The organism is Kiritimatiellia bacterium (assembly GCA_018001225.1).
GTDB lineage: Bacteria > Verrucomicrobiota > Kiritimatiellia > CAIQIC01 > JAGNIJ01 > JAGNIJ01.
Genome location: JAGNIJ010000040.1, coordinates 1 through 43,824, shown reverse-complemented (window position 1 = coordinate 43,824; position 43,824 = coordinate 1). Strand labels below are relative to the sequence as shown.

Here is a 43,824-nt window from a genome sequence, read left to right as displayed (position 1 = left end):
GGCAACCCATATCCCCGGTCCGTCCTGACGCAAGGTACTCCGCGTCGTACAGCCCGTCCGGCCGCAGGTCGACGCCCAGCGCATCGCGCCGCCCCCGCCGCCCCCGGCGCCGCCCCCGAACCGCGAGGACATGATCGCCACCACGCGGATCGAGCTTCCCCCCGAGTACCTCTCGCCCGAGCGGAAGAGCCGCATCATCACCATCAAGCGCCCTGGCCATTGAGCAAGCCTCCCGGCCGTTTAGTTCTTGGCGAGGCGGCGCGCTTTTGGGAGATTCTGACCCGCCGGAGTCGCATGCCTTCATGAAGGCGCTGACAAAGATCGGGGCATTTGCCGTGGCCAAGGCGCGCTCGGCGGTCACGGTGACCGCCGCGGTTTGGGGCATTCTCCGCGTGGCCTGCAAGCCCGGCACCTGGCCCCGCACTTCCCGTAATGTCCTGGCCCGGCAGGTTCTCTTCACCGGCTTCGAGGCCACCCGGTTCGTATCCCTCCTGGCCGTCGCCGTCGGGCTCTCGATCGTCGTCCAGGCCCAGGTCTGGCTGGCCAAGGTCGGCCAGACGGCGTTCCTCGGTCCGGTCCTGGTGATGGTCGTGATCCGCGAGGTGGGTCCGCTGCTGGTCAACTTCGTCATCATCGGCCGCAGCGGCACGGCCATCGCGACGGAACTGGGCAACATGAAGATCGCGGGCGAGGTGTACCTGCTGGACGGGCAGGGGCTCGACCCGTTCACCTACCTCGTCGTGCCCCGCGCCGTGGGCGCCGCGATCTCGATCTTCTGCCTCACCGTCGTCTTCATCCTGGTGTCGTTCGTCAGCGGCTACGTCAGCGGCTGGGTGCTCCAGGCCAATCCCGGGCCGGTGGACCTCTTCGTGAACAGCGTGTTCCGGGCCATCCGGCCCGCCGACGCAGGGAACCTCTTCATCAAGACCATCCTCCCCGGCCTGACGACCGGCGCGATCTGCTGCATCGAGGGCTTGAGCGTACACACGGCGGTCACGGAGGTGCCCCAGGCCGCCACGCGGGCCGTGGTGCGCTCGACGATAGCCTTGTTCATCGTCTCGGCCCTGGTGTCGGTGGTGACCTACTTGTGAGCGGGGAATGGAAGACCGGATCATACTGCAGTTCGAATCAGTCCGCGTGAAATCGGGCGCGGAGTACGAGGACGGCCTGGAGGACGTGACGTTCTCCCTGCGGCCGGGCGAGCGCCTTCTCGTCCTTCTCGAACCCCTGGCGCACCGCGGCGTGTTCGGCGATCTGGCCCTGGGTCTGGCCGAACCCGACGAGGGGCGGGTGCTGTTTGAAGGTCACGATTGGTCCCGCGTCGGCCCGGACCGCGCCGTCGCCGCCCGGGCCCGGATCGGACGCATCTACGAGCGGCCTCTTTGGGTGAGCAACCTGGACGTGGACGAAAACATCACGCTGGTCCAGCGCCACTTCACGCCCCGGCCGGAGGCGGAGATTGACGCGGAGGCCTTGGCGCTGGCTCGCTCCTTCGGCCTCCAGGACATCCCCCGCGCGCGGCCGGCCCGGGTCCCGTCGCGCGACCTGCGGGTGGCGGACTGGATCCGGGCCCTGGTGGGCCGGCGGGACCTGCTCGTGCTGGAGCGCCCGCTGCGCGACGCGCCTCCGGACAAGGCGGCCGCGCTGGTTCGCGCGGTGCGCGCGGCTTCCGACCGCGGCGCGGCGGTAATCTGGTTGCAGGACGCCGGCGACCGGAATATCGTGAAGGAGTTCGAGCCGGCGCGGGTGGTCGAGATGGCCGGCGAACGGTGGGCGCCGGTGGAAAGGACGTAAGCATGGCCAAGCCCTTCAAGTTCCGCTACGTCAACGAGATCACGGGCGGGTTCGTCCTCCTGACGCTCGTCCTCGTGATCGCCGGCATCATCCTGGCCGGCAATGCCCAGCGGTGGTTCGAGGAGGTCCATACCCTGACCCTGACGTTCCCGCCGGAGGGGTCGTTCGATCTCCAGAAGGGAGCCGAGGTCCGCATCCTGGGCGCCCTGGTCGGCGCCGTGGAGTCCATCAGCGTGGACGAAGCCGGCGGCATGACCGGCGAGATCACCATCCGCGGCAATTTCATCCGGTTCGTTCGCACGGATTCCAAGGCGATCGCCAAGAAGAAATTCGGCGTCGCCGGCGACGCGTTCGTGGAGATCACCAAGGGTTCCGCCGCGCCGCTGGAGGACGGCGGCGTGCTGGCCTGCGAGAAGGACACGGAATTGATGGCCATGGTCCAGGACGTGGTCCAGCAGATTCGCGAGAACACCGTGCCCGCTATCCAGGCGATGCAGAAGGCCGTGGAGGAATACACCAAGGTCGCCGAGGAACTGCACCGACCGGATGGCAACCTGCAGCAGTTGCTCGCCCATCTCAACGCGATTACCGAGGGCTTGGTCAAGGGGGAGGGCACCGCCGGCCAGCTCCTGCGCGATCCGGCCCTGGCCAACGAGTTACGCCAGATCACGGGCAAGATCGACGCCACGCTTCAGCAGGTTCAGCAGATCCTGGAGAATTTCGAGCAGGTCAGCGAAACGATCCGCGACGAGAGCGGCGACGTGCCGGGCCTGGTGCTCCAGGGCCGCGAAACCCTGCGCGAATCCGAGGTCCTGATCGAGGGCCTCCAGCGGCACTGGCTCCTGCGCAAGTATATGGAGGCCGACGAGCCGACGGCGCGGGTGCCCGTCTCCGGCGTGCTCGGCGTGGAGGTGTCGCCATGAGGCGCTCGGTTCTGTGGCTGGCCGCGGGCCTGCTGGCCGCCGGCTGTTCCTCCCCGCCGAAGCCCGCCCGCCCGGTCGATCCCGACCTGCAGCGCTACGCGTCCTCGGCGCAGGTGTCCTTCCGGCACGGCGCGTACGGGCAGGCCGAGCAATTGTACCGCCGCGCGCTGGACAGGGCCCGCGCGGCCGACGACGCCCGCGAGATCGGCAACAACGCCTACAACCTTGCCGCCTGCCTCGTCGCGCTGGGCCGCGACGAGGCGGCCCGGCCGCTGCTGCGCGAGGCGCGCGCGGAGTTGGAACGCGCCCGGCAGAATACCGCCGAAGTCATCCTCCTCGAGGCCGGCGCCGCGCGGAACCTCGGACAGGGGGAGGAGGCCGCGGCCCTGGTCGAGGAGTCCCGGGCGCGGCTGGATCGCGACCGGAACGGCGCGCTCTGGATCCAGGCCGCCCTGCTCGAAGCCCAGCTCGCCGCGGACGGGAACGATGCCCCGCGCGCGTTCCGCGTGTTGGCTTCGATCGAGAAGGACTTGGAACGGAAGGGCGATGCCTTGCTGAACGGCCGGGCCGCCGGCCTGCAGGCCCGGATTACGTGGATGACGGGACAACCCGCCGTGGCCGCCTCGTGGCTCGACAGGGAAGCGGCGGGTTATCGGAAGGCCGGACGCCCGCCGCACGAAATCGCCGCGGTGCTTCGCCGTGCGGGCGAGGCCTGGGGCCAGGCCGGCCAGCCCGCGGAATCGGCGGATCGGTACTACCGGGCCGCCCGCAGCCTGTTCGGGCAGGGGGATACCGTGGCGGCCCTGAAGTGCATCGAGCCGGCCCTGGCGGCGGCGGAAAAGGCCGGCCGGCCCGACCTGGCGGCCCGTATTGCGGATTTATTCCTGGAAATACGCCGGAAAACCGGCGCCATCGAGCCGGAAGAAACTAAATAAACCCGGGCCACACAACGTCTAATGATTGGAAGCTTACAAGGGAGAATGCCATGAACATGCGAGCGATGATCGGGATCGCGGCCCTGCTGGCCCTGGCGCCGGCGGCGTGGGCCGGGACCGAGATGAGCGTGCAGATCAAGGCCGGACAAATCCGCGCCACGCCGTCGTACCTGGGGCAGGTGCTGGCCACGGTGAATTACGGGGCCCGCGTGGACGTGCTCCAGCAGCGCGGCGACTGGATGGAGGTCCAGGCGGCCGGCGCCCCGAAAGGCTGGATGCACTCGTCCGCGCTGACGAAGAAGAAGATCGTGCTGGCGTCCGGCAGCGAGGATGTCCAGACCCGGACCTCGGGCGAGGAACTGGCGCTGGCCGGCAAGGGCTTCAACAAGGAGGTCGAGGCGGAGTTCAAGCAGCAGAACCCCGAAGTCGATTTCAGCTGGGTGAACTGGATGGAGAAGACCCGGTACTCGATGGAGGAACTCACGGCGTTTCTCCGCGCGGGCGGCGTGAAGAGTTCGACGGGAGGTGAGCGATGAAGCAGCTCTTCCTGCTGATCCTGGCGGCGGCGGCGATCGGCCTGGCTGGCTGCAAAACCCTCGAGGTCGCCGGCGAACTCGGCGCCGCGGTGGGCGTGGCCACGGGAACCATGACCACCAACGAGGCGGCCTCGCTCACGCGGACCACGGCCGCCGTGGCCAAGACCTTCGAGGACATCACCCCCGAGCAGGAGTACTACATCGGCCGCGCCGTGGCCGCGACGATCCTGACGAAGTACGAACCGTACTCCAACGACGCCGCGCACCGCTACCTGAACCTGCTGGGCCAGAGCCTGGCCCTGGCCTCGACCAGACCCGAGACCTTCGGCGGGTACCACTTCATGATCCTCGATAGCGACGAGATCAACGCCTTCGCGGCGCCCGGCGGGCTGATCCTGGTCACGCGGGGCATGTTGCGCTGCTGCCGGACCGAGGACGCGCTGGCTTCCGTGCTGGCCCACGAGATCGGGCACGTGCAGAACCAGCACGGGCTCAAGGCGATCAAGCAGGGCCGCTTGACGTCCGCCCTCACCATCCTCGCCGTGGAAAGCGCCAAGACCTTCGGCAGCGAGGACCTGGCGGAACTGACCACCGCCTTCGAGGGCAGCATCACCGACATCACGGGCACCCTGATGAACAGCGGCTACGCCCGCGGCCAGGAGCGCGACGCGGACAAGGGCGCCGTGAAGATCCTGGAGCAGGTCGGCTACGATCCGCAGGCCCTCGTCGACATGCTCGAGCAGATGGAGAGGAAGTTGAAGCCCGGCGGGCTGGACTTCGCCAAGACCCACCCGGACCCGGAAGACCGCGTCCGCGACATACGGGGGTGGATCGGCTCCGCGCCGGAACGGACCGAGCCGGCCGCGCGCCAGGCCCGGTTTGAGCGGGCGATGCAGGGTATCTAGCGAATGTCCAACAGGAGACGGATCGCATCAGGGGTCATCCCGAACGAAGTGAGGGAACTCCGGCCTTTTCATAACGCTGGAGATCCCTCGCTCCGCTCGGGATGACCAACGTTCACTGAACAGCAACCCGACGTAGTCATCATGCGGAAGAAGCTTCTTTATGGCCTCCTGGTCGGCCTGGCCGCCGCGCTGGCGGCCATTGGCCTCTGGCGCTGGGGCAAGCTCGATCCGCTGGAGAACATCGCGTGGCGCTGGCGCGTGCTCTGGCTCAAGCAGCCGAGCCCGGAAACGCCGCGGATCAAGGTCATCCTGCTCGACCAGGCCAGCCTGGACTGGGGCAAGAAGGAGATGGGGCTCTCCTGGCCGTGGCCCCGCGAGCTGTACTCCGCGCTGCTGGATTTCTGCGGCCGGGCCGGAGCCCGGGCCGTGGCCTTCGACGTGATCTTCACCGAGCCGTCGTTTTACGGCGTGAGCGACGACGAAACGTTCGGGGCCGCCATCGGCCGGACGCGCGCCTATGTTGCCGCGCTGTACATCGGCGGCGAGACGGCGGGTGACGCCGCCGAATGGCCGGAAGGGGCGCCGCCGCCGTGGCCGGAATTCCAGGGCTTGAAAGACTGGCGGGCCGGGCGGCGCGCCTTTACGGGGCGGGTGGTCCGCGCCGCTTTTCCCGTGCCGGAGTTGATCCAACCCGGGGTGGCCTGGGGCAACGTGTCCGACCAGCCGGACCCGGACGGCGTGTTCCGGCGGGCCGCGCTCTTCCGGGTGTTCGACGGGAGGGCCGTTCCGTCGCTGGGCCTGGCCGCGTGGCTGGCCGACCAGAAGGCGGCCGGGACCGAAGTGGCCGTGCGACTGGAGCCGGGCTGGTTGAAGGTGGGCGACCGGCGCATCCCCATCGACCGGCGCGGCCGTGCGACGCTGCGTTACATCGGGCGATCCGGCACGCATCCCTCGTTCAGCGCGGCCTCGATCATCCAGTCGGAACTTCGCCTGCGCGAGGGCGGCGAGCCCGTCGTGAAGCCGGAAGAGTTCCGGGATGCCTATGTCTTTTTCGGCTTCAGCGCCCCCGCTCTGCTCGACCTGCGGCCCACGCCGATCAGCCGCGTCTATCCCGGCGTGGAGATTCACACGACGATGCTGGACAACTTGCTCGCCGCGCAGTTCGTGCGCGACGCCCGGCCCGGCGTGGTGTGGCTGGCCACGCTCCTGCTGGCCCTGTTGAGCGGCATCGCCGTGACCCTCGGCCGGAAGGCATGGCAGAACGTCGCGGCCTTTGTGGTTTTCCTGCCCCTCCCGCCGCTCGCGGGGCTGGCGACGTACCGGGTGGGGATTTGGTGGCCGGTGGCCGTGGGCGAGGTCGCCGTGCTGCTCGCCGTGGTCGGCGCCGTCGTGGTGAACTACGCCACCGAGGGCCGGCAGAAGGCGTTCATCAAGTCCGCCTTCAAGTTCTACCTGGGCGAGACGGTGATCGACCAGCTCCTCGCCGACCCGTCGCGGCTGTCGCTCGGCGGCGAGAAGCGCGAGCTGACGATCTTCTTCTCCGACATCGAGAAATTCTCCTCCTTCTCCGAGCGGCTCGACCCGACCCAGCTCATCGGCCTGCTCAACGAGTACCTGTCGGAGATGGGCGAGATCATCAAGGAGGAGGGCGGGTACCTCGACAAGTTTATCGGCGACGCGATCGTCGCGTTCTGGAACGCGCCGGTGGCGCAGCCCGACCACGCCGCGCGCGCCTGCCGGGCCGCGCTCCGGTGCCAGCGGCGGCTGGCGGAGCGCCGCGCGGAGTGGCAGGAGAAGTACGGCGCCGTGGTCAAGATGCGCATCGGCATCCATACCGGCGACGTGACGGTCGGCAACATGGGCTCCCGCGACCGGTTCAACTACACCGTCCTCGGCGACGCCGCCAACCTGGCCTCGCGGCTCGAGGGCGCGAACAAGGCGTTCGGCACCTACTTCATGGTCTCCGAGTCCACCTGGGAAAAAACCGCGGGCGCGTTCGCGGGGCGTCCGTTGGCGCGCTTGACCGTGGTCGGCCGCAAGCAGCCCGTGGCTGTCTTTGAGCCCACCGGCCTGCCCGGCGAGACACGGCCGGAATGGCACGCCGACTTCGGGCGCGCGCTGCGCCTCTTTTTCGAAGGAAAATTCGCGGAGGCCCTTCCCCTGTTTGAACGACAGGCGGAGGACCCCGCCTCGCAAGCGTACGCCGGGCGCTGCCGCCTGTACCAGGCGGCCCCGCCGGCCGACTGGGCCGGCGTGTGGAACCTGACGGAGAAGGGGTGACATGAAAATCACGATCGGGGGAGCCCGGGGAACCAGCAGCGCCGCCCAGCCGGGATTCATGCGATACGGCGGCGAGACGACGTGCATCCTGGTGCAAGGGCAGGCGGGGGAAACGCTTTTCCTGGACGCCGGGACCGGGATCCGGCCGCTGGGAGCGCGCTTCGCGGAGCATCCGCCCGCCGAGGTGATGGTGTTGCTCACGCACTTCCACCTCGACCACGTGGTCGGCTGGCCTTCGTTTCCGCTTCTCTACGTCAAGGGCGTGACCCTGCGCGTGGCGGCGCCCGATGCCGGCGGGCAGAGGGCGGAACAGATCCTGTCCCAGCTCATGAAGCAGCCGTTCTGGCCGATCCAGATGGAGCGGGTGCAGGCCGGCCTTCGCTTCGAGCCGATTCCCGAACAGTTCGGCGGGCTGCAACTCCGGTCCTGCCCGGTGCATCACCCCGGCGGCTGCGTGGCGTACCGACTGGACGAACCGTCGACGGGCGCCTCGCTCGTTTTTGCGACGGATATCGAATGGGATCTTTCCAGCCCGGATGAAAAACGGATGTTTCTCGATTTGTGCCGCCAACCCGGGCCCTGTCGGCTGCTGCTCTTCGACGGGCACTACAGCCGCGCGACGTATCCGGCCTTCAAGGGCTGGGGACACAGTACGTGGGAGGACGCCGTCGAGGTGGCCCGTGACGTGCAGGCGGGGCAACTCCTGGTGATTCACCACGCGCCGGACGGCCGGGATGAGCAGTTGGACCGCATCCAGCGCCGGCTCCTGGTGGCGTATCCGGGGGCGGGCCTGGCCCAGGACGGCATGGAGGTGGAATTGTGAATCACGCCCTGCTGCCGGCCTTCCTGGAAGGAGTCGTCCTGCTGGGCCTGTACCTGCTGGCCGTGGTCCTGACGAGCGGGTGGCGCCGGCGCGCCGGCGCGGGGGAACAGGACGAGACGCCTTCCTGGCGGATCCTCCTGCTCCGGCCGCTCATCGTGCTCGTGGCCACGCATGTGCTCCTGTGGCTGCTGAAGCGGAATGGCGAGGCCTTGGCCTGGTTGCAGGGCCACCCGAAACATGTGTCCGCCTGGCTGACGTTCTGGGTCGTGGTGCTGGTCCTCGGCGCGATCGAGCTGATCGTTCTGCACGCGGGCCGCCTGGCCGGCCGGGCGTTTCGCGTGCCGCGGCTCATGCGCAACATCATCCGTGGCCTGGCCCTCCTGCTGGCCGCCTTTGCCGTGCTGAAGTACCAGCTCGGCGTCAACATCTCTCCGCTCCTGGCCTCCACGGCGCTAGTGACGGCGGTGGTCGGCTTCGCCCTGCAGGGCGTGCTGGGCAACCTCCTGGGCGGCATGTCCCTGCATGTGGTCGGATCCGTCCTGCCCGGTGACTGGGTCGCGATCGGCGATACGGAAGGAGAGGTCATCGAGACCAACTGGCGCGAGACCCGTTTGCGCACGGTGGCCGGCCATATCATGGTCATCCCCAACGGGGTCGTCGCCTCCTCTGTCATCCACAACATGACCCGGCCCACGCCGCTCCGGCGGCACGCGGTCAACGTGGGGGCTAGCTACTCGGATGCACCCGGCGAGGTGATCGAGGCGCTGCTGGAATCCGCGCGGGCGATCCCGGAGGTCCTGCGCGAACCGGCGCCGTCGGCCTATCTCGTCGAGTACAAGGATTTCGGCATCAACTACCGGCTGCGTTTCTGGACAAACCAGTTCTACGACCGCACCGCCGTCGAGGGTGACGTGATGCGGATGATCTGGTACCGCTTTAAGCGCCGCGGCATTGAGATCCCGTTCCCGATGAGCGACAAGCTGCTCAACGATTTCATGGCCGTCGTCTATCGCCAGCGCCGCATGCCGCCCGAGAGCGAGGATGTCCGCGACACCGCGCGGGACCTGCTGCGCAGCGATTTCATCGGCAAGCTGCTCGTGGATGAAAAAGGCCAGGCCTTATTGTCGGAAACGGACCTGGCCGGGATTTCGCCCTCGATCCGCCGTGTCCGATTCACGGCCGGCGAAACCATTTTCCGGCAGGGCGATCCCGGGGAATCGTGCTACGTGCTAGTGCGCGGAACCGTCCGTGGCCGGGTGGAGTACAGCGACCTGCGGCAGGCGAACGAGTTTGACCTGGGCCCCGGCTCGCTGTTCGGGGAGATGAGCCTCGTCACGGGTCTCCCGCGCACGGCGACGCTGGTCTCGCCCGGCGAGACGGAGATGCTGCTGATTTCGCGCGAGGCGTTCACGCGGCTGCTGGCCGTGCGCCCGGAAGTGCCGGAGGCGCTGGCCCGGATCGTGGCGCATCGCGCGGAGGCCAACCTCGCGGCGCTGGAGCAGCTGAAATCCCTGGGCCCGGCGAACGTGGCGGAGACCCTCAAGAAGGAAACCATCCTGCGCCGGTTCCTACGCCTGCTGGGCGTCAGCGGCTGATCGAGGCTGGCACTTCAGCGCAAGGTCATGACCAGGATGGCCGTCATGGCCAGGAACACCCCGAGGTACCCGTACAGGGACAGCACCTCGCCGAGGAACAGCCAGCCCAGCAGGTTGCTGATCACGATGGACACGGCCCCCAGCAGCGCCATGCTCTTGCCGAGCGGCACGTGGGCGAAGAGATAGAGCTGGCCGACCATGGCGACCTGGCGGATGACCAGGTAGGCCAGGAACCAGCCGCTCCAGAACGCCGCGACCCTGAAGCCGTAGCGCGCCATGTACGCGCGCCCCATGAAGTCGCTGATGGAGTAGAGGAATTGCGTGCCGAGGAGAATAGCCAGGATCCGGGTCATGGTCGCGGGCCGCGGCGTCAGGCGTTCTCGTTGCCCCGCTTGATGTGGAGTTCGGCGTGCTTGCTGGTCACGAAGCTCTTGGGCGGCACGCTCTCCATCAGGAACACGTTGGCCCCGATCGTCGAGCCCCGGCCGATGACCGTGTCGCCGCCGAGGATCGTCGCGTGCGCGTAGATCACCACGTCGTCCTCTACCGTCGGATGCCGCTTCACGTGCTTGACCGGCTGGCCCTGCGCGTCGAGCGAGAAGCTGCGCGCCCCCAGCGTGACGCCCTGGTACAGCTTGACGTGGTGGCCGATGTGGGTCGTTTCGCCGATGACCACGCCGGTCGCGTGGTCGATGAAGAAACCGTGCCCGATCTCCGCGCCGGGATGGATGTCCACGCCCGTCTGCGAGTGCGTCCACTCGCTCATCACGCGCGGTACGATGGGCACGTGGAGCTTGTAGAACTCGTGCGCCAGGCGGTGCGAGGCGATCGCCAGCAGTCCGGGGTACGCCAATTGGACCTCGGCATAGGTCAGCGCCGCCGGGTCGCCGTCGTACGCGGCCCGGATGTCTTCCACCAGCAGTTTCCGGATCTCGCCCAACCGCTCGACGAAGGACTGCATCACGCGGCCGGATTCCTCGTGGGGGTCCACGGGCTTCGGGGCGCCCTCCATGCGGGCGGCCTGGCCCATCCAGCGGAAGGGGATGGCCCTCTCCACCTCGGGCCGCAGCAGGCGCCAGGCCTCGCCGAGGCGGCGGACGAGGAACAGGCCCAGTTCCTCCGCCTGGATTTCCGCCTGGGACATGCGCCCGGGCAGCATGACGTCGACGAGGATGCGAAGGCCCTCCTCGATGTTGGTCGTGTTGGGATAGGAGCCCAGCAGGCTGTCCGCGCGGTCCTCGGGCCCGCCCGAGTACAGCGAGAGCAGGCCGGTCGCCGCCCGGCACAGGCAGTATTCCGAGGCTGTTCCCGTGCACTCGTGCGACGCTGGATGCTTCATGCCCTTTTCTCCCTTGCTCATCGCGGGCAACCTACCCGACGCCCTCCCGCGAATCAAGAACGGTTCCGTGGGTGGAAAAGCGGATTTGACCGGCCCCGGGCCGCGTGCTAGCGTCTCGGCTTGGCTTGCTGAACAACTGCATGAAGGCAAATCACGCAGCCTGGTAGCGTCCCGACCTCCGAGAGTCGGGACTTGGGGTGCAGGCGGGATGTTTGGCGGAGAATGTTGAATAGAGCGAGGAGTCGGGGCGTAGCGCAGCCTGGTAGCGCGTTTGCTTGGGGTGCAAAAGGTCAGGGGTTCAAATCCCCTCGCCCCGACCAGTTTTACTGGGGAAAATCGGCGATTTTAACGAATCGCCGATTTTTTTCTGTCCAGACTTGTGCGAAAACTTGTGCTAGTTGAGCTTGCTTCTCCCCCCTCGTTTGCGCTATATGTTCACCTGTGTTCATGAGTGTCCCATGAGGGGGTAAGGATTCATGTCGGTCCAGGTCAGACGACTTCCGAACGGCGAATTGGCCAGCAAGTACTGGTATGCCAGCTTCATGGTGAGAGGCCGGCGCCGGATCATTTCCACGAAAGTGGAGGTCATGGGGAAGCCGCGGAGTCGCGCTTTTGTCCTTTCCAAGGGCCGCGCCCAGACGGTGGAAAAACAATTGCGCGCGGAAGCGCAGGAGAAGGCCGGCGCCGAGAAAATGATCGAGCGGCTCGTGGAGATCAAGACGGACGAGCGCTACAGTTCCATGCCGCTTTCCGGTCTGGCGGAAGCTTGGGCTACGCTGCCCCGCAAGCGCAAACCAAGTGATCTATTCGTCCGCTACGGCCGCGGCCTCTTGAATAGCTTTGTCACTTTTCTTCACGGCCGCTATCCATCGGACAAGGAAATGACCGATGTATCTGCGGCTCATGTCCAGGCTTTCATGGATTCGGAAGAGAAGCGCGGCGTCTCGGCGCGTACCTGGAATAGGGCGAAAGGATTGCTGCGGTCTGTCTTTTTCCATTTGGAACCTGGCGCCGAGGCATACCGAAAGTACCTGGCGAAGACACCCGACAAGGTCGAGGACATCGTCCACCGCCAGCCCTTCACCCCGGAAGAAATCGCGGCGATCCTCGAGGCGGCCAAGGACGATGATCTCATGCGCCCCCTGATCGTGACCGCCCTGTGCACGGCCATGCGCCGCGGGGACTGCGCCTTGCTCAAGTGGTCCAGCGTGGATCTCAAGGGCGGGTTCCTGACCGTGAAGACCTCCAAGACCGGCGACACGGTCGAGATCCCAATCATGCCCTTGTTGCGGGATGAACTGTCGCGCCTGGACCAAGGCAAGGGCAAGGGTGGGGGTGAGTACGTCTTCCCTGAAGCGGCCCGGCTCTACAAGGACAGGCCGGACGTTCTGAATTCCCGCCTGAAGCGCCTCCTGATGGCCGCGGGGTTCATCGAGGAAGACCCGGACGATGAGGACGATGACGAGGACGAGAAGAAAAAGCCCCTTCCTTCTCTCCCTCCCGAGGAACTACGCGAGAATGGGATCAAGGCCATCGAGTCCACGGCCATGCCGGCGGCCAAGCGCGAGCGGTTCAAGGCCGTGTTCCTGGCCTACACGGCCGGCAAGACCGTTACCCAAGTCGCCGCCGAGACCGGCATCAGCAGTGGCGCGGTATCGATCTGCCTGAACAAGATCGAATCGCTGCTTCAGGCCGCCGTGGTCCGCCGGAAGGGCCCCCCGGTGCCGGCGGTCGTGCGTGGCACCCTCTACAGTAACGGCAGCGGCCAGCGCATGAAGCGGGGCAGCCTCCGCGGCTGGCATTCGTTCCGCACCACGTTCATTACCCTGGCCCTGACCGCCGGCCTGCCCATGGAGCTGGTCCGGCGCGTGACCGGCCACACCACGGTGGATGTCGTCTTGAAGCACTACTTCCGGCCGGGCCGGGAGGACTTCAAGCGGGCGCTGCAGGCTGCCATGCCCAGATTGCTGACCAATGGCGAGAAAACGCCTAGGGAGCAATTGATCGATATCCTGTCGAACACATCGGCCCGGGCATGGGCTCAAGATTCCAAACGTGCCTTGGAACTGGCCAAGCTGGTGTCTGGCTAAACAGGGCTCCATTTCCGGCCGTGGAAATAACTCATGACGCTATTTCCGTATAGCTATTCCAGTGGCAATACGGGGAAAATGGTTTGGCGGCCAGAAATGACAAGGGATTTTGGATGGATTCGATACGTTTCCCTGTAAAATGTATTGGTCCCGTCCCTGGTAAATTGTAAATAGACACCATGTCTCTTCATCCAGAGTTCCCTGTTTCGCCGTATGAACCTCTTGTTCCGGGTCAACGTTGGTTCCCGGCCGATGAGGCGTTGCGCAGCACAGCCTATGAGAAGCTGCTACCCCCCCTTGTGGCCAAAGTCCGTAACGAGGTTTTTACGTGGCGCAACGACGGCTACCCAGGAGCGGCGCCTACATCCGTGGCTCTGCTTCGTTGGTGGTTTGAAACGAATCACCTGCTTGAAGCCGCCGATGGGTCGCTTACCTCTTTCCGCTATTACTTCGCCCAACGCGAGGCCGTTGAAACCGTCATTTGGCTCCATGACGTTCGCCATGTCCGCGATAAGTTCGATCTGCTCCGGTTCGACGCATCGGGCGCTGTGTCGTCCGGGATGTTCGATGAAGAATGGCCTCGTTACGTATTGAAAATGGCCACGGGCGCCGGTAAAACCAAGGTGCTGTCGCTGCTTCTCGCCTGGAGCTATTTCCATAAGCTCTACGAACCGGATTCCGCACTTTCGCGCAACTTCCTTGTCATCGCCCCGAATATCATTGTCCTTGATCGCTTGCGCGCCGATTTCGATGGGCTGCGTATCTTTTTCAATGACCCTGTGCTGCCCGCCAATGGCCATGAGGGCCGCAACTGGCGCGATGATTTTCAGGTTACTCTGCACATTCAAGACGACGTGCGCGTAGTCCGCCATTCGGGGAATATCTTCCTGACCAATATTCACCGCGTCTTTCTCGGCGACATCGGCGAGCCTTCGATCGAAGACGAAGACCTGCGTGATTACTTTCTCATGCCTTTCGGCCCCAAGCCGGCAGGCAAGACAACCGATAGCAAGACCGACCTGGGCGAAATTGTCCGCGATATCGAGGAACTGGCTGTATTCAACGACGAGGCGCACCACATTCACAACCCGAAGATGGCCTGGTTTAAGTCCATTCAGGATATCCATCATCGGATGCTGCAAAAGGACAAGCGCCTGGCGCTTCAACTCGACGTGACGGCCACGCCCCGTCACGATAACGGCGCGATATTCGTTCAAACCGTTTCGGACTACCCCTTGGTCGAGGCGATCCATCAGAACGTCGTTAAACATCCCGTCCTGCCGGACGCCGCCAGCCGGGCCAAGCTCCATGAGCACAAAAGCGCCATCTTCACGGAGAAATACGCCGACTATTTGGCCCTCGGCATCGAGGAGTGGAAGAAGAGTTACGCCGAGCATGAGCCTCTGGGAAAGAAGGCCGTGCTCTTCGTGATGGTGGATGACACCCGCAACTGCGACGAGGTCGGCGCCTATCTTGAGAAAATATGCCCGGAATTACAGGGCGCGGTGTTGGTCATTCACACGAAAAACAACGGAGAGATCTCGGAATCCGCATCCGGCAAGAACAAGGAGGAGCTCGAAATCCTTCGCGCCGCCGCCAATTCCATTGACACATGGGGAAGCCCCTATAAGGCCATTGTCTCGGTTCTCATGCTCAAGGAAGGTTGGGACGTGCGGAACGTCACCACCGTGGTCGGCCTGCGCGCTTTCAGCGCGGCGAGCGATATCCTCCCCGAACAGACTATCGGCCGCGGGCTGCGCCGTATGTATTTCGGCACCGACACCCGGGAAACCGTCTCGGTCATGGGTACCCCTGCTTTCATGGAATTCGTCGAGTCCATACAAACCGAAGGCGTTACCTTCGAACACCGCCCGATGGGGGACGGCCCCGGCCCTCGGGATTCCTTGATTGTCGAGGTGGATCTCCAGAACCCCGAGAAGGATATCGCCGCGCTGGATATCCCTCTGCCGAAGCTCACGCGGCGTTATCACCGCGATTTCAAAGACCTCGACGCACTCGATCCGGCTTCTTTCGGTAATAAAAGGGTGCCCCTCAAGCCTTTTACGCCAGAGGAGACGCGCGAGATCGTTTTCAAGCGCATGCTCGATTCCGAAATAGACCACACCATCCTGCTCGATGGGTCCGGCCCAGCCGACTATCGCTCCGTGGTCGGGTTCTTTGCCCGCCAACTCCTTAAAGATCTCCGCCTGGTCGGTGGGTATGATGTGCTCTACGGCAAAGTGAAGGTCTTCATGCGTGAGCATCTGTTCAGCCCCTCACCCGTAAACCTCGAAGACCCTGTCGTGCTTCGCAATTTGTCCGAGCCGGATGCCGGCAAGATTCTGTACGACACCTTCAAGACCGCCATCAATGCCCTCACCATTCAACAGAGCGGCGCTACGCGCATCGAGGACCGGATTCGCCTGCGCGACATGCGTCCGTTTCGTACCGAACCCCGCGGGTTCCTTGTCCCCAGGAAGTCCCTGTTCACCCGTATCGTCGGGGAACCGCACGCCGGCGGATTGGAGCTGAAGTTCGCCGGCTTTCTCGAAGCCGCGCCCGACGTGGCCGCTTTTGCCAAGAACTACCTGGCGGTCGGCTTCAAGCTCGACTACGTGAAGGCTGACGGCGACCTTTCGACTTATACCCCCGACTTCATTGTCCGCACCACCGATGGCGTCGTGTGGATTGTCGAAACCAAGGGCCGCGAGGAGCTCGACCTGCCGCAGAAAATGGCCCGGCTGAAGCAATGGTGCGCCGATGCCACGGCGGCAGAGGAAAACGGCCGGCGCTACGACTTTGTTTTTGTGGACGAGGCGGGCTTCGAGCAACACCAGCCGACGACTTTTGCGGCCCTCTCGGCGAGCTTCACCGATTACAAGGAGAATGAGGCATGAGCGATGCCGTCCAGAAGCCCGAAACTCGTATTGCCTTGTTCCAGCGGAAAGAAGTTCGACGTACCATTCATAACAACGAATGGTGGTTCGTTATCGCGGATATCGTTGCCGCGTTGACCGATTCGGTTGACCCGCAAGGCTATATCAAGGACATGCGCCGCCGCGATCCGGAACTGGCCAAAGGGTGGGGGCAAATTGCCACCCCCCTTGCCATTGCCACTCCCGGCGGGCCCCAGAGTCTTAACTGTGCCAACACCGAAGGGCTTTTCCGCCTCATCCAGTCCATCCCCAGTCCCAAGGCCGAGCCGTTCAAACGCTGGCTGGCCAGGGTCGGCTACGAACGCATCCAGGAAATAGAGGACCCGGAGCTGGCCACCAAGCGCACCCGCGCCCTGTACAAGGCCAAGGGGTACTCCGACGACTGGATCGAGAAGCGGATGCGCTCCATCGCCATCCGCGATGAACTGACCGATGAATGGAAAAAACGCGGCGTGAAAGAACGGGTCGAGTACGCCATCCTCACCGCCGAAATCTCCCAGGCCACCTTCGGCATGACCCCCAGCCAATACGCCGAGTTCAAACGCCTCAAACGCGAGAACCTGCGGGATCACATGACCGATCTCGAACTCATTTTCTCCATGCTGGGCGAAGCCGCCAGCACGGAAATCACCCGTACCCGCGATGCCCAGGGCTTCCCGGAAAGCCAACACGCCGCCCGCGCGGGCGGCACGGTTGCCGGTAATGCCCGCCGCGAGTTGGAGAAGAAGAGCGGTCGCCCGGTGATCACCCGCGAGAACTACCTGTCGCTGACGCAGTCGGCGAAGAGGATCAAGCCGGTGGCCGCGGCTAAGAAACCCCGCAAGAAGGCGTGAGTCATGCCGCGTTACGAATCAGAAAAATACGAGCTCTCCGACGCGGAGAAACGCGACCTGATCAAGCTGATCGAGGCCGGCAAGCCCCTGCCGGAGAAATACCGGTTCCTGCTCTTCGAGGACAAGCGCGAGGTCGAACTCGTCTGGAACGGCAAGTCCCGCGAGGTCTGCACCACCATTCTCCCGTTTCAGACCCTCGAACACATTGACGAGCCGCGCAAGGAAGAGCGTGACGACGAGGAGCTCGGTCTTGACACCGGCGGACGGCAGCTCAAAGGCTGGACCAACAAGCTCATCTGGGGCGACAACAAGCTGATCCTCTCCTCGCTCAAGAGCGGCGCGCTCCGCCGCCAGATCGAGGACGCCGGCGGCCTCAAGCTCATCTACATTGACCCGCCCTTCGACGTGGGCGCCGACTTCTCCATGGACATCGAGATCGGCGGCGAAACGTTCCACAAGGAACCCAACCTCCTCGAACAAATCGCCTATCGCGACACCTGGGGCCGCGGCGCCGACTCTTTCATCGCCATGATCTACGAACGCCTCATCCTCATGCGCGATTTGATGCACAGCGAGGGCAGCATCTTTGTCCATTGTGATTGGCGGGTAACTGGGTTTATCCGCATGGCAATGGATGAAGTCTTTGGAAAAGATAACATCCGCAACGAAATCATCTGGGCGTTCACCGGGCCGGGCTCGCCTGGAATGCAGCAATTCAATCGCAAACACAACACCATCTACTGGTTCACTCGCTCGAAGGACAAATGGATCTTCAAGGACGAAGAAATCAGAGTTGAGCACTCCGAGAAGACTTCCGATAACTTCAAAGGCGGATTGGAAGGTTCAGGATTTCGTGGCGACTCCTACGCATTGCCCGAAGGCAAGATCCCAGAATCGTGGTGGGAAATGGCAATCGCCCAGAGATTCCCGGTGGATGGAATCAGGCGAGTTGGTTATCCGACAGAAAAGCCTTGGGCATTGCTCGACCGCATCGTGAGAGCGTGCAGCGGCGAAGATGATTTGGTGGCGGACTTTTTCTGTGGCGGAGGAATCACCGCCGCTGTGGCCGAAAAGCTCGGGCGCAAATGGATCGCGACGGATCTCGGCAAGTTCGGTATCCACACAACCCGCAAGCGGCTGATCCAGGTCCAGCGCGAGTTGAAGGCAGCGGGCAAACCATTCCGGGCGTTCGAAGTGTTGAATCTCGGCCGGTATGAGCGGCAGGCGTATCTGAATGTCTCCACGCGCCTGACCGGCAAGAAGAAAGAGCAGGCGCTGGCAAAGAAGGAAAAGGAGTTCCGCGAACTGATCCTGAAAGCCTATCGTGCCGAGCCGTTGCCGGAAGCGGGCTTCTTCCACGGCAAACTGGCCGGGCGGCTGGTGGTTGTCGGCCCGATCAATCTGCCGGTGGGCCGCCTGTTCGTCGAGGAAGTCGTCACCGAATGCCGCAAGCGCGGGGCGTCGCGGGTGGATGTGCTCGCGTTCGAATTCGAGATGGGCCTGTTCCCGGCCTCGCTGGACGAGGCGAAGCAGAAGGGCATAGACCTTGTCCCGAAAGCTATCCCGCCGGAAGTATTCGACAAGCGGGCAGTCGAAAAAGGCCAGGTTCGCTTCCACGATGTGAGCTACATCGAGGCCACGCCCCGGTACGACTCAAAGAACAAACTGCGCCTCGCGGTTGAGCTTACGGATTTCTCGGTCTATTACACGCAGGGGCTCGTGGCCGCCATCGCCGCCGATCTGAAGGAAGGCAAAAGCGAGGTCGTCTGTGAGCAGGGCCGGCTCATCAAGGTCAGCAAAGATAAACAGGGCGTCGTCACGCGCGAGAACCTGACCAAGCATTGGACCGATTGGGTGGACTATTGGGCCGTGGATTTCGACTACCAGAGCCGGAAAGAGGTCATCAAGGTGGCGAAGAATCTCGGCGTGGAGGGCGCCCTGCCCGGCACGGCGGACACAGGCGAGTTTCTCGAATTCGAAGAGCGCTGGACGGGCGCGTACATCTTCGAGAACGAGTGGCAAAGCTTCCGCACGCGCAAAGATCGCAACCTGGAGCTGACCACCGCCGCCCACACCTACGAGAAACCCGGCCGCTACACCATCGCGGTCAAAGTCATTGATATTTTCGGCAATGACACCATGACCCTCATACCGGTAAATGTCGGGTAAGTTTGGCCTGTTCTGCCATGTCGCAACATCCTTACAGGCAGGCTGTAACATTTTCTCCTTGGGCCAGGTTTACACCCTTCTCATCTTAGCGTATTGTCACTCCCCAGCTTTGGCCTCCGCCTTGTGCCTTTTGGAAAACTTTTTTACCAATGGGGTGAACTGTGCCCACGAAAAAACGCTGTTTTTCGACCGTTCCGGCGCTTCGGCGCCTGAATCCAGAGCTTCTTTGCCATGTTTTGGGGAAGTTTCCTGATTATTTGACCGCCCGGAAACTGTCCCTGCCGCGCCATCCGGCCGAGGATCCCATGCCGTATGACGCCATACGAGATGTCTGCATGGAGGGCGACATCCCGCACGAGCTGGATGACGTGCTCTTCCATGTGAGCATGCTCGGCAATACGACCGGCTGGGATAAGATTCAAAGTGAAGCCGCTTTCCAAGGGTTGCGGCTGAATTTCCGTCCTGACGGCCTGACCTGCGCCGATCTGGCCATGAAGGCATGGCTTCACGACTGGCCTCGCAACAAGAGCCTTTTGGAACAAAGCTATGCCCGGGCCAAGATTCATGGCCGCTCTTCATACTATTACTACCCGCCCACGAGAAATGTCCTGGGGAAATACAAGAAACCCACGGACAAGCAACTGGCTGCCTTCCGGGATCGCCTGTCCGAGTACTTTGCATCCCAAGGGTTGGGGAAGGGGACCAACGTGGTCATGTACGACTATGAGAAGGAGATCTGGTTCCTCGTGCGTTATCCCGGCCAGGTGGAGCGCCATCCGTCCATTGATGACGAGGGCCAGCAGACCAGCCATGTATTCAAGCCGGAGGAATACGACGCCATTGTCTATCATAAGCAATACGGGGATCTGCGGCTGAACACCAACCGCAAGAAAGACCACTCCCACTACCGGGTTGTTTTCGCCGAGTTGTTGCTGTCCTCATCCAATGTATTCGATTCTCGCGCCAAGATTGTCCAGTTGGACCCCCTGCTTGGAGAGTGCCTGCATCTGTTCAATTGCGAGGACGTGGAGGGCCTGGCGGAAATCGTGCCCGTGGAGATTTGCTTCTCGTCACTGGCCCACCCCGGCGTCGAGCATATCTGGCGGGCCGAGAAAGACTGTGACCTGTTGCAGTATCACCGTGACAAGAAGCGGCTATTGACGGACACAAAAGCGCATTCGGTGCGTTACGCGAAGTTCCGTTATCGCGTGAAGGACCATACGCGGAAGGAGACGGTCACCGTTCACGCCGGAAATACCATGAGCTATGCGCGGGATGGGGACTCTGCTGTTTTGGAGGAGTGGTTGCGCCGGCGGGGATTCATCAAGGATAGTTTGGGAGTTCTGCGCGATGAATGAAGATATCCCCGAGCTTCTTTCCACGTACGGCGAGGTAAAACTCTGTCTGGTGGATTGGCAAGTCGCCCTTGGGGAACACTTCAAGAAGCTGAAACCATTCCTGGTCAAGTGCATCGGCGAGATCACGCATTCATACCCGGCCCCGGAAACCCGGATTCGCCTGGACGTGGACCGTCGCGGCGATCGGTTCCTGGCCTACGCAACGGATGAAGTCGATTATGACGTGGAGGATATTCTTCTCACCTTGAAAGATGTCCAGCTGTGGCGTCTTGATACTGTTAAAATTACCGCGGCATTTGGCGGTTCTTCTCCCTCCGTTTCATCTAGCCCTCAGCCTGCACCTTCGGCCCCAGTCACTCATGCCCGATATGCAGTTCATCGTGGTCTGAACATGTGGCGGGTCATCTTCGATGGGGTGGATGTCCCTGGTATCGGGAAGAACCGCGGCATGTTCTACGTCGCGTATTTATTGCGCCAGGCCGGTGCTCCGCCGATTCATGCCTTGGAGCTTGAGGCCAAGAGTCTTGTCTTTCTTCGTCGTGAGTGCGGCTTGTCCGAAGTCGTTGACCAACACAGCTCCGAGCCCGTCCCCCTTGATTCAGACGCGGTCATCCAGGAACTGAATCTCGGCAAAGACGACAGGGAAATTGAAATACGCCTCGATATCGAAGAACGGCGCGCTTTCGCGACCATTGAATCGTCTGATTCTCCCCGCGAGAAGAAGCTTGCCTGGGAAAAGGTCAATGATATCCGTGATTTCCGTCGGCTTCATTTCCGGGTCGGGTCAAATCCTGCTGATAAGGCGGCCAAGCGCGTGCGCGCGGCCATAGATCGCCTTTGTGAGGATCTCCGCCAGTATCGGGATGGCAGCCAACGGGCAACTCAAGCGGCGCACGGCTTTGCGGCCCACATTGAACGGCACATACGTGCGCCTTCTGCCGCCTTATGGCCGAAGGGAGGGCGTTCACGCCGTGGCCACCAAGCCGGCCATTTCCAGTGCTTCCCCGCCGACGGAATAGCCTGGTCCATTTCATAGTCTCGCCTTTTCGCGAATTCCCGCTGCGGTTCCAACCGTAGCGGGATTTTTTTTGCGAACACACGATTTGTGCTCGCGAGCACACGTTTTGTGACGCCATGCCGGGAAACGGAGCATTGCACATGGCGCCAGGCAACAACAGGGGTTCGCACGGACAAACAGGGCTGCATTCCATCAATCCTAATGACCGCCTACTGAAGTTCTTACAGGCCCCGCCTGATATTCAGGCCAAGATCGACCGCATCCTTTCAGGCGCCGACACCGAACCGGACAACGGGCCGTTGTTCTGCAGCAAGCTCAAGGCCGCCAAGCTTCTCGGCGTTTGCAGGAACACAGTTTACCGCCTGGTTGCGGAAGGCCGGATCACCCAGGTCGAGATACTCCCGGGCTTTCTGCTTATTCGCCGCGCTGACCTGTTTGCTCTGGCCGGGAGGAATTCATGAACCTTCGCATCGACACCCGCGAGCAGCGCCCCCTCGACTTCACCGGCCTGATCGAGCCGGTCCGGATCGTGCAGGGCACGGTGCCGGTCTTCGACTACGCCTGGGCCGGGGACGAGACGCTGTTCGCCGTGGAACGGAAGTCCCTGGCCGATTTCATCGAATCCGTGGTAATCCGGGACCGTTTCCGCCGCGAGCTCGAAAAGATCAAGCGGGCCCGGGCCGCGGGCATGAGTCGCATCTATTACGTGGTCGAGGCCACCTTCCACGACATCATCCGCTTCGATTACAGCCGCTTCACCAGCGGCCGGGTCCATTGCGAGTTGGTCTTCAAGCGCTGGCGCGAGCTGGACTATTTCCACGACGTGCATGTCGTCTGGGCCGGTGACGAAGCCGGTGCCGCCCACGCCATTTTCCTGATTCTGAAGTCCCGCCTCGAAGATCTGAAACAACAACACACAGGAGAACCAGCCCATGAGTGACCACGCCAAGCATTCACCCAGCAGCCTCAAGAACAAGGCCATCTGCCCGCACTGGCAGCCGACCGGCGAGACCAGCGCCGCGGCGGAGGAGGGGACCGCCCTGCATCGTGCCTGCGAGACCGGCGACTTGTCCGGCTTGGGCGAGGAACAGGTCCAGTGTGTCCAGCTCTGCCTCGACTATGTGCGGCCCCTGATCGAGGGCGGGATCAGCGTCCACCGCGAGCAGCGCCTGGACGTGGCTGGCCTGACCTTCGGCACCGCTGATTTGATCGTCATGACCGGCGACAACCACGCCCATGTCGTGGACTTCAAGTTCGGCCGCGTCAAGGTGGACGACGCCGAACAGAACCTACAGGGGTTCGCTTATGCCCTGGGCGCCATGACCGAGTGCGGCGTGGAGCACGTCACGGTCCACTTCCTGCAGCCGCGCTGCGATGTCGTGTCCGTGGCCCGGTTCAGCCGCCAGGCGGACGGCCAGCGCCTCTACGACGCGATCCACACGGTCATTTTGAACGCCGAGAACCCGGCGGCCCCGTTCCGACCCGAGCCGGACAACTGCCGCTTCTGCGGGGCGCACATCGAGTGCCCGGCGCTCCGGGAGAAGGCCCTGACCGTCTACAAGGGCTACGCCGAGGACGCGCTGCCGATCCCGAGCGAGTTCCACCCGTCCAGCATCACCGACCCGCGCCAGATGGCCGTCGCGCTGCGGCTGGCCCCGGTCCTGGAGAAGTGGGCCGAAAGCGTCCGGATGCACGCGATGCAGATGGTGAAGGGTGGCGCGGAGATCCCCGGCTACGAGCTGCGGTTCCGTACCGGCAAGCGCACGGTGCGCGACGTGGTCGAGGCTTGGACCGCGATCGAGGGCCGGCTTGGCATCAGCCAACTCGACTATTTGCAGGCCTGCACGATCAGCCTGCCCCAACTCGAAAAGATCGTGGCGGAACACCAAGAGAAAGGAGGCGGCGCGGCAGCGAAACGCAAGCTCACGCAGTTGTTGCAGGAGGCCGGGGTCGTGGTCCCCGGCGAGGAAGTCGAATACCTGGCAAAAGCCAAATAGGAGAAAGCAGATGGCAACGATGACATTCAGTAAGCCGGCCCCCGCCCAGGAGCAGGGCGCCGAAGTCAGTGACAAGCAGGTCCCGGCGGTCGTGGCGCGTGAAGACACCGCCGCGGTGGCCGTGGCCGCCCCGCCCGTCGCGGGCGACGTCAGCGGCGAGCTGCACCGGTCCATGATCATGGTCCCGCGTCTGAACGTGGTCCAGGCCGTGGGCGGCCTCTCGGAGCAGTTCGACGCCGGGACGGTGGTGTTCAATGGCGAGATCGTCCTGGCGAAGCCGGGCGAGCCGATGGAGATCGTGGTGGCGCATATCCACGTCTGCATCGAGGAGGACCTGGAATTCGGCAGTGAGGCGATGCCCCGGCGGTGGGAGTCGCGCGAGCAGGCCCTCAAGGAAGGCATGACGTTGGACTGGGGGCCGGGCGACGAGCGCCCGAGCGCCCGGTACATCGCCGAGGGGCTGGCGTTCGTCCGCGAGCCCGCGAACGACGAGTCCGGGCAGTTCATCTACCCCTGCGAGGGCGTCAACTACGCCCTGGCGATGTGGAAGATGGCCGGCGCGGCGTTCACCAGCGCCGGGAAGATCCTCATCAGCGCCCGGAAGTTCGCGCTGCGTGAGGGGCTCCACACCGGCAAGTTCACCCTGACCACCGTCCGCGAGAAGCGCGGCACGAACATGGTCTGGGTCCCGAAGCTCCGCCAGGCCGGGAAGACCGGGGAGGCGTTTCGGGCCTTCGTCGAGGACGTGCTCAAAGGATAGCGACTCTCCCCCCGCTGTGCTGGCCCTGGCTGACGCCAGCGAACGGATCAGCCCAATAAACGCCGTGGCGGGGGCGATCGCGCAAGAAGAACGGGTATGCAGACCAAGGCCGTCATTCTGGGCATGGGCGCCCCGAACCGTTGTCGAGACGGGCGGGCCACAATGTGCGCCATTGCCTTGAGCCGGGAGTACGGCCTTATCCGCATCTACCCGTTGAGGGTAGGGGACCCCGACGTCCGGGTCTGGTCGGTCTGCGAACTGGAAGCCGAGCCCACCAGCAAGGACACCCGCAAGGAAAGCTGGCGCCTTCTCAACATCCATCCGGTGGGAGTCATTGAGCGGCGGGAGCACCGGGCGGACATCCTCTCGCGCTGTCTGCTTCAGCCCGCCGGCGACGATCCCATCGATTTCCAGAATCGCTTCAACCTTTCCATTGCCGTGGTCGAGGGCTCTCTCGAAGCGGCCATCATGACCCGCGGCGAGGGCCAGGAGCCGCCCCAATGCGGAGAGGCGGATTCATGGATCCACTGTCAGAAGGAAAGCCCCTTGAAGCCCATGCTCCGCTGGCGGTCGGCGGCCGGGGCCTGCCACGAGAGCCACATCGTTTCGCGCGAGGCGTATGAGTACCTGCGGAAGTTCCCGCTGGATGCTTCGCGGTTGTTTACCAACTACCAGGTCTTCAATCCCGAGTACCGGCACTGGCTCGTGCTGGGGAACATGAAGAACCGCCGCAACGTGTGGGTCGTCGTTCACATCCACCGCATGAAGCGGCCCGTCCGGCCCGAAGCGGGCCATGAGTTCGCCGCCCTTCAGGGCGATGGCTGGCCGTACTGGAACCACTTCATCGCCGCCGCCAAGACCGCCGAAGAGCCCCAGCAGGTGTTCCCGTTTCTTTGCAAAGTCGCCACCGCATGAAAGGAAATCCACCATGAAGAAGCACCGATTCAACGTGTTCCCCGAGGCCAAGGAAGAGGATCTGGCCCGCCTGACCGAGGACATCCGGCAGAACGGCTACGACACCCAGCAACCGGTTGTGCTCTACCAGGGCGACATCCTGGACGGCTGGAACCGGCACCTCGCCTGTAAGCAGCTTGGCGTCAAATACCCGACGAGGGAATTCCGGGGCACCGACACGGAGGCAATCCTGTTGGTCCTGCGGTCCAACAAGCGCCGGAACCTGTATTCCTCGCAGTGGGCCTGCATCGCGGCCGAGGCGGAGGACCTGCTCAAGGCCATCTCTGCCCAAGTGGCGCAGGAAAAGGCGAAACGGAACCGCGAAGCGGCCATCGCTCAACACTCGGGTGCGCCAGGCAAAAAATTGCCTGACCCAAAGAAACCCGACGACGCCAAGGCCGCCACCAAAGCCGCCGAGGCTTTCCACACTAACCGCACCTACGTCAACCAGGCGGTCAAAATGCGGGCCGCCGCCCCGGATGTCTTCGAGAAGGTCAAGGCCGGCAAGCTGACCATGCAGGACGCCCGCCGCGAGGTGGCCCGCCGGCCCGATACGGATTGGCGGGACGATGAACGCGAGCGCCAGAAAGCGGTGCAGGCGGGCAAGACGGTTCTGGCCAATGCCCAGGCCGACAAGAACCTGATCCTGTGGGCCGAGCGCTCCGAGCTGGCCTTTCCGATCGACCGCACCAGCCGGTACGGCAATCCCTTCGTCCTGGACGAGGACGGGGACCGGGATGCCGTCTGCGACAGCTTCGAAAAGCACTACCTGCCGCACAAGCCCTCGCTGTTGAAGCGGATCGAGGAACTCCGCGGCAAGGTGCTGGTCTGCCACTGCTACCCGAAACGCTGCCACGGCGAGGCCCTCGTGAACCTTCTGAAGCAGAGGAGGGGAGCATGAAGACCTACTCGCTCGATTTCGAAACGTTCTACGACCGCGACTACAGCGTCGAGACGATGGGCGTCTGGCACTACTGCGCCGATCCGCGCTTCGAGGCGTACCTGGTCTCCATCGTGGGTGACGATGGCACCCGCTATGTTGGCCCGCCGGCCGAGGCCCCGTGGGATCGGATCGACGGCGCCCGCTGGGTGTCGCACCACGCCAATTTCGATTCGCTCGTGTTCCTGCGGCTCCTTCGCGACGGCAAGATCGATAGCGGGGGGCCTGCCTCCTGGCACTGCACGGCCGATCTCGCCGCCTTCCTGGGCTGCGCCCGCAACCTCAAGGACGCCTCGGCGGCGCTCCTGGGGCAGCAGGTCAGCAAAGAGGTCCGCGCGTTCATGAAGGGCAAGCACTGGGCGGACGTGGAACACAGCGGCCCGGTCGCCCAAAAGGTGAAGGAGTACGCTCTGAACGACGCCTGGCTCTGCCTGGAGCTTTGGACCCACTTCAGCCCGCAATGGCCGGCCGCCGAGCAGCAGCTGTCCTTTTTGACCGGCATGTGGGGCTTCCACGGCGTCACCGTGGACCGCGACCGGTTGCAGCAGTCTATCAAGGCCCTGGACCGGGTGCGCTGGGAGGCCGAGCAGAAGATTCCCTGGGCTGCCGACGACAAGCCGCTATCCCCGAACGCCCTTAGAGAGTACTGCCGCCGCGAGGGCATCGAGGCGCCGGCCAGCATGGCGATGGACAGCGACGAGTGCGCCGAATGGGAGGACCGCTACGGCGCCGATCACCCGGTCGTGGCCGCCATGCGCGACTGGCGCCGCTCGAACATGTTCCTGGCCAAGTACGAGGCGATCCGGGACCGCATCCGCCCGAACGGGACGATGCCCTACGCGCTGAAGTACTTCGGGGCCGGGATCACCGGGCGCTGGTCCGGCGACGCGCGGGTGAACATGCAGAACCTGCCCCGCGATCCGATCTACGACTGCGACCTGCGCCGGTGTTTTATCGCGGCCCCCGGTCACAAGCTGGCCATCGTGGACTTCGCCCAGATCGAGCCGCGAGTGCTGGCCTGGCTCTCCGGGGATCAGGATTTCCTCGAGCGCGTCCGCGGCGGCCAGTCGCCCTACGAGGCCCACGCCCGCGCTACGATGGGCTGGACCGGCGGCCCCCTGAAGCAGGAGGACAAGCAGCTCTACGCGCTAGCCAAGTGCCGGGTGCTGGCCCTCGGGTACGGCACCGGGTGGCAGAAGTTCCAGAAGGTCGCCAAGCTCTGGGCCGGTATCGAGATGACCGAGGCCGAGTCGAAGCAGGCCGTGGCCGACTTCCGCCTCTCCAATCCCCGGATCGTCCGCCTCTGGGACCAGATGACGAGCCTCATCATCAAGAGCCGGGGCGAGGACATGGAGGTCGTCCTGCCGAGCGGCCGGAAGCTCCGCTACTGGGATCTGAAGCACGAGCGCGGGACCTGGTGGGCCCGGTTCCTGCGCGGCACGGCCCACAAGCGCGTCTACGGGGCGCTCCTGGTCGAGAACCTCGTGCAAGCGGTCTCCCGGGACATCTTCGCCGCGGCCCTCCTGCGCCTCCACGCGGCCGGGGTCGAGGTGCTGTGGCATGTCCATGACGAGGTGATCTGCCAGATCCCGGCCGCCGGCGCCGACGAGGCCCTCGCGGAAATCATTCAGCTGATGACGGTCCCGGTCGAGTGGATGCCGGGCCTGCCCATCGCGGCGGAAGGAACGCTTTCAGACCATTACCGAAAGTGAGGTACCCCGTGGAATTCTTCTCGATCGAAAACCTGACCTCCCCGCTGGTGAACACCGGGCTGGATCCCCGCTCCTTCACGCGCCCGCCCTTCGGCTCCAAGGAGAAGTTCAAGGCCTGGTGCGCCCACCGGGACACCCATCACTGCTTCTACAGCCTCTACGAAGGCCTGGCCCCCAAGCAGCGGATCAGCAAGGAGAACCCGCCTATGCTGATGCACGGCGTCGTCGCGGACTACGACTGCGACATGGAGGACGCGGAGCGGCGCGAGCGGGCCATGAACAAGTGCCCCGCGATGTTCCGCCCCAACTGGGTCTGCCGCACGTTCAGCGGCGGGGTGCGGGCTATCTGGCGCTTCGAGCGGCCGATCCCGGTCCATAACGCGGCGTTCTGCAAGGCCCTCTCGCGGATCATCCGCAAGCAGCTCAAACTGGCGCGGTTCTTCCCCGGCCTCGACGAAGGGGCGATGGAGGATTCGTCCCAGTACTTCGAAGCCGGCACCAAGTGGGACGAGATCACGACCGACCTCATCCCGACCGACTTCACGATGAAGTGGCTCATCGAGGCCGGCAACCGGCATGACTGGGATCGCTACGAAACGGCCATCCCCATGGACCAGGTCGCGGCGGAAGTGGAGCGGCAGTTCCCCGGCCGGTGGAGCGGTCCTTTCGAGGTAGGGGCCCGCGGTGTGCGGTTCTGGGACCCCCAAGCCGACAACCAAAGCGCCGCCATCGTGCGATCGGCGGGGATGCAGTGCTTCACCGGCTCCTCGGCGTTCGTGCCCTGGAAGGCGATCCTGGGCACCCGGTTCGTCGCGCAGTACGAGGCCAAGAAGATCGGCGGCGCCATTACGGATGTCTACTTCGACGGAAAGGACTACTGGCACCAACTCCCGGACGGGCGGTGGACGGCCAGCAACAAGGCCGACATCTCCCTGCGCCTGCGCGTCGAGAGCGGCCTGTCCGACGAGGTGCCCCGCGATGAGACATCGAGCGAGATGGACCGCGCGCTTTTCGCGATCCAGCAGAACAACACCGTGGAATGCGTCGCGCCCCAGGTGTTCCTCCCGCGCGGCCTGAACCGGATCGGCGCCGCCCGCATCGTGAATTGCTCCAACCTGGAGTGCTGCCAGCCCTCGGAGGACCGGGCGGCCGGCCCCGAGTCGTTCCCGTGGCTCCACGCCTTCTTGCAGGGGTTCTTCGATCCGCCCGAGGCCCTGGACAACTTCCTGGCCTGGCTGCAGCGCTGGTACCGGTCCGCCCTCGAGCGGGCCATGCTCCCGGGGCAGACGCTCTACATCGCCGGGCCGCCGAACCGGGGCAAGACGCTCCTGTCGAATGTGATCCTGTCGCAGATGTTCGGCGGGCACGCCGACGCGAGCTCGTTTCTGACCGGTGAGGAGACTTTCAATAGCCAGCTTTTCGAGGTCGCCCTGTGGACCCTGGACGACGCCCTGCCGTGTAGCGACTCGCGCCGCCACTCCCACTATAGCGGCATCATCAAGAAGATGGTCGCGAACCGAGTGTTCTCATTCCGGGAGAAGTACAAGGTCACCCGTACCGTGAACTGGAACGGCCGCGTCGTCGTGACGCTGAACACGGACCCCGAGTCGCTCCATATCCTGCCCAATCTCGACATCTCGCTCCAGGACAAGCTTTGCCTGTTCAAGGTGGCCGACACGGAGCGGAACTTCCCGCCCGACCTGGTCAAGGTGATCGAAGGCGAACTGCCGTCCTTTTGCCGGTGGCTCCTGAACTGGTCGGCCCCGGACGAGGTAATAGGGGACACCCGCTACGGCGCCCGGTCCTACTGGCATGAGGAACTGGTCGAACACGCCCGGGCCGTCAGCGGCTCGTACAGCTTCAGTGAGCTCCTGCAGATGTTCATGAAGGACAAGGACGGCCCCTGGGTCGGCACGGCCAGCGAGCTCTTCCAGCAGATGAGCCTCCCGGATAGCGGCCTGGACATGCTGGTGAAGGAATACACGCCCCGCCGGATAGGAACTCTTCTCGGGAATCTCAAGGCCCAGGGGAAACCGGTTGCCAACCGTATCGTTCACGGGGTTTGCATCTGGACCATCGAACAGCCCGAAAACGTCCCGTTCTGATGATCCCGGCTTTCCATAGCCGGGTGGGTGTTAGGTGGATGGGGTGGATGTTGCCCGGCCGCAAATCGAACATCCACCCAACGAAAAGGCCTGTCACCATTGATCAAAACCCACTTTGGGTGGATGTGGGGGGTGTTTGGCGACCACAAAACCCTTTTTATGGGGAAGCACGTGTATGCCGGTACGGCCATACGGCACCACGCCCTATATATATTATTTTTTCAAAATACATCCACCACATCCACCCCATGGGCATTTCGCTCAATAAATACGGGGTCGAAAGTTGGGTGGATGTTTGGGTGGATGTTGGTGGATGTTGCCGTACATCCACCCTGCTTCCCCCCGCTTCGGCCCTTTGCGGGCCGCCGCCAATGGCGGCCGCGGGCCCGTTTTCGCCGTTCAACCGTTACATCAAACCCAGGAGGCACAGATGAAGAGGATACAGGTCACAGTCTGGCAGTCGCCCGAGGAAGTCATCGAGACGGTCCACGGCCCCATGCCGTTCGGCATCTGGCTCGCGCTGGAGCACTGGCGCTTTACCCGAGCCGGCCACAGGGCCACGATCATCGGGCGCCCCGATAGACGGATCGCCCTGTTCCGTTGGCCTGTCCGCCGCCGTCCGGCTGCGGCCCGCCCGCCGCAAGGAAAAGATACGGCCGAATCGTTTCCTTGTGCGGCCCGTTAAGAAAGGATGCCGATCCTGTGAAACTGAACCCCGGGGACCGAATCTGGCCCACGGGCCGCGCTGTCGGTCCGTGCCGCCCCCCGCCGGCCGGGTAGCAACTCGCCACAGGTCATCATGACCCCGCTTCAACTCGCCGCCGACGAGTGCGCCAATTACCAGCCGGATGGGGCCTGTCTGGGCGTCATGATCGGCGATGACCTGTCCCTGTCGGGGTTCGGCCCGGGGCCCCGGTGCCTCGTCGCCGCCGCCCAGCGCTGCCAGTACTTCGAGGACTGTGTCATGCCGATGGCTGCCATGGCCACCGATCCGCGGCGCGCCGCCCCGTTACAGGCGGCCACGGCCGAATATCGCCGCGTTACCGGCCAGAAGGCGCCCTCGACGCGGCCCTGCCCGGACTGCGCCGGCCCCTGTCCGCCCCGGAAGCGGTACTGTCCGGCCTGTGCCCATCGGCGCCGCAAGGAGACCAAACGGCGCACTTTTCACCGTTCCAGCTCCCTGGGCATGTCCACCACTAGACAGTTAAGCCAAAAAACCGCATGAATTCCTTAGGAAAACAAGGGTGTTTTTCGGCCGTTTGCCAAAACGCGATAGAGGACAGCGGCCCCCCTCGAAAACGGGATTATCGGGGCGTATAGGGCATCCTACGCGGCCGCCCCGCTTTTGACTCGTTTTGCCCCTGAACGGGCCGTATTCTGATCGCACGGTTCCAGAAAGAGGGGGCGCGCACCAACCATGAGAGTGGATCAAACGATCACGAATATAACGCTGGTGGCGATGATTCCGGCGGCTGTTGCGCTGTTTGCGACCCGAAAGGCGTGGCTGAAATCGTATTCAATCGTCCTGTTTGCCCTGACCATCGTTGACCTGCTGGCCAATGTTACCGGGCATGGAGGGCTGCTGTGGTGGTCCCCGATCCATTGGCCTTCGTCGCTGGTTCTGGGTTTTGACGAAATTGTCGAGAACCACGGAGTCATCACGACCACGGCCGGCTATGTCGCGGATCTCCTGATCTGGAGCGCCATCATCGCCGGCGGCCTTGCGATCTGGAAGAAGAAGAGAAAGCGCACTGCGTTGGAACTGCCGGGCTGACACTGTCTGTACAAGGTCTTGGGGGAAGCCGACAACATGAAAACTGGGACAGCCCCGCCGAAGCGCCCGGCCAAGCCCGCGCTACACGGGCCCCGCTACCGCGACGACCACGAGCCCTGGACGATCCCCGAGGGCCTGCCCGACGAGGACCTGCGCGAGCTCCTGATCCAGCGCATCAATGAAATCGACCAGATCAAACGCGAGATCAAAACGCAGGTCCACGAGGCCAACGTCAGAGCGCACGAGGAGGGCCGGCCCCGCGACCGCGCCTGGCAGGTCCGCGCCCAGGACAAGGACAAGCACCTGACCCGCGAGAGGGAAGCGATCCGCAAGGTCCTTGGGGAGGTCAACGCGCGGCTGAAGCAGGGTCGGCTCGAGATTGCTGTCGCGAAGGCCTTTGTGGCTGTGGCCCGGAAGGAGTTGAGCCCGGAGGTGTTCGGGCGGGTTATGGAGCGGGCGAGGGCGAAGGCGGGGTAGGGCTAATTGCCCGCTAGTTTCCTTGGTTAGCGACTGATGCGTGGTTATTATCCGATTCTTGGACGATTCGCTCCAAGGAGGCTTGCCCAAGATGCTGCGTGGCGCCAGTTGAATGAAAGGGGTGGGTGGTGCAAAACATGAACGCAACGTGTGCAGCGTGCGGCCAGATTATCCCGCCTATCGGGGCGGCGTTCTGCCCTCATTGCGGCTCGTCTGTCAATCGAGGACAGGATCGATCACCGGCTCCGGCCACCCATCCTCAGCCAGCGCCAGCGGCTTCGCCGAACGGTATGCGATTCAGAGGTGTTGTCTGCATGGATCAAATCCTTCGCTCGCCGGCCTTTCAGATGGTTATCCCGGAGGGCTGGGCCTTTGAAGGCGGGGTAGTGTGGGATCAACGAAACGTGGCGTTTCCCGCCCAACTGATCTACCGGGTCGCTTCTCCGGACGGGCACGCAGCGCTCGAACAGATGCCCGCGCTGGCCTTCATGTGGGCGCAAGGTGGCATGATGGGCGGTTTCGGGACGACTTATGGACGGGAAATGCGAATGCCCATGGCCGCGCCGCAAGTCCTGACGGAAATCGTCATTCCTCGTTACCGAGGCGACCGGCAACCCAGATTGGTCTCGCCGCCTGAAATGGCGCCCGATTATTTGCAAGCCGTGGTGGTCGGATCGGGCGCTAAGGATCTGCCGACGCAAATGATGGGCGGTCGCGTGCGCATTCAGTACGACCAGTTAATCGAGGAAATAGCCTGCATTACGGCTTACAGCCAGGCCCCCGGCGGTGGGACATGGGCTTGCGCGGCCATCATCGGAATCCGGGCGCGCGCGGAGATGTTTGAACCTCTCTGCCCTGTGCTTCGGGGCATGATTGCCTCCATCCGGGGCAACCCGGGTTGGCACGCGGCGGTGAATCAGATTCAGAGTGCTCTGATCCAGGGGCAACTGGCGAACATTGAAGCGGCAGGCCAGTTAAGCCGTTCCATCAGCGCCCAGAACAATGCCATGATCGCGCAGATGGATGCCCAGCGAGCTGCGACCCCGCGGATGGGTGGCAGCAGCGGGGGAGACGGCGCCTCGCGTTTTGCCCAGGCCATGCGCGGTACGGAAGACGCCGTGGATCCGCACGACGGACGTACGATCGAGTTACCCGCGTCCAGCAACTATGCTTGGTCAAACGCCTTGGGCGACCGCATTGTCACCGACGATCCGAACTTCAATCCCAACCTGAATTCCACTCAGGATTGGCGGGAAATGAAGAAGACCCCTTAACCGCCAGCCTTGCAGCTTTCACCTAGGGTTGAACGAGAGATTCGATCTCCCGTATGGCCGCGCCACCGGCCGCAACGATCTTTGCCGGTGTCTCCGTGAAATAGCTCAAGTACAGGCCCTCGCTTCCTTCGTGAAGCAGCCAGGCGTAGCCATACAGCATCTTGGGGTGAAGGGCCTCGGTGACATCCAGCACGCAGGCCGGCATATCGGCGAATCCGATCAAGAGGTAGCGGGCCACTTCCGGGCTCGTTTCGAAGGACAACCCGCCGTTCTCGTCCGCCACGCCATACCAGACATCTTCGCCCTCGTCTCCCGGCCCCGCGTAGACCTCTTCCATCCGCAGGGCAGCCGGGTCCGTCCGTATTTCGCCGGTCCGGTCATCCGCTCCGTCCGGCGCATAGAACAGCAGGTAATCGCCGTCCTTCATGGCCCCGCGCCAGGCCGAGACAAACATGGCGGTTTCTTCGCCGTTGATAAGAACCTGGAGTGTCGCCGGATCGGTCGTGTCGATCGGCACACCGGCAGCCTGCAGCGCCCCATAGCCGATGCGGCATATGCCGCTCTCGGGCCCAAGGGCAAACTCCGCCAATGCCGGAGACTTCTCCTCGCCCTCTGCGTCTAGTTCATCAAAAACCGCGACCTGTTCGTGCGTCTCCGTCTCGAAAGAAGTGCTGACATCTTCCAACCAGTAGAAGACTGTTCCCGACTCCGGGGCTGTGGTGTCCACGATGGAATACTTTGCACCATCGGAGGTGCCGGTGCCGGCGATAAGTTCCGCGTTCACTCGCGTTCGCTCGCCATCGGGGGCCGTGGAGCGATAGACGTGGAACCCCAGGTTCTCGAATTCCATGGCTGTTTCCCACGACACGCGCACGCCTCCATCCACTCGCTGGGCCGTTACGGCGGTCAGAGTGACGGGCGTGGGCTCCTGAATGTCTTGGCCGTCCAACAATACTCCGTCGAAGGCGATGCCGCTCTGGTAGTCCGAGTCATTCCAATTCACGACCCCGATCTCCAGGATGAATCGCCCGCCCGCAGGAAGTGCGTAGCGCGCCTGGATCCATCCCGTATGTCCGCATCCGTTGCCGAAACAGGTGCCCGAGCTTTCTGCAAGGGGGCTCCATACAGGGCCGTCCGACACGATCGGAGTGCTGGCCGGCACGAGCGTGGCAACGGGCGCCGGCATGCTGAACCCGGGGACGGTATCCCCGCCCACGGTGGTTCGGGCTGTGAACAAAAGCGCCACTTCGTTCAGGTTGGTATCCAGAAGCCTGGCCCAAGCGTAGTCGGAGTATCCTGATCCATCGGATGTGACGTAGTTGAAGTAGAACGTCAATTCTTGTCCGGTGTCGCCGGGAAAAACCGGCGTGCGAATGCGCGAACCGGTGGTAGGGCCTCCCGACCCGCCGATTCCGGTTAATCCCATATCTGGTATTCCAGAGGCCGTGGACACCCATCCATACTGGCTGCTGAACGGCGAGGCCGTCACTACTCCGTTCGAACCTGACACGCCATAGGTCCCTTCGCCGACCCATCCGATGATGCTAATGCCGCGCGCTATCATGTTGCCACAGCAGAACCACGCACAGATTGCCAGCGCAAGCGACTTTCTCGACATGACCAGCCTCCTTCGTGTGTATGAAAGTACCAACCTTGTGAAGCAGCTTACACGCCTCATAAAAGACGAATCAATCCCTTTCCGTTCCGAATGACAGGCCGGCCTTCACAGATTCGGGACTCTCAGCCTGGTGGCTTGGCAATGGTATCGGCACTCCTTCGGCCTCTTCAACCCATGCGCTTGCCGCATTCATCGTATCGTCCTGTCGTGTCGGTCGTTCGGCCACGAAGATTCGCTTGCCTTGACAACCCCTGATACAGGATGATTCACGAGATGCTGGGCTGTATAGTGCCGGGGGAAATGCAGCGGAATACAGGGACATTGTGCGGACTTGGCCGGGATGCGGACATGGTTCCGGATACGGAGGTGACCGTGAGAAATCGCGCCGTCTTTGTTCTGTTGCTGATGTTGCACTCGTTCCCTTCCCACCGGGCCGCAAGCATCATTGCGCCTAGCGTGACGACTCGAACGCAGGTGTCGCTCGATTGGGACCGCGTTACAATTCCCTTTATCGAAAACGTCGGCCAGTTCTCGTTGCCCCAAATCCGATTTCTGGCCAATATGTGCGCGGGAAGTGTCCGCGTCAGTGACGAGGGAGACATCATTCACACCCTGGTCGCCGGCAGGAGCACTTCGGGGATCAGAGGGTGTGTGCTGTGCGAATCCTTTCCCATGCGGGCCGCGGGAGCCGTTCGCGGTGTGACCCGTGTCCCTCTGACCATGTCCTGCTGGAAGGGAAGCCACCCCATTGCCTGGAATCGGGATATGCCAGTATTCGCGGCCGTGGACCTGGGGGAGATCGCGCCCGGGATCACGCTGACCTTGAAGGCGTTCGGCCAAAACGTGGAAAAACTGTTCGTGGTCGCGCCGGGCGCTAAGCCGGCGGACATCCGGTGCAATTTGGAAGGGGCGCAGCGATTGCTGATCACCGGCGAGGGGCGGTTGGCGGCGGAGACGGGGGCGGGGACGGTCGAATTCACCCGGCCGGTGGCCTACCAGGAAAACGGCGGCGGCCGGACCCCTGTGGAAGTCGCCTACGTGGTGCGCGGCCTTGAGTACGGCTTTGCCGTGGGCTCCTACGACGCCTCAAAGCCCTTGGTCATTGACCCGCTGCTGGCGTCCACGTTTCTGGGCGGAAGCGGAGACGAGGGTATCGCGGGCCTCGTGGTGAGCACCAACGGAAGTGTTTATGCGGTCGGCACCACGCTCTCCTCGGACTTCCCCGCGACTCCGGGCGCCTTCGAGACTTCGGGGCCGGGCGACGAGGATGTATTCGTCAGCAAGTTCTCGGCGGGCCTGACCAATCTGCAGAGCTCCACCTACCTCGGGGGAAGCGGTGCGGATGAGGCCCGCGCGGTGGCCCTCGGTACGGGCGGATTGGTTTACGTGGTCGGCGGCACGGAGTCGGACGATTTTCCGGTCACCCCGGGGGCTTACCAGGAGACGCTGGAGGGTTGGAGGGCCGCCTTCGTGGCGTGTTTCGATCCGGCGCTGACAAATTTGCTGGCGGCTACGTATCTGGAGGGACGGCGGCGGGGTGAAGGACGAGCCGTTCAAATAAGCACAAACGGCCGGGTCTATGTGGCCGGGACGACCCTTTCGGCGTCTTTTCCCGCCACATCCGGCGCCTACGCCGAGAGTTTCCAGGGATGGGGCCCTTGGAGCCACCATACCTTTTCCGCCAACCTGAAGCGGATGCAGGGTCGCATGGGCCTGTCCATGTGCGGCAGCGATCTCGGGTCATACAACATTGTGTTCGGTCCGGGCGACAGCCTGCGTATCAGCAAGTCGGACTACGTGACCAATCTGGAGATCGAGCTGACCAGCACACAGGTTGTCGGTTTGGTCACGGGGGTTTGGCAGGCGGTCAGCGTCAGCGCCAGCAACGGACACCTCCGGGTGAACTTGGACGGTGCGCCGGTTCTTGCCGTTCAGGACACGACACCCCATATCCTCCCCGGCGGCCGGATATCGCTCTACTCCGTAGTGGACATCTGGGATTCAGGCGCCCATTCCGAGGTGTACGTGGATGAGGTGGTCGTGTCCAACCGGCAAAGCATCTTCTGGTCCGATCATTTTGAAGAGGACCTTTCTGATCGCTGGGAATCGGTCGCATGGGGCGAGGTGGAGACGGGAGAATGGAGCCAGATCCAGTATGATGGCCGGTCCTGCCTGCATGGCGTGGCGGTGCTGCCGGAGGATGGCTTCAGCGGCGGGGTTGAAATATATTCTTCCGAGCCATCGCTGGAACCCGAGGGCTTTGTAGCCCGGTTGAATGCCCAGCTCACCGATCTGCAGGCGGCCACGTTTCTTGGAGGCGTGGGCGAGGATAGCCCCAACGCCTTGGCCCTGGGCCGCGGGGGCCGTGTGCATGTCGCCGGAGAAACCTACTCCCCCGATTTCCCAACGGGCACCAATTCCTTCCGCCGGACGTTCGACGGCGACTGGATTGACTACGGGATCTCGTTCCGCGTCCGGGTGGACGCGGGCAACGCCGGCATGGATCTGCGCTATGCGCAGGGGGAAGGAGTGCGGGGCGGGCGGTACAGTGTCGTGTTCGGGCAGAACCACGTGGACGTTGTCAAGGAGTGGCCAAAAGATGTCTGGATCGTGATGGGCCAGGCGAACCCGACCTTGTCCACCGGCGCCTGGCACCAGGCGCATGTGGCCTCGCGCCTTGACGGATTGGTTGTTTCCGTGGATGGGGTGCCCGTGCTGACGATCCCTGACCGGGATCCCCTGGTCATGGGTGGCGTGTCGTTTCGCGCCGGGCCCGGCCCCGACGCCCTCGTCTTCTTTGACGATCTCGCTATCACCAATGACACGGAGACGCTCTGTTCGGACGATTTTGAAACCGGCGAAGCAGGCCTGTGGACCACATCGGAGGGCTGGGAGGTCGTGGACGATGGAGGGATCTACGTGCTCCGGGGGAGTTCGGCAGAGGCCGGTGATTGGGCTTGGGCCGACACGCCCTGGTCCTACTATGACGCGGATGGCCGCCACGACGGCTTCGTCGCCACGCTGAATGCGGACCTGTCCGTTCTGCAGGGCGGCACCTTTCTCGGCGGCGGAGGGTTTGATGTCGCAACTTCCGTGGCGTCGGGCACCAACGGCGTCGTCTACGTGGGCGGCCGGACCGAGTCCGATGACTTCCCGACCACGGGGGACGCCTATGGCATCGCGGGAGGCGGACAGAACGGCTTTGTGTCAAAACTCGATGAGGATCTGAACGATCTGCAAGCCTCGACGTTTCTGGGAACTGGCAATGAAGGCCTCGGGGCCCTCGCCTTGGGGCCCGATGGGTCCATTTATGTTGCCGGCTACACGTGGGGGTGGGTCCCCACGACCTGGGACGCCTACGACCGCAGCCCGAACGGCGACGGAGACGCTTTCGTTTCCAGATTGTCGGGCGACCTGACGGCCCTGCTGGCTTCCACGCTGCTGGGCGGCCAGGGTGAAGACGAGGCGGCCGCGCTGGCGTTTGCGGCGGACGGCAGCGTGTACGTCGCCGGCGCGACCCTGTCGTCCGATTTCCCGACGACAACGAACGCCTATGTCGTTGCGTCGGGTGGCGGCCGGGACGGGTTTCTTTCGAAACTGGATGCGGACCTTTCGCGCCTACCGCGCCCCTTTATCGGTGTGCATCCTGCCTCGCGGCAATTCGGCTATGTACTGGTCGGCGTCGCCGTGACCCAGGTATTCGACGTGGTCAACACCGGCAGATTGCCGCTTGTGATCGGAACCGTCAGCCTTACGGACAGCTTGGACCTCGTGCACTTCAAGCTGACCAACGATCTCTGTTCGGGTCAGACCGTGGACCCGTTGAACGCCGAAACCTGCCGGGTGACGGTGATCTTCCGGCCCACCAATCTCTGGGGCAAGGCGGTCAATCTGGCCATCCCGAGCAACGATCCAGACACGCCGCAGCGCAATGTTCCTCTGTATGGAAGCGGCCGTAGCACTAACGCGGCGGAAACGTTGTTCCAGGAAGGCTTGCAGGCCCTGACGAATTATCTGGGCGACTCGGGTCTGACCAGTGATTTGCTGGCCGCCAACGACAAGTTCGGCCAGGCGCTGGCCCAGAACCCGAACCACTATGCTGCGGCATGGTACCGGTTAATTACCCGGCTGGCTTCGTTGCCCTTTGACAGCGAAGTAGCTCAACTGCTGACGGACCTGGGCATGCCGGAGGAAGGACGGGATCTCTGGAACTGGACAGCCAGCCTGCCCGATCCCCTGCCGCCGGATTCCCCGGATGTCGGATACGCGGTCGGGGTGCTGGATGATAGATTGGTGAAAACAATTGAGGAGGGCTTGCTCAACCTGGGGCGCATCCCCACGAACTGGACGGGCAACATTCTGCTAAGCCCGGAATACTTGCCGGTGGATAACGAGGTCCAAGTGGACGCGGGCGATGCACAGGTGGTCCAGGGGATTCTGTCCTTCTGGCGGGGCATTCTATGGATGATCCAGTCGCACGATTGGCATATTTCCTTTGCCGATCTGCTCAATGACGATCTAACGCTCGGCGATCACCTGCAAACATACCCAACCCTGGGCGCGCTCACCAACCTGCCGCGTTTTGCCCGCGCGGCGCCCCTGTTCGTCCAGGCGATCGATTACTACCAGACGGGTTCAATCCTGATCCGGGCTGAAACAGACGACCAGGATGATGACATGATCATCTTCGATCCGGATCAGCTCGATGAAGAGGCGGTTTTCCGGCACACCCTCGAGCAGTTTCGGGATTCGTTGAACGGAACGAATGCCTCGCCTTTCCGTTTTGAGCTTTCCCAGGTGCTGAACCTGAAATACGTGTTCACAAACTGGCCCAGCCCGCGATCCGTCGTCACGGGGATCGGGGCCCAGCAGGCGCTGGCTTCCAATATCCTGTTCCAGGTGGAGCGCGGCCTGACCAACCTGGCGGCGCTGGATGCCACGTTCAGCGAAACGCTGACGCCGGACCATGCGCCCGTGAAACGCAATGCGGAGGTGGACTACGGGGATATTGCCTTGGTCCGGACGTGCCTCCAGTTCTGCAAGGCGCTCATCCGCGTCGCGCAAGCCTATGACATGGATGACGTCAATCTGGTCGAGGAATACGAGCGCACGCCGCTCCTCGTGGGGGATATCCCGGCATCGCATGCCCGGTTCCTCGGTATCACGAACGCTTCCGCCTTGGCCGCGGCCTCGAATGCCTTGAGCGCCGCGCTGGTCGGCTACCAGGTCGCATCAGCTTTCATCCGCTCGGAAGCGGACGATCAAGCCGATGACCTGTTCGTCATTCAGAGTAACCGGGTATGGCTGGCGGACCTACAACGTTTCGGCCAAGAGGAGGACTCCTTCCGGTCGCTGGTGCAGAGTCTGTCCAACAGCCTTTCCAGCCCTGTCCTTGTGGATTATGTTGATCACGGGGGCGCGCATGAGTTCTACGAAACGATGCATCTGGGCCGTTTCTTCACTCCGACCTACGTGACGCGAGATCATCTGCCGGAGTTCGACGCCACGAATCGGCCGGTATCGGGCACGTTCCCGGACCCCACGTTCAATGGTTTGTTCCCGGACATGTCGCAGTGGCACGTGGCCGATTTGTTGGGCTTGGGGTTGGTGGATTCCGATGGGCTCGGTCTGCCCGACCTCTGGCAGCTTCACTACTTCGGAACGCTGGGCCATAACCCCGGGGCGATCGCCGCCTCGGGCATGACCCTCTACGACGAGTTTAGCGCCCGCACCGATCCCGGCGATGCCGCGACGAGCTTCATGCTCACCCGCGAGGTCATGCCGGCCGGCGGGGCCGCTCGCGTGCAACTGCGGTGGCGCAGCCGGCCTTACCAGTACTACGCGGTGGAATGGACCACGAACGTTCAGCACGGCGCGTGGACAACGGAGGCGGTCGTGCCGGCCACCCCCTATTTGAACTACTACACGAATACGGTGGACGACACGAAACGAAAATACTACCGCGTCCGGTTGCGCGACTGATTGGCGTAGAACCGTAAGTCCTCGTCGGCCAGCAGCGCGGCGAGGGGGAGAGAGACAGCTTCCACTTCCTGCGTTGATCCCGCCGCCTGTAGAATGGCGGTATGCGTGGATATCATCGGTTCGGTTGCGAGCGTCAACTCCGCTTCCCGGCATGTGATGCGCTGTCCGCCGAGGCTGCTGAATTCTACCGACCCACCCAGGCGGCAGCGTGTCCCGTGGAAAGTAGCGGAGTCTGCACTCAGCAATACAAGGTCAGGGTTTGCGTCACCCTGCGTGACCAATAGGGATATGCCCTGTATCCGAACACTGGACACCCGCGTTTTGTGATAAGGCGACTTGGCGCCAAGCTGTTCAAGGAAGGCTGTCAGCCGTGCCCGGTTACGGCCACCCCGTGACGCCATGGTCTCCTGCATGTCCAGCGACGAACCGAGTTGCCGCAGAAGCGTTGCGAAATTGGAAGGATCTTGCTTGAGATCCATGGTGAGACGAATATCCCGGATCAGGGCCTCATTGAAGGCGCCGATTCGGATGAATCGAATCGGCTTGCGACGAATCTCCACCGCTCCGACGCTGACGCTCCAGCCCTTGTCCGGGTCGCTGTACTTCAATCCCTTGACCACTTCATAATCAAGACGGTCATGATCAGGATTGGGCGAGATGATGTCTTTTGGTTTCGGAACACTACTATTTTCCCTCCAGGCCACCCGCATCAACAGACCGGCCACACAGCAGAAAAGCCCGCCAGCAAGGCAGATAATCCAGCGTCGCCTGACGTCAGGCCTGGTCATGCACGTTCTCTCGTGATAACGGAATGTGGCATGTGATTCGTACGCATAACGGACTCATAATCCATGAGATTAGTGGAAGATAGGCCGGTTTTAAAGCGCACAGTACGGATATCGGGAAGTCATAGCCGCAGTGGAATACGTAGACGAATGCGTGGGGAACTTCTCCGCGGAGCCGTGATCCAAGCGCTGGGCGTGATGAACAGGCTCGGGTTGTTGATCTTGGCGGAGGGGCAATAATGCCATGTCCTGCCGGAAGCCGGCTCGATAGTCATGCTGTACGTGGTGGTGCGTCTGCAACCGCAGGCCCGGCTCGCTGGGCCGCTCGCCGGGTTGTCTCGGCTGGACGCCTCGCCAAGTGGACACGCCCTCCTGGACGTCGGGCGTGGGCGCGCGAAAGCCCGCGACCCCTCTCGCCTGGGAGCGATTCACCGCCACGCCCGAAGCCCCGCGGACTTTTCGCGCGGACTCCCCCCAAGGCCCCCCGCAACGAGGGGCTGTAGCGCGTCGGTCTGCGGCGGCACGGGGACGGGAATCTTGGTTTCCCCCTGGCGGTTCCCCGAACCCCTCCCTTCGCCCCCTTTCCAAAGCGGTACCGTCCCGGGGAACCTTCCGGGGGACACCAAGACTCGGCAACGTAGGCAAGTGCGCTCACGTCCGGCGCTGAGGCGCCGGCGCCCTGGCGGGCGGCCTTCGGCCCGTTTTTCAGAGCGCACTTGGCCTCGCCCCATTGGGGTTCCCGTCCCCGGCTCCGCAACCCGACGCTCAACCCCCTCTGGCGCTACGTCCCCCAGGGTACGAGCGCGTTGGTCGGCCTCCAGCGTCATGCCGCAAAACGGACCTTCGCGGCTCGGTCCTTCGCTTTTTGCGGCCTGCCGCTTCCGGCCTCCGCGGATGGGGTGGGGGAAAGAGTTCCCCCACGAGGCGCATCATCGCGGGCGGGATCGCGCTCTGGAAACGCTCTGGCGGCTGGCTGTAGGGCCGGACTGCCTGATCCCGGCCATCAAGATCGCGTCGGACACTGTGTCGCCTGCTTCGGCGTGTCGGCGGCCTATCCCGATGCAACATCGGGACTCCGCTACCACGAGCGCTTCGCGTACGTGGTGCGCCGCGTTCGCGGTGCCGCTCCGGTCTTCGACCACGACCACCGCCACGCTCTACGCGCTGCGCCACGTGTCCACCGCCGCCCAGGGCTCGACTTCATGGCCGGGGGCCGTCCTTGTCGCGCCGCCGCAGACCGTGTTCGTGACTGTCGTCCTTCACGGACTGCTTTGGGCGCTTGCCCTACAGGAACGCCGCCCTCGCTGGCCTCCGCGCGATCCTCGTCCGCCATGTGCGCCGCCCTCTTCTGCCGGCTGCCGCGTGCAGATTGCGCCGTCAAGGTGCCAGCGCAAACAGCCCGCTTTATGGGCTGCCTCCCCCCGCATTGCGCGGTCTACCCTCGACCGCGCTTCTATCCCGGCGAGGCTTGTTTTTGTCCCTTTTGCCTTCTACGATTTCATCTGCCTTGAGCATGTTGGTCATCTGATGGGATGAAAATCCTGGGCACAATTCTAAGCGCTATCGCAGCACTGCCGATCCTCGGTATGATGTTTATGGGATTGTGGCTTGCCGCGGTATCGGGAGAGACAATCCGTCCCGGCTCCACGCTCTTAATCGGCGCGGTATGGTTTCTCGCCTATGGCATTCTCGGTACTTCGTTGATACGTCCGAATACAGTCGTCTCAGGCACCGCCCTAATCATTTCCATCCTATTCCTGGCTATCTTCGGACAAGGCATGATCTATTGACCTTCCCCCCGAAAACTGGGCCATTTTCAAAGAGAGTCCTCTGGTCTACAACAGAGAAAAGACGGAGGACGGAACATGCGCGGGAAACGGTTCACGGAAGAGCAGATTATCGGGGTGCTGAA

At 63.3% G+C, this 43,824-nt stretch carries 34 protein-coding genes and 1 tRNA gene; 31 read left to right on the top strand and 4 right to left on the bottom strand.

Features of this window, described 5'->3' with window-relative positions:
- The first annotated feature begins 302 nt into the window (after positions 1–302).
- The 9 genes from KA248_12610 (at position 303) to KA248_12570 (ending at position 9,791) form a co-directional block, all read left to right on the top strand.
- Complete coding sequence (locus KA248_12610; GenBank protein MBP7830747.1) at positions 303–1,091, top strand: ABC transporter permease; 789 nt, start codon at positions 303–305, stop codon at positions 1,089–1,091.
- Between the two features lie 7 nt (positions 1,092–1,098).
- The gene (locus KA248_12605) at positions 1,099–1,794 is read left to right on the top strand and encodes an ABC transporter ATP-binding protein (protein ID MBP7830746.1); all 696 of its coding nucleotides are present in this window, start codon (positions 1,099–1,101) and stop codon (positions 1,792–1,794) included.
- A gap of 2 nt (positions 1,795–1,796) precedes the next feature.
- Positions 1,797–2,717: an MCE family protein gene (locus KA248_12600; GenBank protein ID MBP7830745.1), complete on the top strand. Its 921-nt coding sequence runs from the start codon at positions 1,797–1,799 to the stop codon at positions 2,715–2,717.
- The gene (locus tag KA248_12595) at positions 2,714–3,652 is read left to right on the top strand and encodes a hypothetical protein (protein MBP7830744.1); all 939 of its coding nucleotides are present in this window, start codon (positions 2,714–2,716) and stop codon (positions 3,650–3,652) included. Before KA248_12600 ends, KA248_12595 begins: the two co-directional genes overlap by 4 nt.
- Before the next feature lie 50 nt (positions 3,653–3,702).
- The gene (locus tag KA248_12590; protein ID MBP7830743.1) at positions 3,703–4,188 is read left to right on the top strand and encodes an SH3 domain-containing protein; all 486 of its coding nucleotides are present in this window, start codon (positions 3,703–3,705) and stop codon (positions 4,186–4,188) included.
- Complete coding sequence (locus tag KA248_12585; GenBank protein MBP7830742.1) at positions 4,185–5,093, top strand: M48 family metallopeptidase; 909 nt, start codon at positions 4,185–4,187, stop codon at positions 5,091–5,093. Before KA248_12590 ends, KA248_12585 begins: the two co-directional genes overlap by 4 nt.
- A 141-nt stretch (positions 5,094–5,234) precedes the next feature.
- Positions 5,235–7,373, top strand: coding sequence for an adenylate/guanylate cyclase domain-containing protein (locus KA248_12580; protein ID MBP7830741.1), 2,139 nt, complete (start codon positions 5,235–5,237; stop codon positions 7,371–7,373).
- A 1-nt stretch (position 7,374) separates the two neighbouring features.
- Positions 7,375–8,196 carry an MBL fold metallo-hydrolase gene (locus tag KA248_12575; GenBank protein ID MBP7830740.1) on the top strand — a complete coding sequence of 274 codons (822 nt, stop codon included), beginning with the start codon at positions 7,375–7,377 and terminating at the stop codon, positions 8,194–8,196.
- Positions 8,193–9,791: a mechanosensitive ion channel gene (locus KA248_12570; GenBank protein MBP7830739.1), complete on the top strand. Its 1,599-nt coding sequence runs from the start codon at positions 8,193–8,195 to the stop codon at positions 9,789–9,791. The genes KA248_12575 and KA248_12570 overlap by 4 nt, the downstream gene beginning before the upstream one ends.
- A 14-nt stretch (positions 9,792–9,805) precedes the next feature.
- Here KA248_12570 and KA248_12565 read toward each other — a convergent pair whose 3' ends face one another.
- Together KA248_12565 and KA248_12560 are read right to left on the bottom strand one after the other, a co-directional pair.
- Positions 9,806–10,144, bottom strand: a complete 339-nt coding sequence (locus tag KA248_12565; protein ID MBP7830738.1) for a hypothetical protein — start codon at positions 10,142–10,144, stop codon at positions 9,806–9,808.
- A gap of 17 nt (positions 10,145–10,161) precedes the next feature.
- A complete protein-coding gene (locus tag KA248_12560; protein ID MBP7830737.1) occupies positions 10,162–10,950 on the bottom strand; it encodes a serine acetyltransferase in 789 nt (262 codons plus the stop codon).
- 423 nt (positions 10,951–11,373) lie between these two features.
- Here KA248_12560 and KA248_12555 point away from each other — a divergent pair.
- The 20 genes from KA248_12555 to KA248_12460 all read left to right on the top strand — a co-directional run bounded on the left by KA248_12555 (position 11,374) and on the right by KA248_12460 (position 33,527).
- Positions 11,374–11,450 (top strand) — tRNA-Pro (locus KA248_12555).
- Between the two features lie 156 nt (positions 11,451–11,606).
- Positions 11,607–13,220 (top strand): tyrosine-type recombinase/integrase, encoded by a 1,614-nt coding sequence (locus KA248_12550; protein ID MBP7830736.1) that lies wholly within the window; start codon positions 11,607–11,609, stop codon positions 13,218–13,220.
- A gap of 179 nt (positions 13,221–13,399) precedes the next feature.
- The gene (locus KA248_12545; protein ID MBP7830735.1) at positions 13,400–16,117 is read left to right on the top strand and encodes a DEAD/DEAH box helicase family protein; all 2,718 of its coding nucleotides are present in this window, start codon (positions 13,400–13,402) and stop codon (positions 16,115–16,117) included.
- Positions 16,114–16,989 carry a Bro-N domain-containing protein gene (locus KA248_12540; protein MBP7830734.1) on the top strand — a complete coding sequence of 292 codons (876 nt, stop codon included), beginning with the start codon at positions 16,114–16,116 and terminating at the stop codon, positions 16,987–16,989. The genes KA248_12545 and KA248_12540 overlap by 4 nt, the downstream gene beginning before the upstream one ends.
- A 3-nt stretch (positions 16,990–16,992) precedes the next feature.
- Positions 16,993–19,158 (top strand): site-specific DNA-methyltransferase, encoded by a 2,166-nt coding sequence (locus KA248_12535; protein MBP7830733.1) that lies wholly within the window; start codon positions 16,993–16,995, stop codon positions 19,156–19,158.
- A gap of 161 nt (positions 19,159–19,319) precedes the next feature.
- Positions 19,320–20,516, top strand: a complete 1,197-nt coding sequence (locus KA248_12530; protein ID MBP7830732.1) for a hypothetical protein — start codon at positions 19,320–19,322, stop codon at positions 20,514–20,516.
- Entirely contained in the window at positions 20,509–21,552 is a 1,044-nt protein-coding gene (locus KA248_12525; protein MBP7830731.1) for a hypothetical protein, read from the top strand. Before KA248_12530 ends, KA248_12525 begins: the two co-directional genes overlap by 8 nt.
- 122 nt (positions 21,553–21,674) lie before the next feature.
- The gene (locus KA248_12520) at positions 21,675–21,995 is read left to right on the top strand and encodes a helix-turn-helix domain-containing protein (GenBank protein ID MBP7830730.1); all 321 of its coding nucleotides are present in this window, start codon (positions 21,675–21,677) and stop codon (positions 21,993–21,995) included.
- A complete protein-coding gene (locus KA248_12515) occupies positions 21,992–22,474 on the top strand; it encodes an ERCC4 domain-containing protein (protein MBP7830729.1) in 483 nt (160 codons plus the stop codon). Before KA248_12520 ends, KA248_12515 begins: the two co-directional genes overlap by 4 nt.
- Positions 22,467–23,531: a DUF2800 domain-containing protein gene (locus KA248_12510; protein ID MBP7830728.1), complete on the top strand. Its 1,065-nt coding sequence runs from the start codon at positions 22,467–22,469 to the stop codon at positions 23,529–23,531. The genes KA248_12515 and KA248_12510 overlap by 8 nt, the downstream gene beginning before the upstream one ends.
- A gap of 10 nt (positions 23,532–23,541) precedes the next feature.
- A complete protein-coding gene (locus tag KA248_12505) occupies positions 23,542–24,291 on the top strand; it encodes a hypothetical protein (protein ID MBP7830727.1) in 750 nt (249 codons plus the stop codon).
- A gap of 96 nt (positions 24,292–24,387) precedes the next feature.
- The gene (locus tag KA248_12500; protein ID MBP7830726.1) at positions 24,388–25,206 is read left to right on the top strand and encodes a hypothetical protein; all 819 of its coding nucleotides are present in this window, start codon (positions 24,388–24,390) and stop codon (positions 25,204–25,206) included.
- 13 nt (positions 25,207–25,219) lie between these two features.
- Complete coding sequence (locus KA248_12495) at positions 25,220–26,146, top strand: DUF4326 domain-containing protein (protein MBP7830725.1); 927 nt, start codon at positions 25,220–25,222, stop codon at positions 26,144–26,146.
- Positions 26,143–27,897, top strand: a complete 1,755-nt coding sequence (locus tag KA248_12490; protein MBP7830724.1) for a hypothetical protein — start codon at positions 26,143–26,145, stop codon at positions 27,895–27,897. Before KA248_12495 ends, KA248_12490 begins: the two co-directional genes overlap by 4 nt.
- An 8-nt stretch (positions 27,898–27,905) precedes the next feature.
- The gene (locus tag KA248_12485) at positions 27,906–30,002 is read left to right on the top strand and encodes a hypothetical protein (GenBank protein MBP7830723.1); all 2,097 of its coding nucleotides are present in this window, start codon (positions 27,906–27,908) and stop codon (positions 30,000–30,002) included.
- Positions 30,003–30,432: 430 nt separating this feature from the next.
- Complete coding sequence (locus KA248_12480; protein ID MBP7830722.1) at positions 30,433–30,687, top strand: hypothetical protein; 255 nt, start codon at positions 30,433–30,435, stop codon at positions 30,685–30,687.
- A gap of 114 nt (positions 30,688–30,801) precedes the next feature.
- On the top strand, positions 30,802–31,227 hold the full coding sequence (locus KA248_12475) for a hypothetical protein (GenBank protein MBP7830721.1): 426 nt from the start codon (positions 30,802–30,804) through the stop codon (positions 31,225–31,227).
- A gap of 192 nt (positions 31,228–31,419) precedes the next feature.
- Positions 31,420–31,776 (top strand): hypothetical protein, encoded by a 357-nt coding sequence (locus KA248_12470; GenBank protein ID MBP7830720.1) that lies wholly within the window; start codon positions 31,420–31,422, stop codon positions 31,774–31,776.
- A 36-nt stretch (positions 31,777–31,812) separates the two neighbouring features.
- Positions 31,813–32,253, top strand: coding sequence for a hypothetical protein (locus KA248_12465; GenBank protein ID MBP7830719.1), 441 nt, complete (start codon positions 31,813–31,815; stop codon positions 32,251–32,253).
- Between the two features lie 314 nt (positions 32,254–32,567).
- Complete coding sequence (locus tag KA248_12460) at positions 32,568–33,527, top strand: hypothetical protein (protein MBP7830718.1); 960 nt, start codon at positions 32,568–32,570, stop codon at positions 33,525–33,527.
- A 22-nt stretch (positions 33,528–33,549) separates the two neighbouring features.
- On the opposite strand, the gene KA248_12455 is transcribed toward KA248_12460, so the two are convergent.
- Entirely contained in the window at positions 33,550–35,145 is a 1,596-nt protein-coding gene (locus KA248_12455; GenBank protein MBP7830717.1) for an NF038132 family protein, read from the bottom strand.
- A gap of 261 nt (positions 35,146–35,406) precedes the next feature.
- Here KA248_12455 and KA248_12450 point away from each other — a divergent pair, with 261 nt between their 5' ends.
- A complete protein-coding gene (locus tag KA248_12450) occupies positions 35,407–41,127 on the top strand; it encodes a hypothetical protein (protein MBP7830716.1) in 5,721 nt (1,906 codons plus the stop codon).
- Here KA248_12450 and KA248_12445 read toward each other — a convergent pair.
- The gene (locus KA248_12445; GenBank protein MBP7830715.1) at positions 41,103–41,915 is read right to left on the bottom strand and encodes a hypothetical protein; all 813 of its coding nucleotides are present in this window, start codon (positions 41,913–41,915) and stop codon (positions 41,103–41,105) included. The two genes, KA248_12450 and KA248_12445, sit on opposite strands and share 25 nt — an antisense overlap.
- Before the next feature lie 1,529 nt (positions 41,916–43,444).
- On the opposite strand from KA248_12445, the gene KA248_12440 reads away from it, so the two are divergent.
- Positions 43,445–43,702, top strand: a complete 258-nt coding sequence (locus tag KA248_12440) for a hypothetical protein (protein MBP7830714.1) — start codon at positions 43,445–43,447, stop codon at positions 43,700–43,702.
- Positions 43,703–43,824: the final 122 nt, after the last annotated feature.

What these genes read in the sequence shown, in the direction of transcription:
- KA248_12500 (MBP7830726.1), top strand. Translation starts at nt 24,388, where the DNA reads ATGCAGACCAAGGCCGTCATTCTGGGCATGGGCGCCCCGAACCGTTGT.
- KA248_12525 (MBP7830731.1), top strand. Translation starts at nt 20,509, where the DNA reads ATGAATGAAGATATCCCCGAGCTTCTTTCCACGTACGGCGAGGTAAAA.
- KA248_12510 (MBP7830728.1), top strand. Translation starts at nt 22,467, where the DNA reads ATGAGTGACCACGCCAAGCATTCACCCAGCAGCCTCAAGAACAAGGCC.
- KA248_12455 (MBP7830717.1), bottom strand. Translation starts at nt 35,145, where the DNA reads ATGTCGAGAAAGTCGCTTGCGCTGGCAATCTGTGCGTGGTTCTGCTGT.
- KA248_12505 (MBP7830727.1), top strand. Translation starts at nt 23,542, where the DNA reads ATGGCAACGATGACATTCAGTAAGCCGGCCCCCGCCCAGGAGCAGGGC.
- KA248_12480 (MBP7830722.1), top strand. Translation starts at nt 30,433, where the DNA reads ATGAAGAGGATACAGGTCACAGTCTGGCAGTCGCCCGAGGAAGTCATC.
- KA248_12460 (MBP7830718.1), top strand. Translation starts at nt 32,568, where the DNA reads ATGGATCAAATCCTTCGCTCGCCGGCCTTTCAGATGGTTATCCCGGAG.
- KA248_12440 (MBP7830714.1), top strand. Translation starts at nt 43,445, where the DNA reads ATGAAAATCCTGGGCACAATTCTAAGCGCTATCGCAGCACTGCCGATC.
- KA248_12475 (MBP7830721.1), top strand. Translation starts at nt 30,802, where the DNA reads ATGACCCCGCTTCAACTCGCCGCCGACGAGTGCGCCAATTACCAGCCG.
- KA248_12470 (MBP7830720.1), top strand. Translation starts at nt 31,420, where the DNA reads ATGAGAGTGGATCAAACGATCACGAATATAACGCTGGTGGCGATGATT.
- KA248_12590 (MBP7830743.1), top strand. Translation starts at nt 3,703, where the DNA reads ATGAACATGCGAGCGATGATCGGGATCGCGGCCCTGCTGGCCCTGGCG.
- KA248_12585 (MBP7830742.1), top strand. Translation starts at nt 4,185, where the DNA reads ATGAAGCAGCTCTTCCTGCTGATCCTGGCGGCGGCGGCGATCGGCCTG.
- KA248_12520 (MBP7830730.1), top strand. Translation starts at nt 21,675, where the DNA reads ATGGCGCCAGGCAACAACAGGGGTTCGCACGGACAAACAGGGCTGCAT.
- KA248_12540 (MBP7830734.1), top strand. Translation starts at nt 16,114, where the DNA reads ATGAGCGATGCCGTCCAGAAGCCCGAAACTCGTATTGCCTTGTTCCAG.
- KA248_12535 (MBP7830733.1), top strand. Translation starts at nt 16,993, where the DNA reads ATGCCGCGTTACGAATCAGAAAAATACGAGCTCTCCGACGCGGAGAAA.
- KA248_12550 (MBP7830736.1), top strand. Translation starts at nt 11,607, where the DNA reads ATGTCGGTCCAGGTCAGACGACTTCCGAACGGCGAATTGGCCAGCAAG.
- KA248_12610 (MBP7830747.1), top strand. Translation starts at nt 303, where the DNA reads ATGAAGGCGCTGACAAAGATCGGGGCATTTGCCGTGGCCAAGGCGCGC.
- KA248_12445 (MBP7830715.1), bottom strand. Translation starts at nt 41,915, where the DNA reads ATGACCAGGCCTGACGTCAGGCGACGCTGGATTATCTGCCTTGCTGGC.
- KA248_12560 (MBP7830737.1), bottom strand. Translation starts at nt 10,950, where the DNA reads ATGCTGCCCGGGCGCATGTCCCAGGCGGAAATCCAGGCGGAGGAACTG.
- KA248_12545 (MBP7830735.1), top strand. Translation starts at nt 13,400, where the DNA reads ATGTCTCTTCATCCAGAGTTCCCTGTTTCGCCGTATGAACCTCTTGTT.
- KA248_12600 (MBP7830745.1), top strand. Translation starts at nt 1,797, where the DNA reads ATGGCCAAGCCCTTCAAGTTCCGCTACGTCAACGAGATCACGGGCGGG.
- KA248_12465 (MBP7830719.1), top strand. Translation starts at nt 31,813, where the DNA reads ATGAAAACTGGGACAGCCCCGCCGAAGCGCCCGGCCAAGCCCGCGCTA.
- KA248_12580 (MBP7830741.1), top strand. Translation starts at nt 5,235, where the DNA reads ATGCGGAAGAAGCTTCTTTATGGCCTCCTGGTCGGCCTGGCCGCCGCG.
- KA248_12605 (MBP7830746.1), top strand. Translation starts at nt 1,099, where the DNA reads ATGGAAGACCGGATCATACTGCAGTTCGAATCAGTCCGCGTGAAATCG.
- KA248_12490 (MBP7830724.1), top strand. Translation starts at nt 26,143, where the DNA reads ATGAAGACCTACTCGCTCGATTTCGAAACGTTCTACGACCGCGACTAC.
- KA248_12575 (MBP7830740.1), top strand. Translation starts at nt 7,375, where the DNA reads ATGAAAATCACGATCGGGGGAGCCCGGGGAACCAGCAGCGCCGCCCAG.
- KA248_12515 (MBP7830729.1), top strand. Translation starts at nt 21,992, where the DNA reads ATGAACCTTCGCATCGACACCCGCGAGCAGCGCCCCCTCGACTTCACC.
- KA248_12595 (MBP7830744.1), top strand. Translation starts at nt 2,714, where the DNA reads ATGAGGCGCTCGGTTCTGTGGCTGGCCGCGGGCCTGCTGGCCGCCGGC.
- KA248_12565 (MBP7830738.1), bottom strand. Translation starts at nt 10,144, where the DNA reads ATGACCCGGATCCTGGCTATTCTCCTCGGCACGCAATTCCTCTACTCC.
- KA248_12450 (MBP7830716.1), top strand. Translation starts at nt 35,407, where the DNA reads ATGATTCACGAGATGCTGGGCTGTATAGTGCCGGGGGAAATGCAGCGG.
- KA248_12495 (MBP7830725.1), top strand. Translation starts at nt 25,220, where the DNA reads ATGAAGAAGCACCGATTCAACGTGTTCCCCGAGGCCAAGGAAGAGGAT.